The organism is Plasticicumulans acidivorans (assembly GCF_003182095.1).
Lineage (GTDB): Bacteria > Pseudomonadota > Gammaproteobacteria > Competibacterales > Competibacteraceae > Plasticicumulans > Plasticicumulans acidivorans.
The window spans coordinates 112247-169175 of sequence record NZ_QGTJ01000006.1 but is presented as its reverse complement, the minus strand read 5'-3'; the positions used below and the strand labels follow the sequence as shown (position 1 = coordinate 169175).

Annotated in this window: 52 protein-coding genes (2 of these 52 cut by a window edge); 27 read left to right on the top strand and 25 right to left on the bottom strand. The window is 66.7% G+C overall.

The genetic code is table 11. The features are described from left to right. A protein-coding gene (locus C7443_RS11790; protein ID WP_110018817.1) for a Crp/Fnr family transcriptional regulator crosses the window boundary here: on the top strand, window positions 1–229 show its 3' end. The gene continues 470 nt to the left of window position 1, outside the view; only the last 229 of its 699 coding nucleotides appear in the window; its start codon lies off the left edge, out of view; it ends in the stop codon at window positions 227–229. A 151-nt stretch (window positions 230–380) separates the two neighbouring features. Further along, window positions 381–2189: a sensor histidine kinase gene (locus C7443_RS11785; RefSeq protein ID WP_110018816.1), complete on the top strand. Its 1809-nt coding sequence runs from the start codon at window positions 381–383 to the stop codon at window positions 2187–2189. Between the two features lie 5 nt (window positions 2190–2194). Here the strand turns inward: C7443_RS11785 and C7443_RS11780 are convergent, their stop codons facing one another. Genes C7443_RS11780 through C7443_RS11770 form a run of 3 tightly spaced genes read right to left on the bottom strand, consistent with a single transcriptional unit; the run spans window position 2195 to window position 6023 of the window. Continuing rightward, on the bottom strand, window positions 2195–2611 hold the full coding sequence (locus C7443_RS11780) for a response regulator (protein WP_110018815.1): 417 nt from the start codon (window positions 2609–2611) through the stop codon (window positions 2195–2197). Beyond that, window positions 2608–3864, bottom strand: a complete 1257-nt coding sequence (locus C7443_RS11775) for a two-component system response regulator (RefSeq protein WP_110018814.1) — start codon at window positions 3862–3864, stop codon at window positions 2608–2610. Before C7443_RS11775 ends, C7443_RS11780 begins: the two co-directional genes overlap by 4 nt. Further along, window positions 3861–6023, bottom strand: coding sequence for a sensor histidine kinase (locus tag C7443_RS11770; RefSeq protein WP_110018813.1), 2163 nt, complete (start codon window positions 6021–6023; stop codon window positions 3861–3863). Before C7443_RS11770 ends, C7443_RS11775 begins: the two co-directional genes overlap by 4 nt. A gap of 342 nt (window positions 6024–6365) precedes the next feature. Here C7443_RS11770 and C7443_RS11765 point away from each other — a divergent pair, with 342 nt between their 5' ends. Continuing rightward, a complete protein-coding gene (locus C7443_RS11765; RefSeq protein WP_110018812.1) occupies window positions 6366–7358 on the top strand; it encodes an SGNH/GDSL hydrolase family protein in 993 nt (330 codons plus the stop codon). 42 nt (window positions 7359–7400) lie between these two features. On the opposite strand, the gene C7443_RS11760 is transcribed toward C7443_RS11765, so the two are convergent. Then, on the bottom strand, window positions 7401–7859 hold the full coding sequence (locus tag C7443_RS11760) for a MarR family winged helix-turn-helix transcriptional regulator (RefSeq protein WP_110018811.1): 459 nt from the start codon (window positions 7857–7859) through the stop codon (window positions 7401–7403). 198 nt (window positions 7860–8057) lie between these two features. On the opposite strand from C7443_RS11760, the gene C7443_RS11755 reads away from it, so the two are divergent. The 11 genes from C7443_RS11755 (at window position 8058) to C7443_RS11705 (ending at window position 21330) form a co-directional block, all read left to right on the top strand. Continuing rightward, window positions 8058–9830, top strand: coding sequence for an N-acetylglutaminylglutamine amidotransferase (locus C7443_RS11755; RefSeq protein ID WP_110018810.1), 1773 nt, complete (start codon window positions 8058–8060; stop codon window positions 9828–9830). A gap of 12 nt (window positions 9831–9842) precedes the next feature. After that, a complete protein-coding gene (ngg, locus tag C7443_RS11750) occupies window positions 9843–11603 on the top strand; it encodes an N-acetylglutaminylglutamine synthetase (RefSeq protein WP_110018809.1) in 1761 nt (586 codons plus the stop codon). Then, on the top strand, window positions 11603–12808 hold the full coding sequence (locus C7443_RS11745; protein ID WP_110018808.1) for an osmoprotectant NAGGN system M42 family peptidase: 1206 nt from the start codon (window positions 11603–11605) through the stop codon (window positions 12806–12808). Before ngg ends, C7443_RS11745 begins: the two co-directional genes overlap by 1 nt. 164 nt (window positions 12809–12972) lie before the next feature. Further along, the gene (locus C7443_RS11740; protein ID WP_246004635.1) at window positions 12973–14502 is read left to right on the top strand and encodes an ABC transporter ATP-binding protein; all 1530 of its coding nucleotides are present in this window, start codon (window positions 12973–12975) and stop codon (window positions 14500–14502) included. Continuing rightward, the gene (locus tag C7443_RS11735) at window positions 14489–15544 is read left to right on the top strand and encodes an ABC transporter permease (RefSeq protein ID WP_110018806.1); all 1056 of its coding nucleotides are present in this window, start codon (window positions 14489–14491) and stop codon (window positions 15542–15544) included. Before C7443_RS11740 ends, C7443_RS11735 begins: the two co-directional genes overlap by 14 nt. Then, window positions 15541–16434 carry an ABC transporter permease gene (locus C7443_RS11730; RefSeq protein WP_110018805.1) on the top strand — a complete coding sequence of 298 codons (894 nt, stop codon included), beginning with the start codon at window positions 15541–15543 and terminating at the stop codon, window positions 16432–16434. The genes C7443_RS11735 and C7443_RS11730 overlap by 4 nt, the downstream gene beginning before the upstream one ends. A 28-nt stretch (window positions 16435–16462) precedes the next feature. Then, on the top strand, window positions 16463–17566 hold the full coding sequence (locus C7443_RS11725) for a BMP family ABC transporter substrate-binding protein (protein WP_110018804.1): 1104 nt from the start codon (window positions 16463–16465) through the stop codon (window positions 17564–17566). Between the two features lie 86 nt (window positions 17567–17652). Next, window positions 17653–18951: a guanine deaminase gene (guaD, locus tag C7443_RS11720; protein ID WP_110018803.1), complete on the top strand. Its 1299-nt coding sequence runs from the start codon at window positions 17653–17655 to the stop codon at window positions 18949–18951. A gap of 23 nt (window positions 18952–18974) precedes the next feature. Then, a complete protein-coding gene (locus tag C7443_RS11715; protein ID WP_110018802.1) occupies window positions 18975–19502 on the top strand; it encodes an O-acetyl-ADP-ribose deacetylase in 528 nt (175 codons plus the stop codon). Continuing rightward, window positions 19499–19996 carry a hypothetical protein gene (locus C7443_RS11710; RefSeq protein ID WP_110018801.1) on the top strand — a complete coding sequence of 166 codons (498 nt, stop codon included), beginning with the start codon at window positions 19499–19501 and terminating at the stop codon, window positions 19994–19996. The genes C7443_RS11715 and C7443_RS11710 overlap by 4 nt, the downstream gene beginning before the upstream one ends. Further along, window positions 19993–21330 carry a GAF domain-containing protein gene (locus C7443_RS11705; protein WP_246004634.1) on the top strand — a complete coding sequence of 446 codons (1338 nt, stop codon included), beginning with the start codon at window positions 19993–19995 and terminating at the stop codon, window positions 21328–21330. Before C7443_RS11710 ends, C7443_RS11705 begins: the two co-directional genes overlap by 4 nt. 6 nt (window positions 21331–21336) lie before the next feature. On the opposite strand, the gene C7443_RS11700 is transcribed toward C7443_RS11705, so the two are convergent. Beyond that, on the bottom strand, window positions 21337–22017 hold the full coding sequence (locus C7443_RS11700) for a hemerythrin domain-containing protein (protein ID WP_110018800.1): 681 nt from the start codon (window positions 22015–22017) through the stop codon (window positions 21337–21339). A gap of 240 nt (window positions 22018–22257) precedes the next feature. Between C7443_RS11700 and C7443_RS11695 the strand changes: the two genes are divergently transcribed. From C7443_RS11695 to C7443_RS19905, 5 genes are all read left to right on the top strand, one after another. Continuing rightward, complete coding sequence (locus C7443_RS11695) at window positions 22258–22959, top strand: hypothetical protein (protein WP_110018799.1); 702 nt, start codon at window positions 22258–22260, stop codon at window positions 22957–22959. A 121-nt stretch (window positions 22960–23080) separates the two neighbouring features. Then, window positions 23081–25126 carry an elongation factor G gene (gene fusA, locus C7443_RS11690; protein ID WP_110018798.1) on the top strand — a complete coding sequence of 682 codons (2046 nt, stop codon included), beginning with the start codon at window positions 23081–23083 and terminating at the stop codon, window positions 25124–25126. A gap of 133 nt (window positions 25127–25259) precedes the next feature. Beyond that, window positions 25260–26483: an aminotransferase class I/II-fold pyridoxal phosphate-dependent enzyme gene (locus tag C7443_RS11685; RefSeq protein WP_110018797.1), complete on the top strand. Its 1224-nt coding sequence runs from the start codon at window positions 25260–25262 to the stop codon at window positions 26481–26483. After that, window positions 26480–27517 (top strand): GNAT family N-acetyltransferase, encoded by a 1038-nt coding sequence (locus C7443_RS11680; RefSeq protein WP_170123592.1) that lies wholly within the window; start codon window positions 26480–26482, stop codon window positions 27515–27517. Before C7443_RS11685 ends, C7443_RS11680 begins: the two co-directional genes overlap by 4 nt. An 8-nt stretch (window positions 27518–27525) precedes the next feature. Then, window positions 27526–28230, top strand: a complete 705-nt coding sequence (locus tag C7443_RS19905; protein WP_146213294.1) for a tetratricopeptide repeat protein — start codon at window positions 27526–27528, stop codon at window positions 28228–28230. Window positions 28231–28367: 137 nt separating this feature from the next. Here the strand turns inward: C7443_RS19905 and C7443_RS11675 are convergent, their stop codons facing one another. From C7443_RS11675 to C7443_RS11660, 4 genes are all read right to left on the bottom strand, one after another. Beyond that, complete coding sequence (locus tag C7443_RS11675) at window positions 28368–29375, bottom strand: polysaccharide deacetylase family protein (protein WP_246004633.1); 1008 nt, start codon at window positions 29373–29375, stop codon at window positions 28368–28370. Continuing rightward, window positions 29372–30676: a putative O-glycosylation ligase, exosortase A system-associated gene (locus tag C7443_RS11670; protein WP_110018795.1), complete on the bottom strand. Its 1305-nt coding sequence runs from the start codon at window positions 30674–30676 to the stop codon at window positions 29372–29374. The genes C7443_RS11675 and C7443_RS11670 overlap by 4 nt, the downstream gene beginning before the upstream one ends. A gap of 140 nt (window positions 30677–30816) precedes the next feature. Then, window positions 30817–32058, bottom strand: a complete 1242-nt coding sequence (locus C7443_RS11665; protein ID WP_110018794.1) for a TIGR04063 family PEP-CTERM/XrtA system glycosyltransferase — start codon at window positions 32056–32058, stop codon at window positions 30817–30819. A 2-nt stretch (window positions 32059–32060) separates the two neighbouring features. Then, window positions 32061–33983, bottom strand: coding sequence for an XrtA/PEP-CTERM system amidotransferase (locus tag C7443_RS11660; protein WP_110018793.1), 1923 nt, complete (start codon window positions 33981–33983; stop codon window positions 32061–32063). A 246-nt stretch (window positions 33984–34229) separates the two neighbouring features. Between C7443_RS11660 and C7443_RS11655 the strand changes: the two genes are divergently transcribed. From C7443_RS11655 to C7443_RS11645, 3 genes are read left to right on the top strand one after another with little or no spacing between them, the layout of a single operon-like run. Next, entirely contained in the window at window positions 34230–35786 is a 1557-nt protein-coding gene (locus tag C7443_RS11655; protein ID WP_110018792.1) for a cation:proton antiporter family protein, read from the top strand. Next, window positions 35783–36721: an endonuclease/exonuclease/phosphatase family protein gene (locus C7443_RS11650; RefSeq protein ID WP_110018791.1), complete on the top strand. Its 939-nt coding sequence runs from the start codon at window positions 35783–35785 to the stop codon at window positions 36719–36721. The genes C7443_RS11655 and C7443_RS11650 overlap by 4 nt, the downstream gene beginning before the upstream one ends. Next, window positions 36718–37227, top strand: coding sequence for a DUF2726 domain-containing protein (locus C7443_RS11645; protein ID WP_110018790.1), 510 nt, complete (start codon window positions 36718–36720; stop codon window positions 37225–37227). The genes C7443_RS11650 and C7443_RS11645 overlap by 4 nt, the downstream gene beginning before the upstream one ends. Window positions 37228–37243: 16 nt before the next feature. On the opposite strand, the gene C7443_RS11640 is transcribed toward C7443_RS11645, so the two are convergent. Beyond that, window positions 37244–37534, bottom strand: coding sequence for a hypothetical protein (locus C7443_RS11640; RefSeq protein WP_110018789.1), 291 nt, complete (start codon window positions 37532–37534; stop codon window positions 37244–37246). Between the two features lie 186 nt (window positions 37535–37720). Between C7443_RS11640 and lexA the strand changes: the two genes are divergently transcribed. Then, complete coding sequence (lexA, locus tag C7443_RS11635; protein WP_110018788.1) at window positions 37721–38341, top strand: transcriptional repressor LexA; 621 nt, start codon at window positions 37721–37723, stop codon at window positions 38339–38341. 238 nt (window positions 38342–38579) lie between these two features. Further along, window positions 38580–38786, top strand: a complete 207-nt coding sequence (locus C7443_RS11630) for a hypothetical protein (protein ID WP_110018787.1) — start codon at window positions 38580–38582, stop codon at window positions 38784–38786. A 4-nt stretch (window positions 38787–38790) separates the two neighbouring features. On the opposite strand, the gene C7443_RS11625 is transcribed toward C7443_RS11630, so the two are convergent. From C7443_RS11625 to C7443_RS11610, 4 genes are all read right to left on the bottom strand, one after another. Beyond that, window positions 38791–39795: a glycosyltransferase family 2 protein gene (locus C7443_RS11625; protein ID WP_110018786.1), complete on the bottom strand. Its 1005-nt coding sequence runs from the start codon at window positions 39793–39795 to the stop codon at window positions 38791–38793. Between the two features lie 5 nt (window positions 39796–39800). Further along, window positions 39801–40622 carry a carbohydrate deacetylase gene (locus C7443_RS11620; protein ID WP_110018785.1) on the bottom strand — a complete coding sequence of 274 codons (822 nt, stop codon included), beginning with the start codon at window positions 40620–40622 and terminating at the stop codon, window positions 39801–39803. A 145-nt stretch (window positions 40623–40767) separates the two neighbouring features. Continuing rightward, complete coding sequence (locus C7443_RS11615) at window positions 40768–41259, bottom strand: cupin domain-containing protein (protein ID WP_110018784.1); 492 nt, start codon at window positions 41257–41259, stop codon at window positions 40768–40770. A 4-nt stretch (window positions 41260–41263) separates the two neighbouring features. Continuing rightward, window positions 41264–42013 (bottom strand): HesA/MoeB/ThiF family protein, encoded by a 750-nt coding sequence (locus tag C7443_RS11610; protein WP_110018783.1) that lies wholly within the window; start codon window positions 42011–42013, stop codon window positions 41264–41266. A 234-nt stretch (window positions 42014–42247) separates the two neighbouring features. On the opposite strand from C7443_RS11610, the gene C7443_RS11605 reads away from it, so the two are divergent. Next, entirely contained in the window at window positions 42248–43450 is a 1203-nt protein-coding gene (locus tag C7443_RS11605) for a glycosyltransferase (protein WP_110018782.1), read from the top strand. 4 nt (window positions 43451–43454) lie between these two features. Here C7443_RS11605 and C7443_RS11600 read toward each other — a convergent pair whose 3' ends face one another. Further along, window positions 43455–45641: a tetratricopeptide repeat protein gene (locus tag C7443_RS11600; protein ID WP_110018781.1), complete on the bottom strand. Its 2187-nt coding sequence runs from the start codon at window positions 45639–45641 to the stop codon at window positions 43455–43457. 256 nt (window positions 45642–45897) lie between these two features. Between C7443_RS11600 and C7443_RS11595 the strand changes: the two genes are divergently transcribed. Then, entirely contained in the window at window positions 45898–46605 is a 708-nt protein-coding gene (locus C7443_RS11595) for a hypothetical protein (RefSeq protein ID WP_110018780.1), read from the top strand. A gap of 10 nt (window positions 46606–46615) precedes the next feature. Here C7443_RS11595 and bla read toward each other — a convergent pair whose 3' ends face one another. The 7 genes from bla to C7443_RS11560 form a co-directional block, all read right to left on the bottom strand. Continuing rightward, window positions 46616–47494, bottom strand: coding sequence for a class A beta-lactamase (gene bla / locus C7443_RS11590; protein WP_110018779.1), 879 nt, complete (start codon window positions 47492–47494; stop codon window positions 46616–46618). A gap of 891 nt (window positions 47495–48385) precedes the next feature. Beyond that, a complete protein-coding gene (locus tag C7443_RS11585) occupies window positions 48386–49228 on the bottom strand; it encodes an NAD(P)-dependent oxidoreductase (protein WP_110018778.1) in 843 nt (280 codons plus the stop codon). Window positions 49229–49329: 101 nt separating this feature from the next. Then, the gene (locus C7443_RS11580) at window positions 49330–49881 is read right to left on the bottom strand and encodes a dihydrofolate reductase family protein (RefSeq protein ID WP_110018777.1); all 552 of its coding nucleotides are present in this window, start codon (window positions 49879–49881) and stop codon (window positions 49330–49332) included. Between the two features lie 35 nt (window positions 49882–49916). Further along, window positions 49917–50975, bottom strand: coding sequence for a DMT family transporter (locus tag C7443_RS11575; protein ID WP_110018776.1), 1059 nt, complete (start codon window positions 50973–50975; stop codon window positions 49917–49919). A gap of 65 nt (window positions 50976–51040) precedes the next feature. Then, the gene (locus C7443_RS11570; protein WP_110018775.1) at window positions 51041–51625 is read right to left on the bottom strand and encodes a hypothetical protein; all 585 of its coding nucleotides are present in this window, start codon (window positions 51623–51625) and stop codon (window positions 51041–51043) included. A 214-nt stretch (window positions 51626–51839) separates the two neighbouring features. Next, on the bottom strand, window positions 51840–52322 hold the full coding sequence (locus C7443_RS11565; protein ID WP_110018774.1) for a hypothetical protein: 483 nt from the start codon (window positions 52320–52322) through the stop codon (window positions 51840–51842). A 168-nt stretch (window positions 52323–52490) separates the two neighbouring features. Continuing rightward, window positions 52491–52937, bottom strand: coding sequence for a hypothetical protein (locus C7443_RS11560; RefSeq protein WP_110018773.1), 447 nt, complete (start codon window positions 52935–52937; stop codon window positions 52491–52493). 137 nt (window positions 52938–53074) lie between these two features. Between C7443_RS11560 and C7443_RS11555 the strand changes: the two genes are divergently transcribed. Continuing rightward, window positions 53075–54694 carry an isovaleryl-CoA dehydrogenase gene (locus C7443_RS11555; protein ID WP_110018772.1) on the top strand — a complete coding sequence of 540 codons (1620 nt, stop codon included), beginning with the start codon at window positions 53075–53077 and terminating at the stop codon, window positions 54692–54694. Between the two features lie 4 nt (window positions 54695–54698). Here C7443_RS11555 and C7443_RS11550 read toward each other — a convergent pair whose 3' ends face one another. The 3 genes from C7443_RS11550 to C7443_RS11540 all read right to left on the bottom strand — a co-directional run. Continuing rightward, complete coding sequence (locus C7443_RS11550) at window positions 54699–55358, bottom strand: hypothetical protein (RefSeq protein ID WP_110018771.1); 660 nt, start codon at window positions 55356–55358, stop codon at window positions 54699–54701. A 187-nt stretch (window positions 55359–55545) separates the two neighbouring features. Further along, window positions 55546–56193, bottom strand: a complete 648-nt coding sequence (locus C7443_RS11545; RefSeq protein ID WP_110018770.1) for a DUF6928 family protein — start codon at window positions 56191–56193, stop codon at window positions 55546–55548. A gap of 43 nt (window positions 56194–56236) precedes the next feature. Continuing rightward, on the bottom strand, window positions 56237–56929 hold the 3' portion of the coding sequence (locus C7443_RS11540; protein WP_110018769.1) for an alpha/beta fold hydrolase. The gene runs 114 nt beyond the window's last position; only the last 693 of its 807 coding nucleotides appear in the window; the start codon falls outside the window, past its right edge — the gene reads right to left on this strand; its stop codon occupies window positions 56237–56239.

Sequence of the window (56929 nt, the reverse complement as noted above, 5' to 3'; positions counted from 1 at the left end):
GACCTTCCGCGTCGTCCACTACCTGTGCGACACGCTTGAGGAAAACGGCGGCAATCAGGGCACGATCGATCTGACGACGCCGAAGAACATCATCGCCTCGCGGGTCTCGATCAAGCCGGAGACCTTCTCGCGCATCCTGCGCAACCTCGCCGACGCCGGCATCGTCACCATCGAAGGCAAGCGCATCGTCGTCCATGACTGCCAGGCCCTGCGCGCCTTCGGTCGCTGAGCCGGCACCGCCGACCTGCGGACAATGGCACCGTTTTTGACAAATCTCGTGCGCGGCTGATGGCAAGTTGCCATCCCGCAGCCCGTCGTGACGCCTAGACTTATCCGCAGCCGAGCAACCCCTCGTCCATCCACCCGGTACCGCGCAGCGCATGAGCCCCCAGATACGACAGCCCAGTGAGGCGAGTGAAGCGATCGGCAACGCTTATTTCGAGGCGCTGGTCGAGCGGCTGGCACGGGCGCTCGATGCCGAGTACGCGCTGGTCGGTCGGCTGAGCACCGATCACAGCCACATCGACATCATCGCCGCGCACGTCGCGCCCGGTGCCGACGGGCTGCCGGACAGCTATCCGATCAGTGATTCGCCGTGCGCCGATGCCATCACCCAGGGCACGCTGCTGCTGGCGAGCGGCGCCCAGGCGAGCTACCCGGAACACGCGGCGCTGCGGCAGTTCGGTATCGACGGCTATGGCGCCACGGCACTGCACCGCCGGGACGGTCGCGTGTTCGGCATCCTCGCGGTGATGACCCGGCACGCCTTCCAGCAGCCGGAACTGGTACGCGCGCTGCTCGAAGCCCACGCCGAGCGCACCGCCGCCGAGATCGAACGGGCCGATGCCGATGCCCGCCTGCGCCGCAGCGACGAGACCCTGCGCCGGCATCAGGCGGCGCTGTGGCGCATCGTCCACGAGGAGCTGCTGTTCGGCGCCGACTCGCTGCAGGCCCTGCGCCGCATCGCACAGATCGTCCTTGCCAGTCTGGAGGCCGATCACGCCAGCATCTGGCAGGCCAGCGCGGACTATCAGCGCCTGGACTGCCTGGTCAGCGTCCCCGAAGCGGCGCCGACACCGCTGCCGCAGATGCTGGCTGCGCAGCATGCGGAGTTCTTCGAGGCGCTGCGCGCGCGCGGCGTGCTCGACTGCGGCCTCGCCAACGAGCTGTCGCTGAGCTGCTCGACGCCGCACCACGCGAGCGCCGCGGCGCCGGCCGAACCCAACCCCTGCGGCCACACCATCGTGCTGCGCGTCAGCAACGGCCCGCAGATGCTCGGCATGCTCTGCGTGCGCTACTGCCGGGCGGAATATGCCTGGAATCTCGAAGAAGCCGGTTTCGCCCGCTCGGTCTCGCACCTGCTGGCGCTGGCCTTCGTCTCCGAGGCGGCGCGCGCCTCGGAACACCGCTACCGCGAGCTGTACGCCTCGATGGAACAGCAGATCGAACAGCGCCTGCGCGATGCCCAGCGCCAGCAGGACGAGCTGATCGAGCAGCAGCGCCAGTTCGTCTACCTCGCCTCGCACGAGCTGCGCACGCCGCTGGCGATCATCGACAGCGCCGCGCAGCGCCTGCTGCGCCGCGCCGACACCCTGCACCCGGACGAGCTGCGCGAGCGTCTGGGCAAAATCCGCGCGGCGGTCACGCGCATGCTCAATCTGGTCGATTCGACGCTCGATACCGCCCGCTTCGAAAGCGGCAACGTCGACTTCCGCCCGCAGCCGATGAGCCTGTACAAGCTGCTGCACACGATCTGCCTGCAGCATCAGGAGCTCAGCCCGCTGCACCACATCATCCTGGAAACCGCCCAGCTGCCGCAGACCATCGACGCCGACCCGGCGCTGCTGCAGCAGGTGTTCGCCAATCTGGTGAGCAACGCCATCAAATACGCGCCGAACGGCGGTGAGATCCGCATCAGCGCGCAGGTCGACAGCCACGACGCCACCGTCACCATCCGCGTCTGCGATCAGGGCCTCGGCATTCCGCGCGACGAACTGCCGCGGCTGTTCAACCGCTTCTTCCGCGCCAGCACGGCGGCCGGCATCGCCGGCACCGGCATCGGTCTGGCGCTCACCCGCCAGATCGTCGAGCTGCACGGCGGCCACATCGAAGTCGACAGCGACATCGGCCTCGGCACCACCGTCAGCGTCACGCTGCCGCTGCGGACCGTGGCTGCGACGCCGGGCTGACGCGCTCAGGCCTGCGAACGCGAGCCGGCGCGCGCCAGCCGCCAGCGGATGGCGCGTGCCAGATCGTCGTAATCGATCGGTTTTTTCAGGATGTGCGGTGTTTCCCCGGGCGGCAGCGCGCGCAGCATCTGCGCCGAGGACAGGGCCGTAAGAAACAGGAACGGCACCTGCGCCAGCGCCGGCGTGCGCTGGCAGGCAAAGAAGAGATCGGCACCGCCCATGCGCGGCATCATGATGTCGGTGAGCACCAGATCGGGGCACTCGGCCTGCGCCAGGGCCAGCGCCTGCACACCGTCCTTCGCGCCCTGCACGCGGTAGCCGAGGTCTTCGAGCTCCTCGATCAGGTAGGTGAGCAGCTCGGCCTCGTCTTCGACCACCAGCAGCCGTTCACCCTGCGCGGCCGCCACCGCCGGCCCGCTCATGGCGTCCACCCGCGCACGAAGGCGATGAAGGCCTCGATCGGCAGCGGCCGGGCGATCAGGTAGCCCTGCACGCTGTCACAGCCGAGCGCGCGCAGCGCTTCGAGCTGCTGCTCGGTTTCCACGCCTTCGGCAACGGTGTGCAGACCGAGGGCGCGGGCCAGCGTGATGACGCTGTCGACGATCTGGCGGTCGACCGGGTTGTCGGTCAGGCCGGTGATGAAACTGCGGTCGATCTTGAGCACGTCGAGCGGAAAGGCGCGCAGGTACGCCAGCGTCGAGTAGCCGGTACCGAAATCGTCGACCGACACCGCGATACCGAGCGCGCGCAGGCTCGCCAGCGCCGCCGCCGCGCTGCCGCAATCCCCGATCACCGAGGTCTCGGTGACTTCGACCTCGACACGCTGCGGACCGAGCGCATGGCGTTCGAGCGCCTGGCGCACGCGCTCGCTGAAATCGCCGCGCAGATCGGCCGCCGAGGCATTGAAGGCGACCGGCAGTTCGATGCCGGCGCTGCCCAGCACCTGTACCAGCCGGGCGGTTTCCTGCAGCACCCAGTCGCTGACCCGCGCCGTCAGGCCGCTGCGTTCGAGGATCGGGATGAACAGCGCCGGCGACAGCGGGCCGTGGGCGGCGCTGTTCCAGCGCAGCAGAGCCTCGGCGCCGATCAGGCGGTTGTCCTTGAGCCGCAGCTTCGGCTGCAGGTGCAGGGTGAACTCGCCGGCCGCCAGCGCGGTGTTGACGCTCGACTCGATGTAGCGCACCAGCGAGAGTTCGGCACTTGGTGCGGCCGGCGGCGCCTCGACGTTTTCACGCAGGCGGGCGATGCGCTGTTCGAGTTCGGCGACGCGAGCCTCGGCGCGCTCACGCACGCGCCGGGTGTTGCGCAGGCGGGCTTCGACGGTGGCCAGCAGGATGTCGAAGTCGACCGGCTTGACCAGATAGTCATCGGCACCGAGGCGGCGGCCGCGCAGCTCGTTGTCGCGGTCGCCGTAGGCGGTGAGGAAGATGAACGGCAGCTCGGCGCGCTCGTCCTCGCAGCCGCGCAGGCGTTCGAGCACATCCAGGCCGCTGAGGTGCGGCATGTTGATGTCGCAGATCACCAGCGCCGGACGCACCCGCTCGATCACCGCCAGCGCTTCATCGCCATCGCCGGCTTCATGGACCTGATAACCGGCATCGCTCAGCTCCTCGACCAGATCGAGGCGGATCGCGGCTTCGTCTTCGACACAGACGATCACTTCACGCTGGCTCATGCGGCCTCCCGCTGTGCGTTGCGACCGGCCGGTTCCAGCGGCAGCTCGATCTCGACGCGGGTGCCGTGCCCGAGTTCACTGCTGATGTGGATGCCGCCACCGAGCAGCTGCAGGAAATGGTGGGCGAGGTACAGGCCGAGGCCGGTGCCGTGTGCCCGCAGCCCGGCGCTGCCGCGGTAGAAGCGCTCGAAGACGTGTTCGAGCTCCTGCGCCGGGATGCCTTCGCCGTTGTCCTCGACGTAGATCAGCACCCGCTCGCCCCGCGCGGCGGCGCCGATGCGCACCGTCGAGCCGATCGGCGAGTAGCGGGCAGCGTTCTCGCAGACCGCCGACAGGGCCACGCGCAGCAGGCCGCGATCGCCGTGGACGGTGACATCGAGGCCGTCCTCCAGCGTAAAGCCGTGTTCCGGGTAGGCGCTGGCCTGCGTGCCGACGACTTCGTCGACCAGCTCGCGCAGCGCCACCGGCGCGAAGCTGCGCTCGATCTGGTTTTCCTCCAGGCGGGCGAAATTCAGCGCGCTGTCCATGACATCGACCAGGCGGCCGACCGCGCGGCGCAGGCTCTGCGCCCGCTCGACGATCTTCTCCGGCGTCAACCGCGTGGCACGGCGCTCGAAGGTCTGCGCCACGCCGTCGATGATCGTCAGCGGCGTGCGGAATTCGTGCGAGACGACGTTGATGAACTGGCGCTGCATGTCACCGAGACGGCGCTCGCTGTCGAGCGCTTTGCGCATCGCCGCCTCGGCCTCGACCACCGCGGCATAGGCTTCGCCGAGCCGCGTGCCCATCGCCACCAGTTGCGTGCCGACGGTCTGCAGTTCGGCGACCTCGTAATCGGGCGCCGGCTGCGCGTAGTCACCGGCACCGATGCGCGTGATCAGGCGTTCGATGTCGCCGAGCGGCGCGGCGACGCGGGCGCTCATCGCCCGGGCGCGGGCGCGCAGATAAAAGAAAAAGCCCAGGTAGAAGACGAACAGACCGGCGACCATCAGCCAGCCGACCGTGGTCAGCTTTTCACGCAGGGTGTTGGCCTCGGCGAGGATGCTGCTCTCCGGCGCCACCACCACCAGCCGCCAGTCGGGGCCGTCGATCCGCGACCACGAAGCCAGATGCCGCTCGCCATGCAGCGTGATCGGCACACTGCCCCGCTCATCGCTGGCCAGCGCGTGCGCCAGTGCCGCGAGATCGGCGCGCTTGCCGATGTTGAAGTCATCGGGCTTGAAGGTATCCGAGCGGATCGCCTCGGCGTAGCTGTGGCGGGTCAGCTCCTTGAGGCCGAAATCCTGCTCGCCGAGCGGCGGCAGCGCGAGGATCGTCCCGTCGCGGCTGACCAGCAGCGCGTAGCCATCCCAGGGCAGGCGCAGGTTCAGCACCTGATGGACGATGGTGTCGATGGTGACGTCGATGCCGACCACCCCTTCGAGAAAATCACTGCCGGCGCGGTAGACCGGCGCGATCGATGACACCATCCAGCCGGCACCGGCGGGGTCGACGTAGGCGTCGGTCCACACCGCCTTGCGCTGCGGGTTATGGGCGAGATCGGCCTCGTAGTAAAAGTTGAAGCTCGGGATGTCCATCTTCGCCGGGTACTGCGTCAGCACGTCGAAGTAGGGATAGATGCGGTTGTACGACTCGCGGGTGTTCAGATAGACCTGCGTCACCAGCGGGTTGCTTTCCTTGATGCTCTGCATCAGCGGATCGAGCTGCGCGCTGCGCCACACCGTCTCCAGCTGCTGCGGCCCGACCGGCACGATGCCGCTGAAAAAGCTCGCCGCACCGCCGTCATCGCTGATCGAATAAAACGTGCCGTCACGCCCGAAGGCATGGCGCGCCTGTTCGGCTGCACTCGGCGTCACCGGAGTCGCCAGCGCGTGCCGGGCCTGGCGGACGAACACCCGCGTCAGATCGGTGACGGCATTGAGCTTTTCACCGATCGCGCGCGCCTCGCGCTGCGCGGCCTGATCCAGCTCATCGTGCGAGAGCCGGCTGACCGTCTCGACGTTGCGCTGGTAGGTGACCTGATTCGACACCCAGTAAACGCCGATGAAGCTCAGCTCGATGACCAGCAGGGGCACCACCGCCGCCCGCAGATACGACTGCCACAACCAGCTCGACAGCGGTAAGCGCTCGGCACGCCCATGAGCAGCGGGATTGTTCATCGCGCCTTCTGCCCCCTTCACAGTGTCTCTCTCAAACCGTCCGCTCCTGCGCGAACTGCCCCGTACAGCAGCGGAAAACTGCCATGCCGCTCGCCCACTGACAATCGCCGCGCCGGCGCGAAGCAGGACTTAACGTTCAACCGCCGGCCACGGCTGCACAGCCACCGTGACGAGGCCGCGTATCCACGTAAAGAGCATGAAAAATACCGGCGCCCCGGCACCCGCCCTGCTACCTCGAAACGATGAACGAACGGCAACATTGCACTGTCCCGCCTGACCCCCGCTGCGCTGGGATACAGCACTCATCGTTTGTCCATTCACTACCGGCACAGGGAGAAAAATATGCACCGCGCCCTCACCATTCTATGCAGTGTCGTCTTCTGGCTGATCAGCAGCAGCGCGCACGCCGGCTCGTTCTCGAATCTGTATGTGTTCGGCGACAGCCTGTCGGACACCGGCAACCTGTACGCCTTCTTCGGCGGCGTCTATCCGCCAAGCCCGCCCTACTACGACGGCCGTTTTTCCAACGGCCCGGTATGGTCGGAACAGTTCGCCAGTGAACTCGGCCTCGGCGCGTTAACCCCGGATCTGCTCGGCGGCAGCAATTTCGCCGTGGCCGGCGCCACCACCACCGGCAACCTCAACTCAAGCGTGCTGCCGCCCGCCACCGGCGCGGCACTGGATGCGTTTTCCAGCCTCGACGGCCAGCTCGGCCGCTGGAGCGCGCAGAGCAGCGGCGTGGCCGACCCGAACGCGCTCTACGTCGTCGCCTTCGGCTCGAACGATCTGCAGGGAGCCCTGCAGGCGGCATCGCTGGCGGCCGACCCGCTGGCGACCATCAGTTCGATCATGAGTGCCGCGGCGGCGGCGGTGCTGGCCGGCGTCAACCAGCTGATCAGCGCCGGCGCCGAGCACATCCTGGTGCTCAACACCCCGGACCTGACGCTGACGCCGCGCTACAACAGCGCCAGTGCCGGCGTGCAATTCCTGATCGAATACGGGGCAACGCTGTTCAACACCACGCTGGCCGGCGGCCTGAGCCTGCTCAGCGGCACCGACATCGACCTGCTCGACATCAACGCGCTGCTCGCGTCGATCGTCGCCGACCCGGCCGCCTACGGCTACAGCAACGCCACCAGTGCCTGCCTCGACAGCACAGCCGGCACGCTGTGCTCGAACCCCGACCAGTACGTCTACTGGGACGACTTTCACCCGAGCACGCTGACACATGCCCGCCTCGCCGCGGCGGCGCTGGTCGCCGTCGACGAGCCGGCGACGCTGGCGCTGCTCCCGCTGAGCCTGCTGGCCCTCCTGCCACGCCGGCGCCGCTGCTGAGTGCGCCGGACCAGCGGCCCCGGCCGCCGGCAGCCGCCGCTGTCAGCCATGTCCGCGGGACGCCGTCTCGGTAGGCGGCGTCTCGTCCATCAGCATCCCCAGGCGCAGCAGCGCCGCATATAACTGCTGGCGCTCCCATTCGCTGAGCGCCGAAAAACGCGCCATGAAGCCTTCCGGCAGCAGTGCCGGCTCGGCAGCGCTCTGCTCGCGCCCCGCCTCGCTGAGCAGCAGGCGCACCTTGCGCCGGTCGTCCTGATCGCGCACGCGCTGCAGCAGGCCGCGCTCCTCCATCCGATCGAGCACCGTCGTCAGCGTCGCCTGCGACAGGTTCAGCCGCGCTGCGAGCTGGCCGATCGTCGCCGCGCCGAGTTCCGGAATGGCGCGCAATACCAGCAACTGCAGCGGCGTCAGGCCGGTACGCCGGCCGAGGCGTTTGGCGTGCTGCTCACCGATCTGCTGCAAGCGCCGCAACGCCAGGTAGAGCTCCGCTTCAGTGATCATGGCGCAGCTCCGAATTCATTCGAATTGAAAAATTCATGAATCCGCTTTTTTATGTTTAAAAACATTGAGTTGAGTTTCAAAAACACCACATGATTCATGATTTATATTTGATCTGTAAATATATATGTGTTTGATTGAACAGGCTTTCGCACGGCGGCCCAGCCGCCTCCACCTGACCCCGGGAGAACGAAAAGACCCATGTGCGGACTGGCCGGAGAACTGCGTTTCGATTCCCGTCTCGTCGATGCAACGAACCTGCAGCGCATGAGTGCCGTGCTCGCACCGCGCGGCCCGGACGATGCCGGGCTGTGGCTGCAGGGAAGCGTCGGCTTCGCCCACCGGCGACTGAGCATCATGGACCTCGCCGCAGCTTCCGCCCAGCCGATGGTCGACGCCGGCCTCGGCCTCGCCATCGTCTTCAACGGCGCCATCTACAACTACCGCGAGCTGCGCGAGGAACTGCGGGCGCTCGGCTACACCTTCAGCTCCGACGGCGACACCGAAGTGCTGCTCAAGGGCTTTCACGCCTGGGGCGAGGCGCTGCTGCCGCGGCTCAACGGCATGTTCGCGCTGGCGCTGTGGAACCGCGACACGCGCGAGCTGTTCCTCGCCCGCGACCGCATCGGCATCAAGCCGCTGTACCTGACACGCGATGCGCAGCGCCTGCGCTTCGCCTCGACGCTGCCAGCGCTGCTCGCCGGCGGCGACGTCGACAGCCGGCTCGACCCGGTCGCGCTCAATCACTATCTGAGCTTTCACTCGGTGGTGCCGGCGCCGCGCACCCTGCTGCGCGGTGTCAGCAAGCTCGCGCCCGGCCACTGGCTGCGCCTCGGCGCCGACGGCCAGACCACCGAGCACTGCTGGTGGCAGCCACAGTGGCAACCGCGGGAGGACGAGCGTGCACTCGGCGTCGAGGACTGGATCGAACGCCTCGATGCCAGCCTCACGGCCGCGGTGCGCCGGCGCAATGTCGCCGCCGTCGAGGTCGGCGTGCTGCTCTCCGGCGGTGTCGACTCCAGCCTGCTGGTGGCGCTGCTGCGGGCTGCCGGCCAGGCATCGCTGGCGACCTTCTCGATCGGTTTCGAGGACGCCGGCGACGAAGCCGGCAACGAATTCCGCTATTCGGACCTGATCGCCCGGCGCTTCGCCACCCGCCACCAGCGCATCCACATCGACTCGGCCGAGCTGCTCGCGGCGCTGCCGGCGGCGATCGCGGCGATGAGCGAGCCGATGGTCAGCCACGACTGCGTCGCCTTCCACCTGCTCTCGCGCGAGGTCGCCCGGCACTGCAAGGTGGTGCAGAGCGGCCAGGGCGCCGACGAGCTGTTCGCCGGCTATCACTGGTATCCACTGGTCGCCGCGGCACAAGACCCGCTGGCGGCCTACTGCCAGGCCTTCCTCGACAGCGACCATGCCGGCTTTCTCGCCACCGTCGCGCCGGCCTGGGCGGTCACTGACCACGCCGGCGAGTTCGTGCGCGAGCATTTCGCCCGTCCCGGCGTGCAGGACGGGCTGGCCCGGGCGCTGCGCCTGGACACGCAGGTGATGCTGGTCGAGGACCCGGTCAAGCGCGTCGACAACATGACGATGGCCTGGGGCCTGGAGGCGCGCGTGCCGTTCCTCGATCACGAGGTCGTCGAGCTCGCCGCGCGCATGCCGGGCACCTGCAAGCTGCCGGGCGGCGGCAAGCACGTGCTCAAAGAACTGGCGCGCCGCTACATCCCGGCCGAGGTCATCGACCGGCCGAAGGGCTACTTCCCGGTACCGGGCCTGAAATACCTGCAGGGCGAAACGCTGACCTGGGTGGCCGATGCCCTGCATTCGACGGCGGCGCGCGAGCGCGGCCTGTTCGCGCCGGCGGCGGTGGCCGCGCTGCTGGCCGACCCGCAGCGCCACATCACCCCGCTGCGCGGTTCGCGCCTGTGGCAGCTGGCGCTGCTCGAACTGTGGCTGCAGACCCAGAACCTCTAAAGGCACCCCGTCATGAAACGCATCGACCGCCAGCGCCTGGAACGCTTCCAGACGCCCAGCTACGAGCGTCAGCGCGTGCTGCGCCAGTCCCGCCGCGCCGCGGCCAATCCCGCCGGAGAAGTCACCATCGAATGCGGCTGGGGCCGGCTGCTGATCGCGCCGACCTTCGCCGACCCGCAGGCGCTGGCCAGGGCTCTGCTCGAAGAACGCCCCGGCGCCCGCGACATCGCGCTCTACGTCGCCGAACCGCACGTGGTACTGGCGCTGGCACCGCAGGAGCTGTTCCTCGATCCGTCCGATACGCTGCGGCTGTGGTTCACCGACTACCGGCCGAGTCCGCGCGCGTTCCGCGGCTTCAGCATCCGCCGCGCGCAGCGGCCGAGCGACTGGGAGGCGATCAACGCCATCTACGCCGCGCGCGGCATGGTGCAGGTCGAGCCGCAGCGCCTCGGCGGCCCGGAGGAAGACAGCAGCCCGGTGTACTGGGTCGCCGCCGATGCCGTCGACGGCACGGTGATCGGCACGGTGATGTCGCTCGGCCATTTCCGCGCCTTCGGCGACGCCGAGCACGGGTCGAGCCTGTGGTGCCTGGCGGTGGCGCCGGGCACCAGCCGCGTCAGTGTCGGCGAGGCGCTGCTGCGCCACGTCATCGAGTACAACGCCAGCCGCAGCTGCGCCTACCTCGACCTGTCGGTGCTGCACGACAACGCCGAAGCCAAGGCGCTGTACCGCAAGCTCGGCTTCCGGCCGCTGCGCAGCTTTGCGCTGAAGCGGCGCAACGGCATCAACCAGGCGCTGTTCCTCGGCCCGGACCCGGCGGCGGCGATGAACCCCTACGCCCGCATCATCATTGCCGAAGCGCGCCGGCGCGGCATCGCCGTCGAGGTCGACGATGCCGCCGGCGGCCTGTTCACCCTCACGCTCGGGGCGCGGCGGCTGCGCTGCCGCGAGTCGCTGAGCGATCTATGCAGCGCGGTGAGCATGACGCTGTGTCAGGACAAGACGCTGACGCGGCGGGCGCTCGAACGCGCCGGACTGACGGTGCCGAGCGGCCGGCTCGCCGGCTCGGTGCAGGAAAACGCCGCCTTCCTCGCCGAACACGGCGCGCTGGTGGTCAAGCCGGTCGACGGCGAGCAGGGCCAGGGCGTGGCGGTCGACCTGCGCAGCAGCGCGACGCTCGAAGCGGCGATCGCCGCCGCCCGCCAGTTCGACAGCCGCGTGCTGCTGGAGCGCTACTGCCCCGGCGACGATCTGCGCATCGTCGTCATCGGCTATGCCGTGGTCGCCGCGGCGATCCGCCGCCCGGCCGAAATCACCGGCGACGGCGTGCACGATATCCGCCGGCTGATCGAGCGCCGCAGCCGCCGGCGCATGGCGGCGACCGGCGGCGAAAGCCGCATTCCGCTGGATGCCGAAACCGAGCGCTACGTACGCGAGCAGGGCCATGACTACGCCGAGGTGCTGGCGCCGGGTGTGACGCTGCGCGTGCGCCGCACGGCGAACCTGCACACCGGCGGCGTGCTCGAAGACGTCACCGAGCAGCTGCACCCGGTGCTGGCCGAAGCCGCCGTCACCGCGGCGCGGACGCTCGAAATCCCCGTCGTCGGCCTCGATCTGCTGGTGCCGGCCGCCAACCGGCCCGAGCACGTGTTCATCGAGGCCAACGAGCGCCCCGGCCTCGCCAATCACGAGCCGCAACCGACCGCGCAGCGCTTCATCGACCTGCTGTTCCCGCTGAGCCGCCGCGCCGCCTACCCGGAGACCCTGCCCTGATGCAAGCCGCCCCCCCGCTGCCGAACCTGCCGGTACCCGACATGGCCTATCTGCGCCGGGTACTGCTGGAAATGCTCGCGATCCCCTGCCCGACCGGCTACACCGACGGCATCGTGCGCTACGTCGCCGGCCAGCTCGACACCATCGGCGTGCCCTACGAGCTGACCCGCCGCGGCACCATCCGCGGCACGCTGAAAGGCCGGCGCAGCAGCCCCGACCGGGCGATCGGCGCCCACCTCGACACCATCGGCGCGATGGTGCGCAACATCCGCGCCGACGGCCGCCTCGAACTGGCGCCGGTCGGCACCTGGTCGGCCCGCTTCGCCGAGGGCAGCCGCGTCAGCATCCTCGGCGACCGCGGCCACTGGCGCGGCTGCGTGCTGCCGCTGAAGGCCTCCGGCCACGCCTTCAACAATGCCGTCGACGAGCTGCCGATCGGCTGGGACTACGTCGAGGTGCGCATCGACGCCCACACCCGCTCACGCACCGAGACCGAGGCGCTGGGCATCGCCGTCGGCGATTTCGTCGCCTTCGATCCGATGCCGGAATTCACCGAGAGCGGCTACATCTGCTCGCGCCACCTCGACAACAAGGCCGGCGCCGCGGCGCTGCTCGCCGCGCTGCAGGCCATCGTCAGCAGCGGCCAGGCACTGGCGATCGACTGCCATCCGGTGTTCACCATCACCGAGGAAACCGGCTCCGGCGCCGCCGCCGCGCTGCAGCTCGACGTCGCCGAGTTCGTCAGCGTCGACATCGCCCCGGCCGCCGCCGGCCAGGCCACCAGCGAATACGCCGTCAGCATCGGCATGCAGGATTCCGGCGGGCCCTACGACTACCACCTCAGCCGCCACCTGCTGGCGCTCGCCGAACGCTTCGACCTGCGCATGGTGCGCGACGTGTTCCGCTTCTATCACAGCGATGCGCAGTCGGCGGTGATGGCCGGGCGCGATACCCGCACCGCGCTGATCGCCTTCGGCGCCGACGCCACCCACGGCTACGAGCGCACGCACGAGGCCAGCCTGTTCCACCTCGCGCGCCTGCTCTGCGCCTACGTGCTGAGTGCGCCGGTGTTCGCCAGCGACGGCGACGAGGAAATCCCGCTGCAGAACTTCGAACACCAGCTCGCCGACCGCGCGCTGAGCGCCAACGACACCGTGCTGCCGACACCGGCCGAAGTGCTTGCCGGCAACGGCAACGCCAGCTGACAGCCGGCGGCTGCGGCCGCGCCGTCAGCGGCATCCGCTGCACCGCGCGGCGGCCGGTGCGCGCCCGGGCTGTCATCCGGGCGTACCAGCCGGTGCCGGCCCGCTGTGCGCCTGCAGCAGGCTTGGTTACCATGCGGTGTCAGTCGCTGCTGCCGCATGCCCGCATGAACTCCGCCCCCCGCCTCGCGCTGCGTGACATCACCAAGACCTACCCCGGTGTCATCGCCAATGAAGACATCGACCTGACCGTGCTGCCCGGCGAGATCCACGCCGTGCTCGGCGAGAACGGCGCCGGCAAGTCGACGCTGATGAAGATCATCTACGGCCTGGTGCAGCCCGACGCCGGCACGGTGCTGTGGGAAGGCCGCGAGACGCGCATCGCCTCGCCGGCCGCCGCGCGGCGGCTCGGCATCGCCATGGTGTTCCAGCATTTCGCGCTGTTCGAGACGCTGAGCGTGGCCGAGAACATCGCGCTGGCGCTGCCCGATGCACCGGCGCCGGCGGCACTCGCCGAGCGCATCCGCGCCACCGCCGAGGACTACGGCCTGCCGCTCGAACCGCAGCGGCCGGTGCACGAGCTGTCGGTCGGCGAGCGCCAGCGCGTCGAGATCGTGCGCTGCCTGCTGCAGTCACCGCGCCTGCTGATCCTCGACGAACCGACCTCGGTGCTGACGCCGCAGGCGGTCGAAACCCTGTTCACGACGCTGCGCCGGCTCGCCGCCGAGGGCGTCAGCCTGCTCTACATCAGCCACAAACTCGACGAGATCCGCGCCCTGTGCGACCGCGCCACGGTGCTGCGCGGCGGACGCGTCAGCGGCCACTGCCGCCCGGCCGGGGAATCCGCTGACAGCCTGGCGCGGATGATGATCGGTGCCGAGCTGCCGCAGACGCGGCTGAGCGCCAACAACGTGCGCCGCGAGCCGAAGCTGGTCCTGCACAACCTGTCGCGCCCCGCGGACGGCCCCTTCGGTACCGCGCTGCACGCGCTGCAGCTGAGCGTGCACAGCGGCGAGATCGTCGGCATCGCCGGTGCCTCCGGCAACGGCCAGAGCGAGCTGCTGCAGGCGCTGAGCGGCGAAGCCACGCTCGCCCAGGCGGACATGGTGCAGATGCTCGGTGCGCCGGTCGGCCGCCTCGGTGCCGCCGCGCGGCGCGCGCGCGGGCTGGGCTTCGTCCCCGAGGAGCGCCTCGGCCGCGGAGCGGTACCGGCGCTCGACCTCGCCGCCAACACGCTGCTGACCGCCGCCGGCGACGGCCTGGTGCGCCGCGGCCTGATCCTGCGCCCGACGGTGCGCCGCTACGCCCGCGAGATCATCAAGCGCTTCCGCGTCAAATGCCACGGCAGCCACGCGCTGGCGCGCAGCCTCTCCGGCGGCAATCTGCAGAAATTCATCGTCGGCCGCGAGATCGCGCAGAACCCCGAGGTGCTGATCGTCGCCCAGCCGACCTGGGGCGTCGACGTCGGCTCGGCGGCGCTGATCCGCGAGCGCCTGATCGATCTGCGCAACCGCGGCGTGGCGCTGCTGGTGATTTCCGAGGATCTCGACGAGTTGTTCTCGATCTGCGACCGCATCGCCGTGCTCGCCGGCGGCCGGCTGTCGCCGCTGCGCCACACCAGCGCCACCGACAGCGCCGAGATCGGCCGCTGGATGGCCGGCCTGTTCCCCACGGAGACGACTCATGTTCCGGCTTGAAGCGCGTCCGGCGCCGTCGACGCTCGCCCGCTGGCTGGCACCGCTCGGCGCGCTGCTGCTGACGCTGCTGCTCGCCGCGGTGCTGTTCGCCCAGCTCGGCCAGTCGCCGCTGCATGCCTTCGCGGTGTTCTTCCTGCGTCCGCTCGACGGCCTCTACGGCATCGGCGAATGGCTGCTCAAGGCCACGCCGCTGATGCTGTGCGGCCTCGGCCTGGCGCTCGGTTTTCGCGCCAGCGTCTGGAACATCGGTGCCGAAGGCCAGCTCACCGTCGGCGCCATCGCCGCCGGCGGCCTGGCGATCCACTTCGACGGCAGCGACTCGGCCTGGCTGCTGCCGGCGATGGCTGGCGCCGGCGTGCTCGGCGGCATGCTGTGGGCGGCGATCCCGGCGCTGCTGCGCACGCGCTGGCAGACCAATGAAATCCTCACCACGCTGATGCTCGCCTACGTCGCGCCGCTGCTGCTGGCCTGGCTGGTCAACGGGCCGTGGCGCGACCCGGCCGGCTTCAATTTTCCGCAGTCGATCCAGTTCGGTGAATCGGCGCTGCTGGCGCCGCTGCTCGCCGGCACGCGGCTGACGGTGGCGTTTCCGCTGGCGCTGGGGCTGGCCGTGCTGTGCTGGCTGTTCCTGCGCCATGCCTATCTGGGCTTTCAGATGAACATTGCCGGCCAGGCGCCGGCGGCGGCGCGCTACGCCGGTTATTCGCCGGCGCGCACGGTGTGGGTGGCGCTGCTGGTCGGCGGCGGCTGCGCCGGTCTGGCGGGTTTTGCCGAGGTCGCCGGACCGCTCGGCCAGCTGCTGCCGAGCGTCTCGCCCGGCTACGGCTTTGCCGCGATCATCGTCGCCTTCGTCGGCCGCCTGCATCCGCTCGGCGTGGTGCTGGCCAGCCTGCTGCTGTCGCTGCTCTACCTCGGCGGCGAGTCGGCGCAGATGGAGCTCGGCCTGCCGGCCTCGATCACCGGCCTGTTCCAGGGCGCGCTGCTGTTCGCGCTGCTGGCCTGCGACACGCTGGTCCACTACCGCCTGCGGAGGTCGCGATGAACGACTGGCTGCCGATCCTCGCCACCACGCTGGCCGCGGCCACGCCGCTGATCTTCGCCGGCCTCGGCGAGCTGGTCACCGAGCGCGCCGGCGTACTCAACCTCGGCGTCGAAGGCATGATGCTGATCGGCGCGGTCAGCGCCTTCGCCGTCGCCAGCAGCGGCGGCGGACTGCTGCTCGGCACGCTGGCCGGCATCGGCGCCGGCATGGCGGCGAGCGCGCTGTTCGCGCTGCTGGTGCTGCACTGCCTGGCCAATCAGATGGCCACCGGGCTGGCGCTGGCGCTGTTCGGCGTCGGTCTGTCGGCCTTCATCGGCCGCGACTACGTCAGTCATGTGCTCGACGGCGTCAGCGGCTACACGCTGCTCGACGGCCTGCCGCCACTCGATCCGTTCATCGTCGGCTCGCTCGGGCTGTTCGCTCTGGTGCAGTGGTTTCTGTACCGCAGCCGCGGCGGACTGGTGCTGCGCGCGGTCGGCGAATCGCCGTCGACGGCGCATGCGCTCGGCTACCCGGTGCGCCTGATCCGCTGGGCAGCGATCCTGTTCGGCGGCGCCTGCTCGGGGCTGGCCGGCGCCTATCTGGCCACCGACTACACGCCGATGTGGGTCGAGGGCCTGAGCGCCGGGCGCGGCTGGATCGCGCTGGCGCTGGTGGTGTTCGCCACCTGGAAGCCGGCGCGGCTGCTCGCCGGCGCCTACCTGTTCGGCGGCGTCACCATCCTGCAGTTCCACGGTCAGGCGCTGGGGCTTGCGGTGCCGTCGCAGTTCATGAGCATGCTGCCCTACCTGGCGACCATCGTCGTGCTGACGCTGATCTCGCGCCGCGGCCACGCCATCCGCCTCAATGCCCCGGCCTCGCTCGGCCAGGTCTGGCATCCGGATTCCTGATGTACCCGTCTCGAAAGGAGCCTGTCGCATGAACATCGACCGTCGCACGCTGCTCAAGGGTGCCGCCGCGGCCGCCGGCCTGGCGGCGCTGTCACCGCTGCACGCCCTGGCGGCGATCCCGAAGCCGACGCTGCCGCTGAAGATCGGCTTCGTCTACGTCAGCCCGATCGGTGATGCCGGCTGGACCTACCAGCACGATCTCGGCCGCAAGGCGGTCGAGGAGAGCTTCGGCGACAAGGTGCAGACCAAGTACGTCGAGAGCGTCAGCGAAGGCGCCGACGCCGAGCGCGTGATCCGCGATTTCGCGGCGAACGGCCACCAGCTGGTGTTCGCCACCTCCTTCGGCTACATGAACCCGACGCTGAAGGTCGCCCGCGCCTTCCCGAAGACGGTGTTCGAGCACGCCACCGGCTACAAGCAGGCGGCCAACGTCGGCATCTACGCCGCGCGCTACTACGAGGCGCGCTATCTGGCCGGCATCATCGCCGCGAAGATGAGCACCACCGGCACCGCCGGCTACATCGCCGCCTTCCCGATTCCGGAAGTGGTGATGGGCATCAACGCCTTCGTGCGCGGCATGCGCAGCGTCAACCCCGACGCCCAGCTCAAAGTGGTGTGGGTCAATGCCTGGTTCGACCCCGGCAAGGAGCGCGAGGCGGCGCTGACGCTGGCGGCGCAGAACGCCGATGTCCTCACCCACCACACCGACTCCACCGCGGTGGTGCAGGCGGCCGAAGAAAAAGGTCTGTACGCGATCGGCTACCACTCCGACATGTCGAAGTACGGGCCGAAGGCGCACCTGACGGCGGCCACCCACCACTGGGAAGGCTTCTACCGCAAGGTCGTGCAGGACGTGATCGACGGCAGCTGGGAGTCGAGCAACGTCTGGGGCGGCCTGAAGGACGGCATGGTCGACCTGGCACCGCTCAACCCGGTGGTGCCGGGCGACGTCGCCGCGCTGGTGGCGCAGAAAAAGCAGGAGATCATCGACGGCAAGCTGCATCCGTTCGCCGGTCCGCTGTTCGATCAGGACGGCCGCCAGGTCATCGGCGCCGGCGCCTCCCTGACCGACGAAGAGCTGCTGAAGATGAACTATTACGTCGAGGGCATCGTCGGCAAGCTGCCGAAGTGAGCCCGCCGGACGAGGCGTCCGCCGCGCCAGTGCGGACGCCACGTAGCGCATAGTGCCGTGCCGCCCCGGCGGCAGGAGGCCCACCGATGAGCGATCTGCGCGCCTACCGAGCCGAACTCCTCGACTTCACCGGCGACCCCGGCGACGACGAGCACTCCGCGCATCTGCGCCACCACCTCGACGGCGTGCTGCTGGTCGAGAACGGCCATGTCGTCGAGGCCGGGCCGGCGGCCTGGCTGCTGCCGCAGCTCGGCGAGGACGTGGCGGTCGAGCACTTCCCCGGCCGCCTGCTGCTGCCGGGCTTCGTCGATGCCCACATCCATTACGCGCAGACCGACGTCGTCGCCTCCTACGGCGCCGACCTGCTCGACTGGCTGCAGACCTACACCTTCCCGGCCGAGCGCGCCTTCGCCGACGCCGACCACGCCGCCGAGGTCGCGCAGTTCTTCATCCGCGAGCTGCTGCGCAACGGCACCACCACGGCACTGGTGATGGCGACGGTGCACCCGGCCTCGGTCGATGCGCTGTTCGCCGCGGCGCGGCCCTTCGACCTGCGCCTGATCGCCGGCAAGGTGATGATGGATCGCCACTGCCCGCCGTGGCTGCAGGACAGTGCCGCCAGCGGCTACGCCGACAGCCTGGCGCTGATCGAGCGCTGGCACGGCCAGGGGCGCTTTCACTACGCGGTGACGCCGCGCTTTGCGCCGACGTCGAGCGATGAGCAGCTGGCCGGCGCCGGGCGCCTGGCCGCACTCGATCCGAGTCTGTTCGTGCATTCGCACGTCGCCGAAAGCCCGCGCGAGGTCGAGTGGGTCGCCGAGCTGTTCCCCTGGGCGCGCAGCTACCTCGACGTCTACGACCGCTTCGGCCTGCTGCGCCGGCGCGCGCTGTACGCGCACTGCATCCACCTCGATGCGCAGGACCGCGCCCGCATGTGCGAATCCGGCGCCGGCATGATCTTCTGCCCGACCTCGAACCTGTTCCTCGGCAGCGGCCTGCTCGACGTGCCGGCCTGCGCCGGCGCCCACCTCGCCGTCGGCACCGACATCGGCGGTGGCACCAGCTTCTCGCTGCTGAGCACGCTGGCGGCCGGTTACAAGGTCACGCGCCTGGCCGGGCACACGCTGACACCGCTGCGCGGCCTCTACCTGGCGACGCTGGGCGGCGCCTGCGCACTCGATCTCGACGGCGTCATCGGCAGTTTCGCACCGGGCCGCGAGGCCGACTTCATCGTCCTCGACCCGACGGCGACGCCGCTGCTGGCGCGGCGCACGGCCCATGCGCACACCCTCGCCGAAAAACTGTTCGCGCTGATCGTGCTCGGCGATGACCGCGTCATCGAGCGCAGCTACGTCATGGGCCGCTGCGTGCACCAGCGCGACTGACTGCGCCCCGAGGAGACCTGCTCATGCTGCTCGACCGCCTCGAAGTCCTCGACGGCGACATCACCCGCCTCGCCGTCGACGCCATCGTCAATGCCGCCAACGAGAGCCTGCTCGGCGGCGGTGGCGTCGACGGCGCGATCCACCGCGCCGCCGGACCGCAGCTGCTCGCGGAATGCCGCACGCTCGGCGGCTGCCCGACCGGGCAGGCGCGCGTCACCGCCGGCCATCGCCTGCCGGCCCGCTGGATCATCCACACCGTCGGCCCGGTCTGGCACGGCGGTGCGCGCGGCGAGGCGCAGCTGCTCGCCTCCTGCTACCGCGAAAGCCTGCGCCTGGCGGGCGAGCTCGAAGCCGCCTCGATTGCCTTCCCGGCGATCAGCTGCGGGGTCTACCGCTACCCGCTGCAGCAGGCCGTCGACATCGCCATCGACACCGTGCTCGCAGCACTCACCGCCCGGGCCGCGCCGGCGCGCGTGCTGTTCTGCTGCTTCGGCGCCGAGGTCAGCCACTGCTACCGGCAGGCGCTGCACCAGCGCGGGGCCGGCACATGAGTGACGATCGCTGCCCGCCCCTGAGCGAAGCGGTCGTCGATTTCATCGAGGGGCCGACGGCACTGCTGCTGGCCTCGCGCGGGGCCGACCACGTGCCTTCGCTGATGCTCGGTCGCGGCTGCCGGGTCGCCGCGGACCGTGGCAGCGTCACGGTGTTCGTCAATGCCGACGGCGCCGAAAGCCTGCTCGCCGATGTCGAAGGCTGCGCCGAGCTGGCGGTAGTGTTTTCACAGCCTAGCAGCAACCGCACGCTGCAGCTCAAGGGCAGCGACGCCCGCCGAGTGCCGCTCACCGCCGCCGACCACGCCAGCCTCGCGCGCAAGCTGGCGATCCTCGACGCCGACCTGTCGCTGATCGGCTTCGTCGCGCCGTACACGCAGACGCTGCTCAGTGCCGACGCCGCCGAGCCGGTAGCGCTGCGCTTCACACCGACGGCGGTATTCGAGCAGACGCCGGGGCCGCGCGCCGGCTCGCCACTGGAGCCCGAGGCGTGAGCCCGGGCCTGCTGGAACTGCGCGGCTGCTTCGACGGCGGCGTGCCGAGCATGATCGCCACCTGTTCGCGCGAGGGCGTGCCCAACGTCAGCTACGTCTCGCAGGTGCATTACGTCGATGCGCAGCACGTGGCGCTGTCGTTTCAGTTTTTCAACAAGACGCGCACCAACATGCTCGCCAATCCGCGGGCGACGGTGTTCGTCATCGACCCGGACACGCTGGCCCGCTACCGCCTGGCGCTGCTCTACCTGCGCACCGAGGACAGCGGGCCGCTGTTCGAGTCGATGCGCGCCAAGCTCGCCGGCATCGCCGCGCACACCTGCATGAGCGAGATCTTCCACCTGCGCGGCGCCGACCTCTTCCGCGTGCTGGCAGTCGAGCCGGTCCCCGGCCGGCAGCGGCCGCCGGCACCGCGCGGCCCGGCGCCGCTGGCGGCGCTGCGTCCGCTCGCCAGCCAGCTCGCCGGCTGCAGTGAACTCGACGCGCTGTTCGAAGTGCTGCTCGACGGCCTCGGCACGTATTTCGGCGTGCATCACGCCATGCTGCTGCTGCTCGATCGCGGCGGCCAGCGACTGTACACGGTCGCCAGCCGCGGCTACGCCGCCTCCGGCATCGGTTCGGAAATCCCGCTCGGCAACGGCATCGTCGGTATCGCCGCGCAGCAGGCCACACCGATCCGCATCAACTACATGAACACCGAGTACGCCTACGGGCGCACCGTGCACGCCGAGCTGGCCGCCGGCGCGGAGCTGGAGACGCTGATCCCGCTGCCCGGCCTGCCGGCACCGCACAGCCAGCTCGCCGTACCGATCCCCGGCGGCGACGCGCCGCTCGGCGTGCTCTACCTCGAAAGTCCGCACGATGCCCGCTTCGGCCACGATGAAGAGGACGCCTTCGTCGCGCTGGCCGCCCAGCTCGGTGCCGGCATCCGCCTGCTGACGCTGAACGCCGACTGCAGCGAGCCCCAGCCGCCGCCGGCACCGCCGCCCATCCCCGCCGGCCGGCCGCTGCGCGTGCGTCATTACTGCAGCAACGACAGCGTATTCCTCGACGAGGCGTACCTGATCAAAGGTGTGGCCGGTTCGATCCTCTGGCGCCTGCTCGAACTGCACCAGCGCGAGGGCCGGCGCGAGTTCAGCAATCGCGAGCTGCGCCTCGACCCGGCGATCCGCCTGCCCGGGCTCGCCGACAATCTCGAAGCGCGGCTGATCCTGCTCGAACGCCGGCTGCGCGAGCGCGACGCCGGGCTGTGGCTGGAAAAGACCGGCCGCGGGCGCTTTCGCCTGTGTCTCGCGCATCCGCTCGAACTGCTGGAAATGCCGGCGACGCGCTGAACCGCCTCAGCACGCGATCGCCAGCGCCCGGCGCAACTTGACGCGCTCCAGCGGCTGCAGCAGAGCTTCGAGCTGATCGAGCAGACGGGCGAAGACCGCCGGCGGCAGCGCCGCACGCAGGCCGGCGAACAGCTCGCCGCGCTCCTGCGGATTGAGCGCCGGCACCATCCAGCGCAGGCAGCGGTCCATGTCCTCGGGCGCGATCGAGGCCACCAGCGCCTGCTCGATGGCCTGCAGTTCGCTGTCGCTGTAACAGGCCCACAGCACGGTGTTGTGCCGGGTTTCCTCGCGGGCCATGTGCTCGAAGTTTTCGGCGACGAAGCTCGCCAGCTGCAGATACAGCGCGTGGGCGCACGCCGGCCGCGTCGGTGGCAGCGCGCCGGCGAGCCCCTGCAGCTCGGCTTCCAACGCGGCGATGGCGCGTTCATGCGCCTCGTGATCTTCTTCGACATGCGCGGTACTGCCGGGCCGGCGGGTTTCCATCGCCGGGTGGATGAAGACGTTTTCGTGCTCCAGATGCTGGCGGCAGGCGGTCAGCAGTTCGCGCACGGCGCGCAGCGTGTGCGCCATGTCTTCGGCATCGCTGCAGTCCAGCCGGCCGAACTCGGCCAGCACCTGCTGCATCCAGGCACGCATGGCCTTGTGGATGCCGGCATACAGATCGTGACGGGGCGGGAACGGGCGCATCGGACGGGCCTCTCGGGGCGTGAGTGATGACTGGGCAGGCTAGCCGAACCGCGCCCGCGGCTTTCTTCATTCTCACGCAAACAAATCTTAAGAATTCCCTCACCGGCACCGTCGCCGGCTTTAGCAAAAAACGAGGCATTCGCTAGCGAGTTCTTGGCAAACGGGCCTGGCACGTCCCGGCAGGATGGCGACCGTCGCGGTCACGCACCGCCGCCGCTCCCAAGCCAAGGAAACACCGCCATGTCCATCCTCCCGCGCCTGTCGCTCGCCACCCTCGCCCTCGCCGCTGCACTGTCCGCCTCCGCCACGGCATTCATCTGGACCGACTGGTACGCCGCCAACAGCGCCAGCGGCTTCAACGGCCGTCTGGCCACCGGCAGCGGCGAGGTCGCAGTTCAATATCAGGGCCGTTACACCAGCGCGCAGATCAATCACAGCGGCACCAATGTCTGGCAGCCGAGCTCGACCTATACCGGCGCGGAGGTCGACGTAGCGCCACACTCCGATCTGATCGGCATCACCGGCGGCAGTGGTGCCATCACGCAGCGGCTGCTGTTCTCACAGGCGGTAGTCGACCCGGTACTGGCCATCGTCAGCCTCGGTCGCAGCACCCTGACGGCCTATTTCGATTTCGGCGATCTTGATTTCGACATCATCAGCAGCGGCTTCGGTGCTTTCGGCGGCAATGCCTCGACCCTGGTCGAACTGCCCGGCAACGTGCTGGCCGGCACGGAAGGCAACGGCCTGATCCGCTTTCACGGCACCTTCAGCGAACTGAGCTGGCAGGTGCCGGTCGCCGAGAGCTGGGCCGGCATCACCGTCGGCGCCCTCGGCATCGCTGCGCAGCCGGTCAGCGTCGCCGAGCCCGGCTCTCTGCTGCTGACGGCACTCGGCATCGCCGGTGCTGCCAGACTTCGGCGCAGCCGGCATCAGCTTGCATAAGACGCAAACCGATTCATATTGCGCACTACGCATTGACCCGGCGCATCGAAGCGGCGAATTCCACCGCCTAAGCTGCTGACATCGAGCTGTCATGCAGCTCATGCGACCGGGAGTCATCGTCATGGCCTACACCACCCAGGACATCCGAAATATCGCACTCGTCGGCTCTGCCGCCGCCGGCAAGACCACACTGGCGGAGGCACTGCTCCTCGCCGCCGGGCGCATCGGCGCCGCCGGCAGCATCGAGAAGGGCACGACGGTGTGCGATTTCGATTCGCTCGAAAAAGCCCGTGGTCACTCGCTCGACGCCGCGCTGGCCACCTTTGACTGGCAGGATCGGCACATCAACCTGCTCGATACCCCCGGATTCCCCGATTTTCTCGGCCAGGCCATCGCCGTGCTGCCGGCGGTGGAAACCGCCGCCGTCGTCGTCAACGCGCAGAACGGCGTCGAGGCCGTCACCACGCGGATGATGGCGCGCGCGCAGGAGCGCGGCCTGTGCCGGCTGCTGGTCGTCAACCGCATCGACTCGGAAGGCGTCGATCTGCCAGCACTGCTGGGGCAGTTGCAGGAAACCTTCGGCCGCGAGTGCCTGCCGCTGAACCTGCCGGCCCAGGGTGGCACGGCGGTCGTCGACTGTTTCTTCAATCCGGCTGGCGAAAGTGATTTTTCATCAGTCGCCAATGCCCACCAGGCACTGATCGATCAGGTCGTCGAAGTCGACGAAGAACTGATGGCGCTCTACCTCGAACAGGGGGAGGAGCTGGCGCCGGAGCAACTGCACGCGCCGTTCGAAAAAGCCCTGCGCGAAGGTCACCTGATCCCGGTGTGCTTCGTCTCGGCGCGCAGCGGCGCCGGCGTGCGCGAACTGCTCGACGTCATCGTCCGACTGGCACCCAACCCGAGCGAGGGCAATCCGCCGGCCTGCCTGATCGGCGAAGGCGAGGCCGCCCGCCCCTATGCCGTCGAGCCCGACGCGGCGAAACACGTCGTCGCGCATGTCTTCAAGGTGCAGGTCGACCCGTTTGCCGGCAAGCTGGCGCTGTTCCGCATTCATCAGGGCACGCTGAGCAAAGACAGCCAGCTGTTCATCGGCGACGGCCGCAAGCCGTTCAAGATCGGCCATCTGTTCTCGCTGTTCGGCAAGGAACATCCCGAAGTCGAGCGCGGCATCGCGGGCGACATCCGGGCCGTGGCCAAGGTCGACGACATCCACCGCGACGCCATCCTCCACGATTCGCATGACGAGGACTTTCTGCACCTGGCGCCGTCCCGCTTCCCGCTGCCGGTCGCCGGTCTGGCGCTGACGGCAAAGACGCACAATGACGAACAGCGCATCGCCGACGTACTGCACAAGTTGCTGGAGGAAGATCCCTGCCTGGCGCTCGACAGCAACCAGACGACGCGCGAAACCGTGCTGCGCGGACTCTCCGAACTGCATCTGCGGGTAACGCTCGACAAGATGCGCGAGCGCTACAAGCTGGAGGTCGACACCCACCCGCCGCGCATTGCCTACCGCGAGACCATCACTGCCGCGGCCGCAGCGCGCTATCGCCACAAGAAGCAGACCGGCGGCGCCGGCCAGTTCGGCGAGGTCGAGCTGCGCGTCGAGCCGCTGGCGCGCGGTGAGGGCTTCCAGTTCGCGTCCGAGGTCGTCGGCGGTGCCATTCCCGGCCAGTTCATTCCTGCCGTCGAGAAAGGCGTGCACGAGGCCATGGCCAGCGGCGTCATCTCCGGCCATCCGCTGGTCGACGTGCGCGTGGTGGTAGTCGACGGCAAACATCATCCGGTCGATTCCAAAGAGGTCGCTTTCGTCACCGCCGGTCGCGAGGCGTTCTTTGCCGCGGTGCGCGATGCCCGCCCGGTGGTGCTGGAGCCGATCGTCGAGCTCGACGTGCAGGTCGCGCAGGAGGCGATGGGCACGATCACCGGCGACCTCTCCGGTCGACGCGGACGGGTGCTCGGCAACCGCAGCCTCAGCGGCGGACGCATCGGCGTGCGGGCACAGGTCCCGCTCGCCGAACTCGAAGACTACCCGGAACGGCTGAAGGCGATGACCGCCGGCGAAGGCCGCGTCACGCTGGAGATGGCCGGCTATGAGCCGGTCCCGCCGATGGTGCAGAAGACACTGGTCGCCGCCTTCAAACCGAGAGCAACCGACGCCTGAGCACGGGCAGGCGTGACGGTTTGCTACGTTTGGCCTCCGGGTGGCACGACCCGGAGGTCAAAGGGTGCGTGATATAGTGCGGCGCACATAGTCGCCCTCACCGGAAGCCGGAACTCTCCGCCGCACTTCGCACATGGATCATTTGCATCTACCTGCAGCACCTGCAGCGCCCATTCTTGGGCGTATTCCGCAAGTCTTATCGACGGACGGCGAAACCACACCACAGTCAGTACTTGAGGCAGGTGATATTCGCCTGCTCACATCCGGGCGACTGGGCATCTGTCACGCATTGCAACTACTCGGCGTTGCTGCCGGTAACCGCGTCCTTCTGCCAGCTTTCCATTGCGCATCAATGCGCTACCCAATCATCTGGCGGGAGGCCGAGGCTGTTTATTATCGTTTGAAAGATGATACCCGCATCGATCTCGACGATCTCCGTCAGCACTTGGCCAAAGGTGCAAAAGCAGTCATTGCCACGCATTTTTTCGGTTTCGCTCAACCGATCGATCAGGTACGTGCCCTATGCGATGAATATGGGGCGACCCTCATTGAGGATTGCGCTCACGCTTTTTTCGGTAGCTGGAAAGGCAGCCCTCTCGGCAGCTTCGGGCATTACGCAATTGCCAGCCCACAGAAATTCTTTCCTATTTTCGATGGTGGCTGCCTGATTTCGCGAGAACATCCACTCGGCGATGTCGTCCTGCATGAAGGGAATACCAGCTTTCAGGTCAAAGCCCTGATCGACCCCCTTGAACGGGCAGTGCTTTACGACCGGTTAAAAGCAGTCAGCTGGATACTCAAGTCACTGCTCGGTATAAAAAACATCATTTGGAGAAGCCTTAAACGCAGCGCACGCAGTGCTCAGGACAACGCCGCCACCAATATCGGGCCCTCCTCATCAGGAGGCGCGGCTGAACTGTCCATCGAGTGGCTAAACGTCCGCATGAGCAGAACTTCGCGTTTTACCCTGCGCCGATGCCAACGCACCGCAACACGCATTCGCTCGGCCCGGCGCGCGAACTATCAATTCTTTGCTGGTGCATTTGCTGATCAGCCGGGATGCAGACCCTTGCTGCCCAGTCTCCCGGATGACACCGTTCCATATGTGTTCCCATTGCTTATAGATGTACCCGAGCAGGTGTTTCCTGCGATTAAACGAGCCCGTGTTCCTGTCATGCGCTGGGAAGATCTGCCCGCCACTGCATTGGAAAGTTGCCCAGTTGCCTCGCGCTACTCCAATGCCTTGTTGCAATTGCCCTGTCACCAATCGCTGCAGCCGCACGAACTTAAATGGATCGTGCACGAACTATGTTCAGCCCTGAACGCAACGCGGACCAATGGAGCTACTACCGCATGAACTGGACTTTCTTACCCGCACGAGAACTGGCTCGGCATCGCGCAGCGTGGGCAGCCCTGAACGATAGCCATCGCCGCAGCCCGCTGCTTGATCCAGACTTCATTGAACCTCTGCTCGAACTTCAGCCTGAAGCCAATCCCATTCTGGCAATTCTGGGCGAACCGGCCTCGCCACAAGCAATGTTATTGTTGACACGTACCGGCTTTGGTCGCTGGGCTAGTTACCTCCCGTCTCAAATGCCGATCACCGCTCTCGTGACCCGGCCGGAGTGGGATGCTGTCAAGCTGATCGAATCCCTGCGCCGTGCCCTCCCCGGCGTCGTACTGAGCATCGATTTGCTGCAACTTGATCCGCAGTTCGATCCGACGCCGTCGAGCAACACCCACATTTATACGCTCGACTACATCGAAACTGCTCGTATCGTTATCGACCAACCATTCGATACCTATTGGGCCGCACGCAGTCGTAATCTACGTCACAATCTTAATCGTCAACGTAATCGTTTTGAACGCGACGGTACAACGTTGACCATGAAATGTATAAGCGATCCTGCCGGCGTTCGCGAGGCAATCAGCGAATATGGTCGTCTGGAAAGCTCCGGCTGGAAGGCTGGTGGAGGCACTGCCGTAGCCGCCGACAACGCTCAGGGGCGGTTTTATTGTGAAGTCCTCGAACGCTTTTGCAGACGAGGTCAGGGACGTATTTATCAGCTTTATTACAATGATCGTCTAGCGACAATCGATGTTTGCATCATTCATAAGCAAACGCTGATCGTGCTGAAAACCACCTATGACGAAACCATTGAAGGTAGTTCGCCTGCAATGCTGATGCGGCAGACATATCTGGAAGAACTATTCGCCGACCCTGCTGTACACATCATAGAATTCTATGGTCGTGCAATGGACTGGCACCGTCGTCTGAGCGATGATTTACGCACAATCTATCATCTCGGTTACATCCGCTGGGCTTGGGCTCACGATAAAATAAAAACAATAAGGAACAAGATTAACAAAAATCTAAAATTAAAAGCATGAGGCCAAAAATGTCCACATACATTTACAAACCCATCATCGAGTCTGCAAAAAAACTCGCATTGCTATGTGGATTATGCCTTTTCACGAACGTTTCTTTTGCCGCAAAGAACTGCGACGCACTATTAAAAGATACCAGATTCGATCATACGAAATTCAATGATTACAGGCAGCACGTAAACAGTGGAAATCCTGCACCACCGTATCTAGGCCGATCAAACCTATTATGGCTTGTAGAAAAAACGCACTTGGACCCTTTTTTGAATGACCCCTCCGGTCTTCAAAAAAACTTTACTTCTGACTTGCTATACACATTACAAATGTTCCCGAATGACTACAAGGCACTTAATGTTCTAATTGAATATGCTGAAAATTATGGCGGTGAATTCCCAAACCCAAACAAAACACCGTCAATGCCTGACGTTGACTGCTTGTTCGAAACAGCCGTAAAAAAAGCCCCTAATGATCCAATCGTAAGGCAGTTGTTTGGCGTAAGGAAATTCCGTCGAGGAGACTACGAGGCTGCAATAGAAAATTTTGACGAAGCGAATCGTCTTGGACTCCGGTCTGCCGAGTTAGACTATAATTTAGGCCTTTCATATTTTAAGGTCGGACAATTAGACAAAGCAAAAGAATACGCTAAACAAGCATATGCAAAAGGCTATCCTCTTCTTGGCCTAAAGAAAAAGCTTATAGAAGCAAAATATTGGCCATAAAAAAAGAAGGCTACCCTAAGCCCTCATGACCAGTAGCAGAGTGGCCCTTATATCAGCGAAAGTCTCTTCCCTGCCTCTGTAAAATACGCATCCTGATCATAAAAAATCAGTTTCCCATCTCGCAACCAAGCTGACCTTCAGCCAGCGACCGCCATTGGTCGATGTAGGCTGCGACCATTCATAAGCAGCCGTGCTGCAAAGCGCATAGGCGTCGTGTCCCAGGGAGTAAAGCGCGCAAGTTGATAGCGATCAGTCAATGCATCTGACACTCCCCAACTTGTCGACACAGCGGCTTCAAACCCCATCTCCTTGGCCATAGCAGCATGTTCCGGCAAATAATCCTCTCCTGGCTTACCGTTTGGGTATGCCAATATCCGTACTGGAGCATTGATAAGCTCTTCAAGCTTGGCTCTTCCAGCATCTATCTCTCTACGAGCAGCTTCAGCAGGTAACTTTGCAAGGATAGGATGGCTTAAAGTATGGGCACCAATTTCCATACCTGCAGCAAACAACTCTCTTACCTGACAAGAAGTCATCATCAAACCAGTATTAGTATTTTTTATTTTTTCATTTAGCTTATCAATTACAAATTGCCTACGGCTATAGTCAAGATATTTAATGGTTTGGATAATTGTATTAGCTATTTTTCTGCGACTTGAATAATTATCTTCAACATTAACAGGTGACGTAAAATCCGGAACTTCAGAAAACTCATGCACCCCGCATTCAATATTACGCATCAATTCAAATACAACATCATTCCACATACTGCCTCCATTCAAAAACCCTGAGGCAATAAAAAAAGTAGCAGGCACATCCAATTCTTTTAAAATCGGTAATGCTACTGTTACATTATCAGAATAACCATCATCAAACGTCACACACACTGATCGTTCAGGCAGCGTATTATCACGCAACCTGCACAAGGCATCTCTTAAACTTAAAACATTGAAATAACGCTTTAACAACTGCATCTGCCATCGAAAAATTTTCTCATCAGGAATATCAGGCTGCAGACTATCCTGCTCCTTCAAAACACGATGATAAATTAAAATACTTAAACGCCCCCCTATATATCCAGGGAGACATGCATTCCCGAATACTTGCGATATCAAACGGACCCCTAACCAAGACATCTGGGTCATGACTTACCTCGAGCTAAAGCCGACCATACGGTATGTCTGTTAAACGATCGTATTGATCCAGATTGGGCCAAGGCATGTTGGATCAACAATTGTCTACCTATGATGACAAAAGAAATTAAATGCCAGTATAAATCGAAATACGCGAGACTATAAAAAGAGCCACCTACTAAAAAAGCAATCAATGATACTTGCACCATTGACATGAAGTTCTTCAGCCATGACAGCTCAGGATACTGGAGACTATATCGTATTACTTTTCCAGCCTGGATTAATGCCATGACTGCAATCATGACAAAAGTAATCAAACCGACCCATCCATGCTCGCCGAGAATAGCAAAGTAAATACTGTGAGCAGCAGCAATTATATTTGGGTCTGGGGCCCATCGAGCAAACGCATCGCCATTCCATGGCCCAAAACCGGCACCAAGAAACCGACTGTTTGCTAAATTGAAAGCCATCATCCACGCATTAATTCGCCCCATTGCAGAGCTGTCTTCTTCATAATTTTCTATCGTTCCCATTCGCTCATGCCATGATGCAGGCATAAACATAAAAGCAATTGGCAACAACACAATTAACACAAAACCAAGCCCGCCTTTATTTTTACTTTTTAACCACAAAAAGGCACTGGCTGTTAAACCTGCCAAAAAACATCCACGAGATTGAGTCCCCAATATAGAAAACACTGTAATAACCATAGTGCCCAGCAATCCGCGCCGTATCCAAATATTTTTCGATTGCTGCCTCAAATAATACATGAGAGGCATTGATACGAGCATTGCCAAACCTATCTGGTTATTATCTGAAATAAAGCTTCCAGGAGGCCCCCAAACTCTTCCCCCACCTCCAGTGGACAACGTATAAAGACCGCCTTTTATGCCGTAGTACCCCAAAGATATGACAATAACCCAAACCAAGCCATCAATACGCTTTCTACTGTTTATGAAAATCATCGTCAATCCGACAAACAACTGGATTTTTAAAACTTTATCAAGCTGATCCCAAGCTTCCCAAGGGTAAAGACAAAAAATTGTTGTGACGATCATCCAAAAAACAAAAAAAACCCAACTAAAAAAAAGAGGATCCGTCGGTATTGTTTTTTTATCTTTTGATAAAAATAAAAGGGGTACTGTTATTGCAGCAGTTATCATTGCAAACGGAAATGATGTGGAAAACCCGTAGGCCAGCTTGTGAGCATTCATATAGCCAACCCAAGACCACACCAGAATACCCCAATATGCCTCTCTGACCGTACGATATAAACCGTACAGAAAAACAAGCATGATTAAAATATCACGCATATCGATCGCACCCGTCAAATTTAACCAGCTGTTGTTTTATTTTAAGCATTTAAAATAAAAATATTTGACCACAAAAAATTCGACACCCAAATAATGTACCCAGAAGACAATATCGCTACAGCATTATTAACAAAACACAATTAACCAACATCTAAAGTATTACGATCAGACCTCTGTGCATGAAGACACTTTCCATAAACATTGACATAACGATTAACACTGACCGCCCAGTTACGCTCACTTTCAACGAACTCGCGCCCGGCGGCCCGCAGTCGCGGCCAGGTCGAGGCGTCGGCCAGCAGCATCAACACGCGCCTGGCCAGATCATCGGCGTCACCGGCATGAAACAGCACGCCGTTCTCGCCGTCGCGGATCAATTCGCGATGGCCGCCGACATCCGACGCCACCAGCAGACGCCCCTGGGCCATGGCTTCAAGCGGCTTCAGTGGCGTCACCAGCTCGGTCAGACGCATCGAATGCCGCGGATAGCACAGCACGTCGACAAGATCGTAATAACGATTGACCTCGCCATGCGGCACTCGCCCTGTGAAGCAGACCTTGTCGGCAACGCCCAGGCGCTCGGCCTGCGCCTTCAAGGCAGCGTCCTGCGGCCCGCCGCCAACCAGCAGCACGCGCACGTCAGGCGCCTGCGCCAGGATCGCCGGCAGGGCATCGAGCAGCAGGTCGAGCCCCTCATATGCGTAGAACGAGCCGATGAAGCCGAGCACCCGGCAGCCGTCCAGCCCCAGTGAGCGCTTGAGTTCAACATCCGCTTCGCCACCGAGTGCGAACTGCTCGATGTCGACGGCGTTGGGAATGATCGTCACTTTTTCTGCGGCGATGCCGCGCCCGACGATGTCATCCCGCAACCCCTGGCAGATCGTCGTCACCGCATCGGCGCGCTTGAGTACATAGCTTTCGAGCGCGCGCGTCAGCCGGTAGCGCAAGCTGCCCTCGCGCGTCGTGCCGTGATCGACGGCAGCGTCTTCCCAGAAGGCGCGCACTTCGTAGACCAGCGGCAGCCCGCGCCGACGCGCCACCGCCAGTGCCGCCAGACCGTTCAGCAGCGGCGAATGCGCGTGCAGGATGTCCGGCTTGACCACCTCGACGACTTCTTCCAGACGTGCCCGCAGGCTGCTGACCACGGCGTACTGGTCGAGCACCGGCAGGCGGGCGATGCGCCGCGTGTCCGGTGGCGTGCGGAAAAAGCGCAGGCCGTCGACGATTTCCTCAGGGCCGGTGTACGGCGCGGTGTGCTTGGTGCCGGTAACGTGTTCGGTTTCCCAGCCAAGACGGCGCTGCTGTTCGAGGATCGCGCGGGTACGAAAGGTGTAGCCGCTGTGCAGAGGAATGGAGTGATCGAGGACGTGGAGGATACGCATGTTCAGGCCGCCTCCCCCCGCACCAGGGCCGGAGCATCGGCAAGCGTGCGCAGGAAGGATTCGAACATCAGCAGCGACCACAACGCCGCCGAGTGATCACGCTGGCCGCTCTGGTGCTGGTCGACCAGCGTGCGCAGATAGGCCATGTCGAACACGCCGCTCTGTTCCATCACCGGACCGAGCACGGCTTCCCGTAAACGCTCGCGCAGCGGGCCGCGGAACCAGGCCACCAGTGGCACGGCGAAGCCCATCTTCGGCCGATAGAGGATGTCGTGCGGCAGGATCGGTTCGAGCGCCTTCTTGAAGATGTACTTGCCCTCGCCGCCGCGCAGCTTGAAGTGCGGCGGCAGGCCGGAAATCCAGTCGACCAGCGGATGATCGAGCAGCGGCGCGCGCACTTCGAGCGAGTGCGCCATGCTGGCGCGGTCGACCTTGGTGAGAATGTCGCCCGGCAGGTAGGTCTTGATGTCGATGTACTGGATCAGCGACAGCGGATCGTCGGTCGGCGCGCGGCTGGCGTGATCGCGCATCACCTCCAGCGCATGATAGCCCTGCAGCTCGCGGCGGAACGCCGCCGAATACAGCGGCGCACGCACGCGGTCGCTCATCACCGACACGCCGTGGAAATAGCCCTCGACGGTATCGCGGGCCATCGCCTCGAAGGTGGTCTTGGCGCGGAACACGCGCGGCGCCCAGTCGGCCTTCGGATACACGCGGCCGAGAAAACCGAAAACGCTGCGACGCAGGCCGAGGGGCAGCTTCGCACGCAGCTTTTCTTCGTAGCTGTGCCATTTGTAGCGGCGGTAACCGGCGAGGTTCTCATCGCCTCCGTCCCCTGACAGCGCCACCGTCACCTTGCGCCGTGCCAGCTCGCAGACACGGTAGGTCGGCAGCGCCGAGGAATCGGCATAGGGCTCGTCGTAGAGCCAGGCCAGCTTGTCGAGCAGGCCGAAATCGTCCGGATCGACGGTCTCGACCCGATGATCGGTATGGAACTTCTCCGCGACCTCCTGCGCGAACTGCGCCTCGTTGAAACGCGGATCATCGAAGGCGATCGAACAGGTCTTGACCGGCGAACTCGACAGCCCGGCCATCATCGCCACCACCGCGCTCGAATCGACGCCGCCGGAGAGGAACGCGCCGAGCGGCACTTCGGACACCAGACGGATGCGGGTGGCCTCGCGCAGGCGCTCGATCAGCTCGTGACCGGCCTCGTCCTCGGACATCGGCGCATGCGCCTTGAAGGCGACATCCCAGTAGGCGCGCGGCGGCGGCAGCGGATCACCGCGGCGGACGCACAAGGTGTGCGCCGGCGGCAGCTTCAGCGCGCCCTTGAAGATCGTGCGCGGGTCCGGGATGTAGCCGTAGGCGAAGTAATCTTCGACGGCGCGCGGATCGAGGTCACGCACGAAGCCCGGATGCTGCAGCAGAATCTTCAGCTCGGAGCCGAAGATCAGCTCGCCCGAGGGCAGCAGCGCGTAATGCAGCGGCTTCTTGCCGAGGTGATCGCGGCCGAGGAACAGGGTGTCGCGGTTGCGATCCCACAGCGCGAAGGCAAACATGCCGCGAAAGCGCTTGACGCAGTCCTCGCCCCAGGCCTCCCAGGCGTGGACGATGACCTCGGTATCGCAGCGGGTGCGGAATTCGTGGCCGAGCGCCAGCAGCTCCTCGGTCAGTTCCGGAAAGTTGTAGATTTCGCCGTTGAAGACGACGACGACGGAGTGATCCTCGTTGAACAGCGGCTGCTGGCCGCTGGACAGATCGATGATCGACAGCCGGCGGTGCGCCAGGCCGACACCGGACTCGATGAAGGTTCCTCCCTCGTCCGGTCCACGATGGAACTGGATCTGGTTCATCGCCGCCAGGACGGCGCCGTCAATGTCCCGTCGTCCACGCAAATCAACGATGCCGGCGATTCCGCACATTCCCTTTACCCTGAATTTGGCCCGATACCGAAGTGCTCCCCGCTGGCCCAACGGGGCGCACAGCTTACCCGATATGCCCAGGCTGATTTCCGCTGGCGGCGCATTATGCCGATCCCGTCTGGCGCGCCGCACCATCCCGATAGTCAATTCCCGTAACGGGGTAGGCGCCGCCCGGCTGCAGGCCGCGCGGGCGGCTGTGCTAGCGTGTTAAACCCTCGCCCGCCGCCAACCAGGGATCATTGCAGGATGGAAGCCCTCTGGGTCTGTCTCGCCTTCGCCGCGGGATTTCTCGCGCATCACATCGGCCTGCCGCCGCTGGTCGGCTACCTCGCCGCCGGTTTCCTGCTCAACGCCACCGGCCAGCACGGCGGCGCCATGCTCGAACATGTCGCCCATGCCGGCGTGCTGCTGCTGATGTTCACGATCGGTCTCAAGGTGCATCTGCGCTACCTGGCGCGCATCGAGATCTGGGGCAGCGGCCTCGCGCACCTGCTGCTGACCGCGGCCTGCGCCAGCCTGGCGGCGATCGGGCTCGGCGGTTTCACGCCCGGCCCCGGCCTGGCGCTCGGCCTGGCGCTGGGCTTTTCCAGCACCGTGGTAGCGGCCAAGGCGCTCGAAGCCAAGCAGGAGCTGCGTGCTTTTCACGGTCGCGTGGCGATCGGCATCCTCATCGTGCAGGATCTGGTCGCCATCGCCCTGCTGTCGGTGGCGGCCGATCAGACGCCGTCGCCGTGGGCCGCGGCGCTGCTGCTGTTGCCGCTGGCGCAGCCGCTGCTGCAGCGGCTGCTGACGCAGAGCGGCCACGACGAGCTGCTGCTGCTGTTCGGCATCGCTCTGGCACTGAGCGCCGCCGGACTGTTCAGCGAACTCAAACTCTCGGCCGAGCTCGGCGCGCTGCTCGCCGGTGCCATGCTCGCCCGCCATCCGCGCGCCAGCGAGCTCAGCCACGCGCTGTGGGGCCTGAAAGAAGCCTTCCTGATCGGCTTTTTCCTGCAGATCGGCCTGTCCGGCTGGCCGGACTGGGGCACGCTGGCGGCCGCCGTCGGTCTGGCGCTGCTGCTGCCGCTGAAAGCCGCGCTGTTTTTCGCACTGCTGCTGGCCTGCCGGCTGCGCGCGCGCAGCGCCTTTCTCACCGCGCTGTCACTGGCCAGCTACAGCGAATTCGCCCTGATCGTCGCCCGCACCGGCGTCGACCACGGCTGGCTCGACGAGCGCTGGCTGGTGCTGCTGGCCCTGGCGATCGCGCTGTCGTTCGCCATCGCTGCACCGCTCAACCGTTTTGCACATCCCTTGTTTGAGCGTCTGGAGAACTGGCTCACGCGCTGGGAACGGCATGTCCGCCATCCCGACGAGGAACCGATCCACATCGGCATGGCGCATGTGCTGGTATTCGGCATGGGCCGCACCGGCGAGGTCGCCTACGACTATCTAAGCGAGCAGAACCAGCGTGTGCTCGGGCTCGACTCCGACCTCTCGCGCGTCGAGGAACATCTGCACGCCGGCCGGCGCGTGGTCTACGCCGACGCCGAGGACCCCGGACTCTGGCACCACCTGCCACTCGCCGGCGTGCGCGCCGTGCTGCTGATGATGTCCGACCCGCAGGCGCGCACGATCGCCGTCACCCAGCTGCGCCGGCACGGCTTCCGCGGCCTGATCGCCGCCACCAGTCATTACCCGGAAGAAGCTGAAGCGATCATGACCGCCGGCGCCGACATCACCTTCACGCACTTCGATCAGGTCGGCCTCGGCCTCGCCGAACATGTCTTCAGTGAGCTGCAGGACCGCGCCGGGGCGACGGCATGATCGCCATCGCCAGCCTCAACCTCTGCAATCTGGGCAGCGATGCGCTGCCGTGGCGGCTGCAGCACTTCGCCCGCCTGATCACCGACACCCTGGCGGCACCAGCGATCCTCGCCCTGCAGGAGATCAAATCAACCGGACCCGCGCTCGCCGACGGCAGCGTGCCCGGCGACGCCGCCTATGGTGCGCTGAGCGCAGCCATCGTCGCCGCCGGCGGACCACGCTACACCTGCTGCGAGGTCGCGCCGATCGACGGTGCCGACGGCGGCCAGGCCGGTTTCAACATCCGCGTCGGCCTGCTGTTCGATCCGCAGCGGGTCAGCCTCGTCGAACGCGCGCCCGGTGGACCGCTCGACGCCACCGGCGTGCGCCGCGCCGCCGGCAGCGTGCAGCTGACCCGCTCGCCCGGGCGCATCATGCCGACGGACCCGGCCTTTGCCGGTTGCAGCGAACGGCACTGGCTGCCGAGTCGCAAGGCGCTGGTCACCGAGTTCCAGATCGGCGGCGACACGCTGTTCATCGTCAACTGCCACCTGAAATCGATGCGCTCACCGGACCGGCGCGCCGAGGACTACGCCAAAAAACAGCGCCACGCCCAGGCCACGGCGATCCACACCTTCTGCGCCAGCCTGCTGGCGCTCGATCCGCAGGCCCGGCTGCTGATCGCCGGTGACATGAACGACCTCTGCGGCTCGAAGACACTCGATCTGCTCAGAGGCACGCAGCTCGTCAACCTGATCGACAGCCTGCCCCGCCACGAGCGCTACACCCACCGTCACGGCCAGCGGCCGCAGGCGCTCGATCACGTGCTGGTCAGCCCGGCGCTGCAGGCGCTGGCGCGGGTGCATATCCCGCACGTGCATTCCAATGCCACACCACCGCTGGCCAGCGATCACGACCCGGTGCTGATCGAACTCGATCTCCCCGCGCACGGATGAACTGGCCCGCCTGGAACGTCGACACGCAGACGGCGGCCGGCTTTGCTGCCGTCGTGCTGCTGCTGTTCTGGCTGGTGCGCCGCGGCCGCGGCAGCAAGCGCGCCTACCGCCGGGCCGGCGCCCTGTTCACACCGGCCGAGCAGCGTTTTCTGGCCACGCTGGAAAAAGCCGTCGACGGCCGCGCGCGCATCTACGGCAAGGTCCGCCTCGCCGACGTGCTGGCGGTGCGCGACACCGTCAGCGGCAAGCACTGGTACCGCGCTTTCAACCGCATCGCCTGCAAGCACGTCGACTATCTGCTGTGCGACCTGAACAGCTTCGAGGCGATCCTGGTCATCGAGCTCGACGACCGCAGTCACGAGCGCGCCGAGCGGCGCGAACGTGACGAATTCCTCGACCGCGCGCTGATCGGCGCCGGCATTCCGATCCTGCACGTCACCGTGCAAGCGCGTTACACGATCCGCGAAGTGCAGGAAATCTTGCGGGAGTTTCTGCCGCCGCGGTGAGCGGCGGCGTAGCGGTTCAGGCCGCAGCCTCCGCAGGCATCAGGTCATAGAGGGCGCACAGGGCCACGGCACGCGGCCACGGCGCGGTGAAATCGCCTTCGACATAGGCGCGGATCAGCATCAGCGCCCAGTTCAGGCGGGTTTCGTCGAGCGCCTTGAGATCGGCGAAATTGAGCAGCGGCGTATCGGAGAGGTAACAGCTCGCGTAGATCTGCGCGAGCGCGCGTGCCGAATGAGTGCCCCGGGCCTCATGGGTGCACCACTCGTACACGAGACGCTCGACGACGGCAGGTTCCGTCTCGGTCATACCAATTCTCCTTACTGGACAAAGCAGCGGACAGCGGAATCAGGATGTCGCCACTGTACTGTGACGGTCATCACTCCATATTCCGCTGCAGAGCATAGCCAATCCTCTTCAAGGCGCCTCAGCCTATCGCGTGTTTACACAAACTTGCGGACTTGACCCGCCCCGGACGCTGATTAAATTAACAGCATGGAAATTCTCACAGATCGCCAGCAGCAGGTGCTTGATTTCATCCGCCACCATCTCGATGCGCACGGCCTGCCGCCGACCCGCGCCGAGATTGCGCGTGCGCTCGGTTTCAGCTCCGGCAACGCCGCCGAGGTGCACCTGCGCGCCCTCGAACGCAAAGGCGCCATCGAGCTGATCGCCCACGCCTCCCGCGGCATCCGCCTGAGCGCCATGGCGCAGGAGTTCACCGCCACCGCCACGGGACTGCCGCTGATCGGCCGCATTGCCGCCGGCTCGCCGATCCTTGCCGAGCAGAACATCGAAGCCCGTTACCAGCTCGATGAACGCCTGTTCGGCCCGCACGCCGACTACCTGCTGCGGGTGCAGGGTCAGAGCCTGCGCGATGCCGGCATCCTCGACGGCGATCTGCTGGTCGTGCGGTGCACGCCCGAGGCGTGCAACGGCCAGATCGTCGTCGCCCGCATCGACGACGAAGTCACCGTCAAACGCTTCGAGCGCACCGGCGAGCGCGTGCGTCTGCTGTCGGCCAATCCCGACTTCGCCCCGATAGAACCCGCCACCGGCGCCGCGCTGGTGATCGAAGGCGTCGCCGTCGGCGTGATCCGCTGCGGTCGGCTGTAAACGACGGCCCCGCCGCGCGGCGGCCCCCCCGGCACTGCGGCGAGGCGAGCGTCCGCAGCCAGCCGCCGGGGCTCAGCGGCGAATTCCGCGGTCTGCCACTGCCTTCAGCATCACCGCAGTCGATGCGGCCGAGAGCGCTGCTGTTCGCGCGCGAGCGGGCCGAACGACCGAACATCGACATCGAGCACAAGCGCCGCGAAAAGCCCTGCAGCACGTCTACACCGGTACGGTCGCCACGGTGATCCGCTACCGCCCGCACAGCACGAGCTCGTATTCGAACTTCGCCATTGAACAGATCGAGCGCCTGGCGGTGGTCGCCGCCAGTTTCACACCGGGAGAGGCCGGCGAGCTGCGCCGGCTTGGTGCTGGCACGCCAGCGGCCGAGCTCAGCGACCTGGGCGCGCTGTCCGGTCGCCTGCGCAGCCGCCCGCGCGATGTCCGCTGAGTGCTCAGCGCTTGCCGGCGTCGTCCTCGAAGCCGACGCGTTCTTCGAGCAGATAGGCCGGGCGGCCCTTGAGCTCTTCATAGATGCGGGCGATGTATTCGCCGACGATGCCGAGGCTGATCATCACGAAGCTGCCGATGATCAGCAGCGTGAACTCCAGCGTCAGGAAGCCGGCCGCGGCATTGCCCTGCACCCACGACATCAGCGCCTCGCCGCCGACCAGGCCGGCGAACACCAGCGTGACGAAGCCGAGGATCGTCACCAGACGCAGCGGCGCGCTGGTGAACGACAGGATCGCCGTCATCGCCAGATTGACCAGGCCGAGCAGCGACCATTTGCCGGCACCAGCGATGCGCGGCGCGACGTTGAACTGCACGTTCGCCTGCGGGAAGCCGATCCACTGCGCCAGCCCGCGGTAGAAACGCCCGCGCTCGGGCAGGCGCTCGATCAGCACGTCGACAGCGACGCGGTCGAGCAGCTTGAAGTCCGAGGCATTGGCCAGGTCGATGCGGCCGAAGCGGCTGATCAGGCCGTTGAACAGCTGCGCGCGCAGGCGCTGCATGCGGCTGTCGGTGGAGCGGTCACGCTTGACCGCATGCACCACCTTGGCGCCCTCGCGCCAGCAGCGCAGCAGCTCCGGGATCGCACTCGGCGGATGCTGCAGATCGGCGTCCATGGTGATCACCGCCTGGCCGCGCGCCACGCGCAGGCCGGCCAGCAGCGCCGCCTCCTTGCCGAAATTGCGCGAGAAGCGCAGGCCGCGCACATACGGGTGGCGGGCGGCGGCTTCCTGCACACGAGCGAAGGTGTCGTCACGCGAGCCATCGTCGACAACGATCAGCTCGAAGCTGACATTGCACTGGCGCAGCACGCCGGCGATGGTTTCGAGCGCGAGACGGATGCCGTCGCCTTCGTTGTGCGCGGGCAGCACCACGCTGACCACAGGGACTTCCGGCTGCGCCAGCGGGCGCAGCGGCAGGGATTCGAGGATTTCGAGCTGGGGCATCATGGCACCTACACCCGGTGAAGTTCCCGGAAAGTGGCGAGGCGGATTCCGGCCTCGCGGCACAGCGCGACGAAGTCCGGATGTGTCAGGGCGGCGAGTTCGCGTGACCAGTCGTGATAGACACGCAGGGCCGGGTCTACAAGTTCGGCCCCATCGAACTCCCCCGGATGACACATCAGTTCATACGTCCGGCCCGCTTCGAGCCCCGTCAATGCCGTGCGCAGCTCGGGAATACCGAGCCGGCCACTGCCGGCGAGTCCCAGCAGCCGCGGTTGCGTCGCATCGGCGGGCGTCAGCGCCGCCATCAGGCCGAGCAGCAGATTGCGCAGGAGTCCCTGCGAACCGTGCCATTCGGGCGTCGTGCGCCGCAGCCAGCGAATGCCGTATTCCGCCGCCAGTCCCGCCGCGATCCGGTACAGCGGCGGGTACATGTGCACATGTTCGTGGGAGTTGATGAAGCAGACCTTAAGACCGGCGTCGCTGCAGCGTTCGATCTGCGCCCGCCATTCCGCCGCGACCAGCGCCAGCGGCCAGTGCCCGCGCGCCACCGCCGCCAGCGCCGCGAACTTGCCGGCGAAGCGCCCCTGTGCCAGCCGCCCGGCGAGTGCCGCCGTCAGCGGGGCGCCGTAGCTGAGGTTCAGGTGCACGCCGAGATCGAGCTGCGGCAGCTCCGCCAGCTCGGCCACCGCCACCGCAAACGCCGGACCGTTGGCCATGATGCCGGTCGCCGTGACCGCACCGGCCCGGTGCGCGGCGCGGATGCCGCGGCTGACGCTGTGGAAGTAGCCGTAGTCGTCGGCATTGACGATGAGGCGGATGCTGGCGGTCATCTCGAAAGGTCCGGGCGCAGGCCACGTAAGGTCTTTTTTTGTCAGCTTTTTTTACATCACTGACGTGGCGCGCATGATGCCCGTAGCGCTACGGCGAAACAAGCCGCTGATCGTGAAATTTTTAGTGGTATGCGCTGGCTCACACTCAGCCGAGATGATCAATCAATTCAGTCACTTGTGGATAGCTGGCGCGCAAGCTGGCCGGCTCGGCCAGTTCAAAATCGGCAAAATTGAAGCCCGGCGTGACAATACAGGCAAGCAGCGCGAATTCCGCCACCGTTTCCGCCGCGAACCAGCAGCCGGGCGGCACCACCGCGTGCAGGGTTTCGCCGGCGGCGAGCGCGTAACCGAGCCGCAGCAGCCGGTGGCTGCCGTCCGCCAGCAGCAGGTGCAGATCGAGCGGCCCGCCGGCCTGCAGCAGCCACCATTCCTCGGCCTTCAGCCGGTGCCAGCGCGAATGCTCGCCACGCTGCAGCAGGTAGTGGATCGCCGTCGCGCCGGGGCGGTCGCCGCCGAAGCCGGCCGGCAGGGCCGCGGCCGCCAGCGTGTGCGCCGCCGTAGCGACGCGCCGGTAATGGCCGCCCTCCGGGTGCGGCGCGAGGCCGAGCCCGGCGATCCACTCCGCTGCACGCAGCACGCGCTCAGCCCGCCTGCCCGCACACCGGGCAGCCGGCGAACTTCGGCACCCGCACCTCGGTGAATTCCATCGCCGCGGCGTCGATCAGCAGCAGGCGGCCGAGCAGCGGCTCGCCGACGCCGCACAGCAGCTTGATCGCCTCCAGCGCCTGCAGGCTGCCGACCACGCCGACGATCGGCGCCAGCACGCCGGACTGCGTGCAGGTTTCCTCGACCTCGCCGGCGTCGCGGTACAGGCAGCGGTAGCACGGCGCCTGCGGCTGGCGCGGATCGACCACCAGAGCCTGCCCTTCCATGCGGATCGCCGCGCCGATCACCAGCGGCGTGCCGGCGGCGTAGCAGGCGGCGTTGATCGCCAGCCGCGTCGCCAGATTGTCGCTGCAGTCGAGCACCACGTCGGCTGCCGCCACCGCGGCGGCGAGTTCGTCCGCCGCGAGCGCGTGAGCGAGCGTCGCCACCTCGACCAGCGGATTCAGCGCCGCCAGCCGCTCACGCGCCGAGTCGACCTTGAGCCGGCCGATGTCGGCGCTGCTGTGGATGATCTGCCGCTGCAGATTGCTCAGGTCGACCGTATCGAAGTCGACCAGCGTCAGCCGGCCGACACCGGCCGCCGCCAGATACATCGCTACCGGTGAGCCGAGGCCACCGAGGCCGATGATCAGCGCGTGCGCCGCGCGCAGTTTTTCCTGCCCGTCGATGTCGATCTCCGGCAGCATGATCTGGCGGCTGTAGCGCAGCAGTTCTTCATCGTCCACGGCAGGCTCCGGTCGCACGTTGCGGGCCGACAGCGTGAACGCCGCCGCCGCCGCCGGCAAGCCGCCGGCGCGGCCTGTTTTGATGCATCAAAACGCCAAACCGCGCGCGTCAACGCCGCTGGCAGGTGACGCCCGCCCGGCGCTCGGCTACGGTCTGCCACGCAATGTCGGGCGCGTGCATACGCGCTTGCCGGGAAGCAAGCGGCAACCATCCGCCGCCCAGCGAGGTGCTCCATGCCGATCCTGTTCGTCGCCGAAACCGTCACCCTCGCCCACCTCGCCCGCCCGCTGTTCCTGGCGCAATGCCTGCAGCGCGCCGGCCGCGAGGTCGCCATCGCCTGCGCCGAGCGCCACCGTGCGCTGATCCCGGCCGGCATCGACTTCTACCCGCTGGACAGCATCGCCCCGGCGAGCTTCGCCCAGCGCCTGGCGCGCGGTGCGCCGGTCTACCGCCTGGCGGAGCTGCGCGCCTACGTCGATGCCGACCGCGCGCTGCTCGCGCGGCTGCGCCCGACGGCGGTGATCGGCGACTTTCGCCTGTCGCTGTCGGTCAGTGCCCGCCTCGCCGGCGTGCCCTACCTGAACATCGCCAACGCCTACTGGCGCGAGAGCGCCCGCACGGCGGTGCCGGTGCCGGATCTGGCCTTCCTCACCTGGCTGCCGCTGGCGCTGGCGCAGACGCTGTTCACGCTGTCGTGGCCGATCGCCCAGCGCGTCCACGCCCGCGCCCTCAATCAGCTGCGCCGCGAACACGGCCTGCCGGCGCTGCCGGCACAGCTCGCCGCCGTCTACACCGACGCCGACAGCCTGCTGCTCGCCGACCTGCCCTCGCTGTATCCGGCGCTGCGCGAGCACGCCCGCTGCCGCTTCCTCGGCTACCTGCCGTGGGAACCGCCGGTGGCGCTGCCGGACTGGTGGCCGCAGATCAGCGCACGCGAGCCGCGCACGCTGGCCTGGATCACCCTCGGCAGCTCCGGCGACCTGCGCCGGCTGCGTCCGCTGGTCGAGGCGGCGCGCGCGCGCGCGCTGACGGTGCTGCTGTCGACCGCCGGCCGGCCGGTCGAGGCTTTCAGCGATCCGGAGGTGTTCGTCACCGAGCTGCTGCCACCGACGCCGACCGCCGCGCAGGTCGGCCTGATCGTCAGCAACGGCGGCAGCCAGATGACCGCCATCGCCGCTGCCGCCGGCCGCCCGGGCATCGCCGTGCCCGGCAACCTCGATCAGTTTCTCAACTGCGCCGCCTTCGAGCGCCGCGGCGTCCTGCGCAGCGTGCGCGGCGACCGCATCAACCGCGACCGCGTCGAGCAGGCCCTCGACGCCATGCTCACCACCAACCCCGCCCGCGAACAGGCCCTGCAGGCACTGCAGACCGAAATCGCCGGCATCGACCCCGCAACAGTACTGATCGAAGCGCTCGACGAAATCGGCAACGGCTGAAGCCCTACGGCTTTGCGTCGAGCTCCGCCAACGCCTGCGCGAGCAGCTCACCATCCTCACGCCACTGCGGATGCTCCGGCTGCCGCGCACGCAGCGCCGCGTTGATGCGTTGGGCTTCGAGCCAGTGCTGGCGAGCCTCCGCCACGTCGCCGGCCTGCCGCGCGACCTCACCGAGTTTGACGCAGCTGACCGTGAGATCGCGCTGCCACTCGCTGTGGCTGCCGTCGCGCTCGGTCAGACGCCGGACGATGTCGAGGCCGTCCGCATACGCCTGCCGCGCCGCGCTCAGATCACCCTGCACCAGGGCCACGTCGCCGAGCTTAATCAAGCTCACCGACAGGTCGCGCTGCCACTCGCTGTGGCTGCCGTCACGCTCGGTCAGACGCCGGCGGATAGCGAGGCCGTCCGCATACGCCTGCCGCGCCGCGCTCAGATCGCTTTGCGCCAGGGCCACGTCGCCGAGCCTCTCCCAGCTCACCGACAGGTCACGCTGCCACTGGCTGTTGCTGCCGTCGCGCTCGGCCAGGCGCCGGGCGATGCCGAGGCTGTCCGCATACGCCTGCCGCGCGGCGCTCAGATCGCCTTGCGCCAGGGCTACGTCGCCGAGCTTGTTCCAGCTCAACGACAGGTCGCGCTGCCACCGGCTGTTGCTGCCGTCGCGCTCGGCCAGACGCCGGGCGATGTCGAGGCTGTCCGCATACGCCTGCCGCGCCGCGCTCAGATCGCCTTGCGCCTGGGCCACCTCGCCGAGCTTGATCCAGCTCACCCAGAGGTCGCGCTGCCACTGGCTGTTGCTGCCGTCGCGCTCGGCCAGGCGTCGGCGGATAGCGAGGCCATCCGCATACGCCTGCCGCGCCGCGCTCAGATCACCCTGCGCCAGGGCCACGTCGCCGAGCTTAATCAAGCTCACCGACAGGTCGCGCTGCCACTCGCTGTTGCTGCCGTCGCGCTCGGTCAGACGCCGGCGGATAGCGAGGCTGTCCGCATACGCCTGCCGCGCCGCGCCCAGATCGCCTTGCGCCAGGGCCACGTCGCCGCGCTTCTCCCAGCTCACCGACAGGTCGCGCTGCCACTCGCTGTTGCTGCCATCGCGCTCGGCCAGGCGTCGGCGGATGTCGAGACTGTCCGCATACGCCTGCCGCGCCGCGCTCAGATCGCCTTGCGCCAGGGCCACGTCGCCGCGCTTCTCCCAGCTCACCGACAGGTCGCGCTGCCACTCGCTGTTGCTGCCGTCGCGCTCGGCCAGACGCCGGGCGATGTCGAGGCTGTCCGCATACGCCTGCCGCGCGGCGCTCAGATCGCCTTGCGCCAGGGCCACCTCGCCGAGTCCATCCAACATCGCCGCCCGCTCACGGCTGTCAGCGACTGTCACGCGGATTGCTGCTTCGAAACTGCGCCGGGCCAGCGCTGTATCACCCGTCTGCAGCGCCAGCGTGCCGACCCACCACAGCGCTTCGACATCATCCGGCACGTATTCGAGCGCTTGCCGGTAATGGGCCAGCGCTGTCTCGACACTGCGGGTCAAAGCGAGGGCGCCTTGATATTTGGCGGCGGTGGCCGCCTTGTGCAGGGCCGCGCGGCCAGCGGCGGCCTGCTTGGCTTCATCCTCGGCAAACAGAGCGGCCGCCCGCTGGCCATCGCCCGCCTGCATCGCCCGTAGAGCTTCCTCGGCGCGGCGATCGTTTTGACTGCGCGCGGCCAGTTCTTCACGGGCGGCGTTCAGTTCGGCTTGCGCACGGGTCAGCGCTTCCTGGTTGTCACCCAGTTGGCGCTGCAACAGCTCAATGGTCTGGCGATCGAGCGGATCGCGCTGGTTGATCGTGAGCTGAGCATGCGGGCTGTTATGGATCGATGACACAGGGGCGGTCACCGGACCATGCGTCACCACCGCACCGTCATGCACCCGGCCGATGACGCCGCCGCCGCCCGTCTCTACTTTCGCCCCATCACCAAAACTGACCCCGTGCACCGGGTCTTTGTCGGTCTTGAGGTAGTACCAGCAGACGAAGGCGAGCGCTGCGATCAGCACGAGCAGCAGCAGCCCGGTTCCCCACGGCCCAAGCGTGGCGTAGAGGCTGTCGAGCGCGGCTTTGGCGGTATCAATAGCTCGGTTCTGATCCAGCTCCCCGGCCTGGACAGCGGCCGCGAGGCAGGGGCTCAGCAACAGGCAGCGGCGGATTGCGGATGGCATCGGAGACGTCTCTGTCGTCGACGGTGTGCCGCCAGCGTATTCGAGTTTTTGCCGCTGCGCACGGTCGTCGCTCCGTACCGTCGGCTATAACCCCCTCAGCGGCCGACGAATCTTCTCTTCCAGCCAGGGCCGCGCGCATGCGGCCGCCGGCCGGCGGTCGACAGACGAACACAGCCGCCGTCGGCTGCAGCTGACCGTTGCCTGCGGCACGCGGGCCGGCGCGCAGCCGCCAACGCGCGCAGGAGGAGAACACCCCATGCCCTTACTTTCCGCGCAAGCCGGCAAGAAGCTGGTCGAAACGCTCACCGGCCCCGATGGCGAGCTGCTCTACCACGCCAGCTATGACGTCGCGCCGGACAATCAGCTGACGCTGAGCAGCGAAACCTGGCATCAGGACGAGCTGCGCCAGCTCAACCGCCAGGTGCAGACCGGCACGCTGGCGCTGGGTGCCGAAAACAACGCGCTGGCCGCCGCCAAGCTGGTCTGGGACATCATCAAGGACAACAAGGCCGTCGGTAAGAGCGCTGACGCCAAGTCCTCGGTGCTGTCGGCCGCCGCGACCGATCCGCTCGACTACGAAAACGCCCGCGACGGCGTCTCCGGCACGTACACCTGGGAGGTCAACGACGCGCTGACGATTTTCGGCAAGATCAACTACGTGACGATCAAGGTCCGCGCCGAAGGCAAATACGCCGCCACGCCGGTGGCCGGCTCGAAGGCGCCGGCCGGGCATTACCTGCCGGATGTCTACGTCAACGTCACCCAGTGCACGGTGAACTTCCCGTGCAGCGCCAGCGGCTCGGCGAACCTGTCGAATCCGGCCAACATCGGCCGCGGTGAGGTCGACACTGAAATCAGGGTCCACGCCAAGCTGACCGCCAGCTGGCTGCTGCAGCACTTCGGCATCACCGTCGGTTTCCGTGCCACCGGCAGCGGCGGCTTCCGCCTGCTCGGCCGGGAGTGAGCCGGCGCGCTCAGGCCGGCGCCAGCATCCGCGCCACCTCGGCGATGGCATGGTCGCGGGCAGCGAAGCTCGCCGTGCTCTGCGTCAGGTAGACGCAGACGATCAGCGCCGGCCCCTGCCCCGGCCAGATGATGGCGACATCGTTGCTGGTGCCGTACTCGCCGCCACCGGTCTTGTCGCCGATGCGCCAGCCGGGCGGCAGGCCGGCACGCAGCTTGGCGTCGCCGGTGCGGTTGGCGAGCAGCCACTCGATCAGCCGGGTGCGCGCGGCCGGCGCCAGTCGCTCGCCGAGCAGCAGCGTGTGCAGCAGACGCGCCATCGCCGCCGGCGTGGTGGTGTCGCGCACATCGCCGGGCGTCGCGGCATTGAGCGCGGTTTCCCAGCGGTCGAGCCGGGTCTGCGTATCGCCGAGCGCGCGGACATAGGCGGTCAGCCCTGCCGGGCCGCCGATCGCGCGCAGGATCAGGTTGCCGGCGGTATTGTCGCTTTGCGTCAGCGCCGCCGCGCACAGCTCGGCGAAGCGCATCGTGCCGCCGACGCGCGGGCCGGTCAGCGGCGAGTGGCTGACGATGTCCTCAGCACGGATCGCCACCGGCTGCACCAGATCGAGCGCGGCGGCCTCGACCCGCGCCAGCAGCGCGCCGCAGGCGATCAGCTTGAAGGTGCTGCACAGCGGAAAACGCTCATCGAGCCGCCGCCCGCGCAGCTCGCCGCTGTGCGTATCGAGCACCGCAACGCCGAGACGCGCCTCCGCGCCGAGCGTGCCTTCGAGCACCGCCAGCCGCGTGCTGAAGGACGCCTCAACCGCCGCGGCCCGACCGAATCCGCCGCCGCACACACCGGCGACGATCAGTTGCAGAAAACGCCGGCGTCCCGCCTGCTGGTTCATGCGCCTCCCTCTGCGTCATGACGTGTCCGCCCCGTGGCTCAGCCGAAGCTGAAGGCCGGCTTGATGGCCGCGCTGGTGACATTGAACGCTTAACTGCAGCGGCCACCGAAGGCGGCCTGCTAAACAGAACTGTTAGCTAACTAATCCTGGTTTTTATCAAGACGATGACCAAAGCTATTAAACAGCCAGTATGGGATTACCGAAATCGCCAGACAAACCCATTGATGACTATAAGCAACCCAGGCCCAACAGCCCCAAGCCCAGATAACAACAAAAATCTTAAGTGCTTTGTACATGGCAAAACGCTCAAGGAAGAATGATTGGCGCCGTACATACGGGCACTCCCGGCAATTGCGCCGGAGCGTATCGCCGTTTTCAGGTCTGGATTGAGTTCGAGCGCACACGACGGCAGGCAGAACCATTCGATCTTCCCGACGTTCTCCGCCCCCACTCCCGTACGCGATTGGCGCGCCGCAGGCGCAGATTGCCGGCGACTGTGAAAACCTTGCTCTCCACGTCCTGAATCAGGTCTTTCAGCAAGACGATGGAGCGCTCGGCGATTTCGCAGCGTTAACTCCAGTTGGAATTGGGCGAAATTCGAAGCGATGACCTTCGACGCAACGGTGCCGCTTGAACCTGCGCCAGCGTTCGTCCCGAGCCATGACAGTGGCCATGTTGCCTGCGCTGCATCGACACGACTGGCCTCGACGCGCCGCGCCCATGTCATCAGGGTGCCCACATGCACCCTGCGCCCCCCGGTAATGTGCACCCGCGTATTGCCCCGCTTAAGCAGAACAAATGCCGGCCGGCGAAGATGCGCTAACGCTTCGGGTGGCAGATTGCGCGCGTCGATCTTTACGAGCCGGCGCACGGCCCACACCGCCGGCGGCGTCAGCTGCGCTCGCCGCCCGGCCGCCGCAGGCGCTGGAAGCTGGCATCGTCGGCGTCGAGGCCGGCGATGCGCTCATAAAAGCGCGCCATCGCCGCGTAGATGCCGCTCTCCGGCCAGTCCGTACCGATAAAGGCCTCGATCTCGCGCATTTCCGGCGCCCAGCGGTACGCCTTGGGCAGCATGCTCGGTACCGCCCGCTGAAAACGCTGCAGCAGCTCCGGCTGGCTCTGGCCGAGTTCATCGAGCAGGCAGGGCAGCACGCCGTGGCGCTCGGCGGCCAGCAGCATGCTCGCCCCCAGGGCGATCAGGCCCTTGCTGATGCCCGAATAGGCCATCTTCAGCGCCGAGGCGGCACCGCTCGGAGCGTCCATCACCCGCGTCATCAGACCGTGCGTGCTCAACAGCTGGCCCAGTTCGCCGACCGCCCCGCTCAGGTAGAGCGTCGGCCCGTCGCCCTCGACGCCAGGTGGAAAGCCGATGATGCAGCCATCGACGAAGCGCCCGCCGGCGGCCATGATGACGGCTTCGACGCGCTGCACCGTCTGCGGCTCGATGGCGTTGAGGTCAACGTAGAGCGGCAGCCGGCCGCCGGCGCCGGCGAGCGCGGCGAAGCGCTGTGCCAGCGGCAGGGCCTGATCCGGCGGCACGATCGACAGGAACACCTCGGCCTGCATCAGCTCGGCATCGTCGACGGCTTCGAGGCCGGCCGCGGCGGCCCGGCGCACACTCGCCGCACTGCGCCCCTGCAGCGAGGTCAGCACCCGCGCCGCACCACTGCGCAGGCGCGCTCCGATGGCTGCCCCCATTTCGCCCGGGGCGATCACGGCAATCGTTGGTTTCATGGTTTGGAATTCCTTTCGCGACCGTCACAGGGCGCAGCCTGCACCGCTCGCGGCTGCTTGTCGCCCGTTGGCTAACAGCCGGCGCCGCTGCACGGGCAATCTCAGTGCCCGCGCACGACGGCGTAGCGCAGCTGCACGAAGCCAAAGGGATAGCTGCGAGTGTCGAGCCGTTCGAGCTGGATGTCGGCCGGCAGCACACCGAACAGCCGCCGCCCGCTGCCGAGCAGGCAGGGAATCAGCGTCACGGTCAGATCGTCGATCAGGCCGGCGGCCAGAAAGCGCTGGATGGTGAGGCCGCCGTCGACGTACAGCCGCCGCGCGCCGGCACGGCCGAGACGCTCGCACAGCGCCTGCGGGGTTTCGCTGGAAGCGCTGACCGTGGCCTGCAGCGCCGGCGCGATCGCCAGCGGCCGGCTGCTGAGCACGCTCACCGGCGTCTGCGCATACGGCCACGGCGTGAAGGTCTGAGCCAGCTCGAAGGTGTGGCGGCCCATCACCAGCGCATCGACCGAGCGCATGAACTCGGCATAACCGCAGTCCTCGCCGGCGGGCAGCCGCGCGTTGGCGGCCTCCAGCCAGTCGATGCGGCCATCGGCACGGGCGATGAAGCCATCCAGGCTGCTGGCGATGAACACCGAACACTGCACCGCCATGGCGGCCTCCTTGCAGCGGTCACGGGCACTGATGCTCAATGCCCGTGGCGATGATGCAGATCCGGATGATGGGCATGCGTGTGCACCAGCGGCCCGTGCTGATGCGGATGGGCGTGCGGCTCGCAGCCATCCCAGGGGAAGTCATGCGCGTGCTGGTGATGCGCATCGTGCACGTGCCGGTGGGCGTGTTGCAGCGCCTCGTGCCGGTGCTCGTGGGCGTGGCGCTCGCTCAGGTGCAGCCACAGCCCGCCGGCCATCAGCGCGAAGGCGAGCCAGAACAGCGGCCCGCCCGGCTCGCCGAGCAGCAGACCGCCGAGCGCGCCGACGAACGGCGCCAGCGAGAAGTAAGCACCGGTGCGCGCACTGCCCAGGCGCGCCAGCGCGCGCACGAACAGCACCAGACTCAGGCCGTAGCCGAGAAAACCGACCAGCAGCGCCGCAAGCAGCGTCATCGCCGGTGGCAGCGTCGCACCGCCGGCGGCGGCCAGCGCGACATTGAGCGCACCGGCGCACAGGCCCTTGAGGCTGGCGATCTGGGCGGCGTCGTACTGCGCGATCGAGCGCGTCAGGTTGTTGTCGAGCCCCCAACACAGGCAGGCACCGACGATCGCCAGCGCCGGCCACAGCGCACCGGCCTCGAACACGCCGGTCCAGCCCAGGCACAGGCTGCCGGCGACGATCAGCAGCATGCCGAGCACCAGCCGCCGGTCGGTCGCCTCATGCCAGACACACCAGGCCAGCAGTGCGGTGAACACGCCTTCCAGGCTGAGCAGCAGCGAGGCGCTGGACGCCGGCGTGCGGCTCAGCCCCCACATCAGCAGCAGCGGACCGAGCACGCCGCCGAAGCCGATCGCGCTCGCCAGCCCCGGCAGCGCCGCACGCGTCAGTGGCGCCTCGCGCCGGCTCGGCCGCAGCCGGCGCAGCAGCGCCAGGCCGATGCCGGCGCCGAGATACAGCAGCCCGGCGAGCAGCGTCGGCGGCAGCTCCGCCAGCAGGGTCTTGGCCAGCGGCGTGCTCAGCCCGAACAGCACGGCGGCGCCGAGGGCGACGCTGCTCGCCGAAGCCGTGCGCGGTATCGGTGTTTCGCCAGACATATCTCAAACCTCACGGCAACGCCGGCCGCGAGCATAGCGCCACGGCCCTGCCCAGGGGCGGCCGGCTACGGCGCGCTGCACTGGCGATAGCCCGCCTGCTGCACCGACACCGGACACCAGCTCGCCATGTCGACGATGTAGGCATCGGCGCGCCGGTTGCGCGCTTTGGCGAGTGCATCCTCGGCATCGCTGCGCTGCGTGAACACGGCGACGCTGCGATACACCTTGCCGCGCAGGTAGATCAGACCGCCGTCGACACCGACTTTCGGCCCGGCCACCTCGACTTCGTACTTCGCCTTGTCGAGCTCGCTGTCGGCACCGAACACCACGCCCCACTGCGTACTCGGCGCCACCACGCTCTGCGCCAGTGCCGGCAGGGCGGTCTGCTCGACCAGATCCTTCTGCGCCGCCGCCGACATCGGCACGCCGGAATAGCGGTTGATGACGTCGGTCGCCCACTGCCGCAGGTTCTTCGTCTCCTCGCGCGGCGCCTCGCGCAGGACCTGCGAGGCCAGCTCGACGAACTTGCCCTGCAGCTCGCGCTCCTTGGTTGCCGCGGAAAAATTATTGCCGACCACCAGCAGCACCACCGGCAGCACCACCGCGGCGATCGCACCGCTCAGCGCCTTCAGCTTTTCCCAGGGGTCCATGGCATGCACTCCGCTGGCGGGTCGGGAAGATGACCAGCCGCGCAGGCGCGGCGGCGTATCGTTCGAGCTTAGCCAACCGCCACGGCCGGCAGCAGGGCTGGCGTGCCGGAGTTTCTGCCGGGCGCACGCGGGCCTCGCCCCTGCATCGAGCGGCTGACGTTCAAAGCCCGCTTGCCGGGCAGCGCATGAAAATCGCCAGCGGCCAGCCGCACCGCTACGGCTTGCCGAGTGCAGCGGCGAATTGCCTGCGGATCGCCTCGCAGCCGGCTTTGTCCGAGCCTTCGCTGATGACCACCGCCGGACTGCTCAGCGGCTGCAGCTGCACCGCGTAATAAGGGTCGCCTTCGGCATCCCGGCTCTCGACCAGGCACACCGAAACGATCTGCTCGGGCAGCAGCAACAGGGTCTCGCGACGCCAGAGGTAGCGCTGGTCGATGCTCAGCGAGCGATCCGGCCGCACTTCGATACGCACACACGGGAAGCGCAGCACGTAGCCCGCCAGCCCCAGCGCGAACAGCCAGAACACGCCGAGCAGCAGCATGAGCAACAGCGGCGGGTAATAGCCCGGCTTGTCTGGTGGATAAATCGGCACCCGCCAGTGGTCACGAACCATCAGGTAGGTGAACAAGGTGCAAAACAGCAGAAAGATCGCCGCAAACACCCAGCCGAACAGCGGAATGCGATGGCTCAGCTTCATGATTTCCGCTCATCCCGAACGCATTGCAGTCCCTGACGTGGCGCACGGATCGGCGCGATCACGACCGCCGGCCACCTGCGCCGATGATAGCCGCTGGCGGCAGAACCGGTGTCGCAGGCCGGGTACCGGTTGACGCAGCCCACACCCGGCAGTGCAGCACCGCCCCGGCTAAGCCTTGCCGATCGCCGCCGCGAACTGCGCCCGCACCGCTTCGCAGCGGGACTTGCTGAAACCTTCCTTGATGACCACCGCCGGCCCGCTGACGGGCTGCAGCACCACCGAGTAATAGGTAGAGCTTTCGGCGTCGACGTCCGCGACCAGACGCAGCGCCGTGATCTGCTCCGGTCGCAGGCGCAGGGATTCCCGTCGCAGCGGATAACGCTTTTCGATGCACACCAGGCGATCCGAGCGCACCACGACGTGCACGCAGGGCCGCTGCATCGAGCGGATCGTCAGCAGCAGGCTGATCAGGCAGAACCCGGCGGGCAGCAGGACGGACCACAGCGACGGTGGCGCATCGCCGCGCAGCGGCGTAACCGCAGGCACCAGCCCGCCCAGCGTAAACCCCGCCGACAACACCCAGCTGATCAGCGGCCTGTCATTGCTCAGCTGCATGGCCTTTGCTCATCCCGAAAGTCCCGCGACGCCCGCGCCTGCGGCGGTATAGAGCCCGCAGGTTGCAAAGCGGGGACAAGGGCATCGCGCTGGCGAGCACCTAAGCTCAAGGCCTGCCCGGGTCACGGAGCTCCGCCATGCCTGCCACCCATGAGGTCAGCAACCAGCCGCCACCGCTGCGCGACTTCAACCGCTTTCTGGCCAACCCGCCGCTGCGCGCGGCACTGGCGCGCGAGGGCGCGCCCTGGGCCGACGAGGAACTGATCGCCCGCGGTGTCGAGCTCGGCAGTGGCGAATGGATCGAGCGCGGCGAGACCGCCAACCGCAACCGGCCGCGGCTGCGTCTGTTCGACCGCTTCGGCCACCGCCTCGACCGCTTCGATTTCGACCCCGCCTGGCATGCCTGCCTCGACTGGCTCAAGCGCCAGTGTCTGGCCGGCGCCGCCTGGCACGATGCCCGCACCGGCGCCGCGGTACGCCGCGCGGCGCTGTTCCAGCTGTTCGCCGAGGTCGAATGCGGCAGCCTGTGCCCGGCGACGATGAGCCACAGTGCCGTGCCGCTGCTCGCCCTCAGCCCGGCGCTGGCCGATCCCTGGCTGCGCCTGCTGCAGGCGCCGGTGCACGACGGCCGCGACTTGCCGATCGCGCAGAAGTCCGGCCTGCTGATCGGCATGGGGCTGACCGAAAAACAGGGTGGCTCGGACCTGCGCGCCAACACCACGCGCGCGGTGCCGGCGGGTGACGGCTGGTATGCGCTGACCGGTCACAAGTGGTTCTTTTCAGTGCCGAACAGCGATGCGCATCTGGTCACGGCGCAGGCGGCGGACGGGCTGTCGTGTTTTTTCCTGCCGCGCTTTCTGCCGGACGGCCGGCGCAACGCGGTACGCATCCAGCGCACCAAGGACAAGCTCGGCGACCACGCCAACGCCAGTGCCGAGGTCGAGTTCGACGCCGCGCTGGCCTGGCCGATCGGCGGCGAGGGACGCGGCATCGCCACCATCATCGAGATGGCCAACCACACCCGCCTCGACTGTGCCAGCGGCTCGGCCGGCATCATGCACGGCGTGTTCAGCGAGGCGCTGCACCATGCCCGCCATCGCCACGCCTTCGGCAAGCCCCTGATCGAGCAGCCGCTGATGGCTGCGGTGCTCGCCGATCTGGCGCTCGAATGCGCCGGCCACAGCGCGCTGTGCCTGCGTGCGGCGGCGACCGTGGATCACCCCGGCGACGGTGGCGAGCGCCTGCTCAAGCGCCTGCTGACGCCGCTCGCCAAATACTGGATCTGCAAGCGCACGCCGACGGTGGTGGCCGAAACGATGGAGGTGCTCGGCGGCAACGGCTACATCGAGGAAGGCCCGATCGCCCGTCCGTTTCGCCAGTCGCCGCTGAACTCGATCTGGGAAGGCGCCGGCAACGTCATGTGCCTCGACCTGCTGCGCGTGCTGGCGCGCGAACCGCACGCCCGCGAGGTCCTGATCAGCGAGCTCGAACGCCCGCTGGGCATCCACCCGGCCCATGACCGCCAGGTCGCACGCATCAAGGATCAGCTGCGCCGCGAGCCCGTCGAAGCGCAGGCGCGCTGGCTCGCCGAGGAACTGGCCGTGGCGCTGGAAGCGAGCTGCCTGCTGCGCACGCCGGGCGTGCTGGCCGAGGCCTTCTGCAACAGCCGCGAGGCCGCTCGCGGCCAGTGCCTCGGCGCGGTGGCGGCACCGGCGCTGGCAGCGGGTGAAGTCCTGCGCGCGGTCGGCGCCGGCTGAATGCTCAGTCGCCGGCTTCGCGGAAGCTGTCCAGCAGATAACGCGAGCCCGGCATGTTCATCGCCGCATGGCCGGGGACGATCTTGAAGCGGTCGCTGCCGTAGAGCGGTACGCCCGCCTGGCCGAGCAGACCGCCGTCCTCGCGCTTGATGCTCTCGTAGGGCTTGCCGGTGCTGCCGCCGATGACCGGCACGTCGTACCACTTGCGCTCGATGGTGCTGGCTGGCCCCTTGTAGCCCTTGACCCAGCCGACCCTGAGCTTGTTCGCCGACTCGCGAATGAAGTCCTCAAGGAACGTGCCGGCGCCGATATAGCAGCATTTGAAGGAAATCAGCCCGATCTCCTCGATGCCCCACTGCTTGAGCCAGACCGCCAGGTCCTGGGCGTCGAACCCCTGCCCGCCCGGGGATTCCAGCGCGCTGTTCTCGACGCCGACGTGAGTCAGCGAGCCGTGGGCGATGATCATCAGCTTGTCCTGCAGCGTCGGCACGGGGATGCCGGCCTGCCTGAAGCAGCCGCGATGCAGCTCCTGCCAGCCGTCGCTGACCGGATCGGACCATTTGCGATCGTCCGGCACCTGCTCCCAGGCGCGGTAGACCTCGGCGGACTCGTGGATCACCTTGTCCGGGCACAGCTTGATCAGGAACAGCCTTCCCCATCGCATCGTCGGGTTCTCTCCTCGCCGGGTGGACACTGCACGCTCGAAACGTCGTCACTGCTGTGACCGATGCCGCGCGCCACTCGAAGAAAGACTCGACGGGGCCGCTTTGCCGCGACCATCGCTGGTCCGCCAAGACATTAACCAGAATTCATCAGGCCGTCATCGCCAGCCTGATGCAGGCTGCACGCGCTCACCACGGCCACAGGTGCCAGCGCCGCCGCGGGCGCTTGAAGCGCAGCAGCGGCACCGTCTCCGGCTCGATCAGCGTCGGCTCGGCGGGGCCTTCGAGCCGGTAGCCGAACAGCGCCCGCAGCGCGGCATCGCCGAGGTCGAGCGGATGGAACGGCAGCGGATAGGCCTCGGTTTCGCCGTCGTCGAAGGCCGGATGCCCGCCGGCCCAGTACGTCGCCTCGAAGGCCAGCGGTTCGCCGATGTTTTCGAGAATGCCGCTGTCCGGCGACAGGCTGAGGGCCCGCAGCAGACGGCCGTCGTGCCAGCAGGCATAGGCGAACCAGTCGACGACACTGTGCATCGCATGCAGGTAGAGCCGTTTGCCGCGGCTGGCTTCGACGAAGTGCGCCTCCAGCCTGGACGGGTAATCGATGCCGAACGCCTTGGCGGCGATGACCGCGACGCCGGGAAAGCAGCCGGCGAGGATTTCATCCTCCGGCGGACAGGTCCACGACAGATCGCCTTCGCCGCTGGCGACGAGCGTCTCCTGCGGGAACAGCGTGCCGAGCAGCGCCTGCGTCGCCGCAGTATCGAGCGGCGGCCGCGCGCGCAGCGCCGCGCGGGCATCGGTGTCGGCGTAGACAAGCATCCAGGTCTTGGCTCCCATGCGCGAACCTCCTCAGCCAGCGGACAGCGCGATCGAACGCGGTTCAGGCCACGAAGTCTTCGATGATCGCGGCCATCTCCTGCGCGACTTCGTACATCGGGAAATGGCTGCGCGCCGCCAGCTTCGACACCTGGAACCAGGGGTGCGCCGCCGCAAACGCCTGCTGCGCCGCCAGGTAGCCCGGGTCATCCGGCTGGGCGTACAGGTGCAGCACCGGCACCGGCGCATCCAGCGCCGCCAGCGCCGCCAGCGCCGCCAGCGCCCGCAGCGGACTGCCGGCCCCGGCATAGGCGCGACCGATCTCGCGGCCGGCGCGCGCCCACATCTCGCCGCCATAGGCCCCCATGTCGGCGCGCACGTAATGACTCAGCGCCGGGATGTCGAGCCCGCGCAGCCACATCGAGAACAGCTGCTCGCGCGTCGCCTGCCAGTGCCCGGGCTGCTGCAGCCCCTGCAGGGCATCGAGAAACGGTGGCGGGGCATCGAGCACGATCCAGTCGAGCAGCACCAATGCGGGAATGCGCTCGCCCAGCCGGCGGCGCAGTTCGATGGCGATCCAGCCGGCGTGCGACAACGCCACCGGCACGATCCGCTGCGCGCCGCTGGCCGCGATCACGGCCAGGGCATCGGCCAGCAGCTCGGCGGCGCCGAAATCGCCGGCCACCGGCGCCGACTGCCCGTGGCCGCGCCAGTCGATGACCAGCGTGCGCCGCTGCGTCGCACAGCGGGCGGCGAG

Coding starts and splice junctions, on each gene's coding strand:
- C7443_RS11785 (WP_110018816.1), top strand. CDS start 381: ATGAGCCCCCAGATACGACAGCCCAGTGAGGCGAGTGAAGCGATCGGC.
- C7443_RS11780 (WP_110018815.1), bottom strand. CDS start 2,611: ATGAGCGGGCCGGCGGTGGCGGCCGCGCAGGGTGAACGGCTGCTGGTG.
- C7443_RS11775 (WP_110018814.1), bottom strand. CDS start 3,864: ATGAGCCAGCGTGAAGTGATCGTCTGTGTCGAAGACGAAGCCGCGATC.
- C7443_RS11770 (WP_110018813.1), bottom strand. CDS start 6,023: ATGAACAATCCCGCTGCTCATGGGCGTGCCGAGCGCTTACCGCTGTCG.
- C7443_RS11765 (WP_110018812.1), top strand. CDS start 6,366: ATGCACCGCGCCCTCACCATTCTATGCAGTGTCGTCTTCTGGCTGATC.
- C7443_RS11760 (WP_110018811.1), bottom strand. CDS start 7,859: ATGATCACTGAAGCGGAGCTCTACCTGGCGTTGCGGCGCTTGCAGCAG.
- C7443_RS11755 (WP_110018810.1), top strand. CDS start 8,058: ATGTGCGGACTGGCCGGAGAACTGCGTTTCGATTCCCGTCTCGTCGAT.
- ngg (WP_110018809.1), top strand. CDS start 9,843: ATGAAACGCATCGACCGCCAGCGCCTGGAACGCTTCCAGACGCCCAGC.
- C7443_RS11745 (WP_110018808.1), top strand. CDS start 11,603: ATGCAAGCCGCCCCCCCGCTGCCGAACCTGCCGGTACCCGACATGGCC.
- C7443_RS11740 (WP_246004635.1), top strand. CDS start 12,973: ATGAACTCCGCCCCCCGCCTCGCGCTGCGTGACATCACCAAGACCTAC.
- C7443_RS11735 (WP_110018806.1), top strand. CDS start 14,489: ATGTTCCGGCTTGAAGCGCGTCCGGCGCCGTCGACGCTCGCCCGCTGG.
- C7443_RS11730 (WP_110018805.1), top strand. CDS start 15,541: ATGAACGACTGGCTGCCGATCCTCGCCACCACGCTGGCCGCGGCCACG.
- C7443_RS11725 (WP_110018804.1), top strand. CDS start 16,463: ATGAACATCGACCGTCGCACGCTGCTCAAGGGTGCCGCCGCGGCCGCC.
- guaD (WP_110018803.1), top strand. CDS start 17,653: ATGAGCGATCTGCGCGCCTACCGAGCCGAACTCCTCGACTTCACCGGC.
- C7443_RS11715 (WP_110018802.1), top strand. CDS start 18,975: ATGCTGCTCGACCGCCTCGAAGTCCTCGACGGCGACATCACCCGCCTC.
- C7443_RS11710 (WP_110018801.1), top strand. CDS start 19,499: ATGAGTGACGATCGCTGCCCGCCCCTGAGCGAAGCGGTCGTCGATTTC.
- C7443_RS11700 (WP_110018800.1), bottom strand. CDS start 22,017: ATGCGCCCGTTCCCGCCCCGTCACGATCTGTATGCCGGCATCCACAAG.
- C7443_RS11695 (WP_110018799.1), top strand. CDS start 22,258: ATGTCCATCCTCCCGCGCCTGTCGCTCGCCACCCTCGCCCTCGCCGCT.
- fusA (WP_110018798.1), top strand. CDS start 23,081: ATGGCCTACACCACCCAGGACATCCGAAATATCGCACTCGTCGGCTCT.
- C7443_RS11685 (WP_110018797.1), top strand. CDS start 25,260: ATGGATCATTTGCATCTACCTGCAGCACCTGCAGCGCCCATTCTTGGG.
- C7443_RS11680 (WP_170123592.1), top strand. CDS start 26,480: ATGAACTGGACTTTCTTACCCGCACGAGAACTGGCTCGGCATCGCGCA.
- C7443_RS19905 (WP_146213294.1), top strand. CDS start 27,526: ATGTCCACATACATTTACAAACCCATCATCGAGTCTGCAAAAAAACTC.
- C7443_RS11675 (WP_246004633.1), bottom strand. CDS start 29,375: ATGACCCAGATGTCTTGGTTAGGGGTCCGTTTGATATCGCAAGTATTC.
- C7443_RS11670 (WP_110018795.1), bottom strand. CDS start 30,676: ATGCGTGATATTTTAATCATGCTTGTTTTTCTGTACGGTTTATATCGT.
- C7443_RS11665 (WP_110018794.1), bottom strand. CDS start 32,058: ATGCGTATCCTCCACGTCCTCGATCACTCCATTCCTCTGCACAGCGGC.
- C7443_RS11660 (WP_110018793.1), bottom strand. CDS start 33,983: ATGTGCGGAATCGCCGGCATCGTTGATTTGCGTGGACGACGGGACATT.
- C7443_RS11655 (WP_110018792.1), top strand. CDS start 34,230: ATGGAAGCCCTCTGGGTCTGTCTCGCCTTCGCCGCGGGATTTCTCGCG.
- C7443_RS11650 (WP_110018791.1), top strand. CDS start 35,783: ATGATCGCCATCGCCAGCCTCAACCTCTGCAATCTGGGCAGCGATGCG.
- C7443_RS11645 (WP_110018790.1), top strand. CDS start 36,718: ATGAACTGGCCCGCCTGGAACGTCGACACGCAGACGGCGGCCGGCTTT.
- C7443_RS11640 (WP_110018789.1), bottom strand. CDS start 37,534: ATGACCGAGACGGAACCTGCCGTCGTCGAGCGTCTCGTGTACGAGTGG.
- lexA (WP_110018788.1), top strand. CDS start 37,721: ATGGAAATTCTCACAGATCGCCAGCAGCAGGTGCTTGATTTCATCCGC.
- C7443_RS11625 (WP_110018786.1), bottom strand. CDS start 39,795: ATGATGCCCCAGCTCGAAATCCTCGAATCCCTGCCGCTGCGCCCGCTG.
- C7443_RS11620 (WP_110018785.1), bottom strand. CDS start 40,622: ATGACCGCCAGCATCCGCCTCATCGTCAATGCCGACGACTACGGCTAC.
- C7443_RS11605 (WP_110018782.1), top strand. CDS start 42,248: ATGCCGATCCTGTTCGTCGCCGAAACCGTCACCCTCGCCCACCTCGCC.
- C7443_RS11600 (WP_110018781.1), bottom strand. CDS start 45,641: ATGCCATCCGCAATCCGCCGCTGCCTGTTGCTGAGCCCCTGCCTCGCG.
- C7443_RS11595 (WP_110018780.1), top strand. CDS start 45,898: ATGCCCTTACTTTCCGCGCAAGCCGGCAAGAAGCTGGTCGAAACGCTC.
- bla (WP_110018779.1), bottom strand. CDS start 47,494: ATGAACCAGCAGGCGGGACGCCGGCGTTTTCTGCAACTGATCGTCGCC.
- C7443_RS11585 (WP_110018778.1), bottom strand. CDS start 49,228: ATGAAACCAACGATTGCCGTGATCGCCCCGGGCGAAATGGGGGCAGCC.
- C7443_RS11580 (WP_110018777.1), bottom strand. CDS start 49,881: ATGGCGGTGCAGTGTTCGGTGTTCATCGCCAGCAGCCTGGATGGCTTC.
- C7443_RS11575 (WP_110018776.1), bottom strand. CDS start 50,975: ATGTCTGGCGAAACACCGATACCGCGCACGGCTTCGGCGAGCAGCGTC.
- C7443_RS11570 (WP_110018775.1), bottom strand. CDS start 51,625: ATGGACCCCTGGGAAAAGCTGAAGGCGCTGAGCGGTGCGATCGCCGCG.
- C7443_RS11565 (WP_110018774.1), bottom strand. CDS start 52,322: ATGAAGCTGAGCCATCGCATTCCGCTGTTCGGCTGGGTGTTTGCGGCG.
- C7443_RS11560 (WP_110018773.1), bottom strand. CDS start 52,937: ATGCAGCTGAGCAATGACAGGCCGCTGATCAGCTGGGTGTTGTCGGCG.
- C7443_RS11555 (WP_110018772.1), top strand. CDS start 53,075: ATGCCTGCCACCCATGAGGTCAGCAACCAGCCGCCACCGCTGCGCGAC.
- C7443_RS11550 (WP_110018771.1), bottom strand. CDS start 55,358: ATGCGATGGGGAAGGCTGTTCCTGATCAAGCTGTGCCCGGACAAGGTG.
- C7443_RS11545 (WP_110018770.1), bottom strand. CDS start 56,193: ATGGGAGCCAAGACCTGGATGCTTGTCTACGCCGACACCGATGCCCGC.